At 65.1% G+C, this 56,140-nt stretch carries 53 protein-coding genes and 1 tRNA gene (1 of these 54 running past the window's edge); 30 read left to right on the top strand and 24 right to left on the bottom strand.

Features of this window, described 5'->3' with window-relative positions; translation table 11 throughout:
* From ACO056_RS18500 to ACO056_RS18445, 12 genes are all read left to right on the top strand, one after another.
* Window positions 1–505, top strand: partial view of an aromatic ring-hydroxylating oxygenase subunit alpha gene (locus tag ACO056_RS18500; protein ID WP_421849772.1) — the end only. It extends 785 nt beyond the left edge of the window; only the last 505 of its 1,290 coding nucleotides appear in the window; its start codon lies off the left edge, out of view; its stop codon occupies window positions 503–505.
* Window positions 502–1,275: an SDR family NAD(P)-dependent oxidoreductase gene (locus ACO056_RS18495; RefSeq protein ID WP_421849769.1), complete on the top strand. Its 774-nt coding sequence runs from the start codon at window positions 502–504 to the stop codon at window positions 1,273–1,275. The genes ACO056_RS18500 and ACO056_RS18495 overlap by 4 nt, the downstream gene beginning before the upstream one ends.
* A gap of 1 nt (window position 1,276) precedes the next feature.
* A complete protein-coding gene (locus tag ACO056_RS18490) occupies window positions 1,277–2,893 on the top strand; it encodes an FAD-dependent oxidoreductase (protein ID WP_421849766.1) in 1,617 nt (538 codons plus the stop codon).
* Window positions 2,894–2,905: 12 nt separating this feature from the next.
* On the top strand, window positions 2,906–3,856 hold the full coding sequence (locus ACO056_RS18485; protein ID WP_421849763.1) for an SDR family oxidoreductase: 951 nt from the start codon (window positions 2,906–2,908) through the stop codon (window positions 3,854–3,856).
* A gap of 93 nt (window positions 3,857–3,949) precedes the next feature.
* Complete coding sequence (locus ACO056_RS18480) at window positions 3,950–4,948, top strand: NADP-dependent oxidoreductase (RefSeq protein ID WP_421849760.1); 999 nt, start codon at window positions 3,950–3,952, stop codon at window positions 4,946–4,948.
* A gap of 18 nt (window positions 4,949–4,966) precedes the next feature.
* Window positions 4,967–5,647, top strand: coding sequence for an SDR family NAD(P)-dependent oxidoreductase (locus tag ACO056_RS18475; protein WP_421849757.1), 681 nt, complete (start codon window positions 4,967–4,969; stop codon window positions 5,645–5,647).
* Window positions 5,648–5,918: 271 nt separating this feature from the next.
* Entirely contained in the window at window positions 5,919–8,420 is a 2,502-nt protein-coding gene (locus ACO056_RS18470) for a TonB-dependent receptor (RefSeq protein WP_421849754.1), read from the top strand.
* A 36-nt stretch (window positions 8,421–8,456) separates the two neighbouring features.
* Window positions 8,457–9,836, top strand: coding sequence for an aromatic ring-hydroxylating oxygenase subunit alpha (locus ACO056_RS18465; protein ID WP_421849752.1), 1,380 nt, complete (start codon window positions 8,457–8,459; stop codon window positions 9,834–9,836).
* 3 nt (window positions 9,837–9,839) lie between these two features.
* Window positions 9,840–10,355, top strand: coding sequence for a nuclear transport factor 2 family protein (locus ACO056_RS18460; RefSeq protein WP_421849749.1), 516 nt, complete (start codon window positions 9,840–9,842; stop codon window positions 10,353–10,355).
* Complete coding sequence (locus tag ACO056_RS18455) at window positions 10,352–10,861, top strand: nuclear transport factor 2 family protein (protein ID WP_421849746.1); 510 nt, start codon at window positions 10,352–10,354, stop codon at window positions 10,859–10,861. The genes ACO056_RS18460 and ACO056_RS18455 overlap by 4 nt, the downstream gene beginning before the upstream one ends.
* 4 nt (window positions 10,862–10,865) lie before the next feature.
* The gene (locus ACO056_RS18450; RefSeq protein ID WP_421849743.1) at window positions 10,866–11,390 is read left to right on the top strand and encodes a nuclear transport factor 2 family protein; all 525 of its coding nucleotides are present in this window, start codon (window positions 10,866–10,868) and stop codon (window positions 11,388–11,390) included.
* A 16-nt stretch (window positions 11,391–11,406) separates the two neighbouring features.
* Window positions 11,407–12,750 carry an aromatic ring-hydroxylating oxygenase subunit alpha gene (locus ACO056_RS18445; RefSeq protein ID WP_421849740.1) on the top strand — a complete coding sequence of 448 codons (1,344 nt, stop codon included), beginning with the start codon at window positions 11,407–11,409 and terminating at the stop codon, window positions 12,748–12,750.
* Window positions 12,751–12,789: 39 nt separating this feature from the next.
* On the opposite strand, the gene ACO056_RS18440 is transcribed toward ACO056_RS18445, so the two are convergent.
* From ACO056_RS18440 to ACO056_RS18405, 8 genes are all read right to left on the bottom strand, one after another.
* Window positions 12,790–13,800 (bottom strand): NADP-dependent oxidoreductase, encoded by a 1,011-nt coding sequence (locus ACO056_RS18440; RefSeq protein ID WP_421849737.1) that lies wholly within the window; start codon window positions 13,798–13,800, stop codon window positions 12,790–12,792.
* Between the two features lie 11 nt (window positions 13,801–13,811).
* Window positions 13,812–14,357 carry a VOC family protein gene (locus tag ACO056_RS18435; protein WP_421849734.1) on the bottom strand — a complete coding sequence of 182 codons (546 nt, stop codon included), beginning with the start codon at window positions 14,355–14,357 and terminating at the stop codon, window positions 13,812–13,814.
* Window positions 14,357–15,805, bottom strand: coding sequence for a 2-oxo acid dehydrogenase subunit E2 (locus ACO056_RS18430; RefSeq protein ID WP_421849732.1), 1,449 nt, complete (start codon window positions 15,803–15,805; stop codon window positions 14,357–14,359). Before ACO056_RS18430 ends, ACO056_RS18435 begins: the two co-directional genes overlap by 1 nt.
* A gap of 12 nt (window positions 15,806–15,817) precedes the next feature.
* On the bottom strand, window positions 15,818–16,831 hold the full coding sequence (locus tag ACO056_RS18425) for an alpha-ketoacid dehydrogenase subunit beta (RefSeq protein WP_421849729.1): 1,014 nt from the start codon (window positions 16,829–16,831) through the stop codon (window positions 15,818–15,820).
* Between the two features lie 19 nt (window positions 16,832–16,850).
* Window positions 16,851–17,825, bottom strand: a complete 975-nt coding sequence (locus tag ACO056_RS18420; protein ID WP_421849727.1) for a thiamine pyrophosphate-dependent dehydrogenase E1 component subunit alpha — start codon at window positions 17,823–17,825, stop codon at window positions 16,851–16,853.
* Window positions 17,826–17,964: 139 nt separating this feature from the next.
* On the bottom strand, window positions 17,965–18,756 hold the full coding sequence (locus ACO056_RS18415) for an SDR family oxidoreductase (protein WP_421849724.1): 792 nt from the start codon (window positions 18,754–18,756) through the stop codon (window positions 17,965–17,967).
* Window position 18,757: 1 nt separating this feature from the next.
* The gene (locus tag ACO056_RS18410; RefSeq protein ID WP_421849721.1) at window positions 18,758–19,183 is read right to left on the bottom strand and encodes a nuclear transport factor 2 family protein; all 426 of its coding nucleotides are present in this window, start codon (window positions 19,181–19,183) and stop codon (window positions 18,758–18,760) included.
* A 4-nt stretch (window positions 19,184–19,187) separates the two neighbouring features.
* Window positions 19,188–19,949, bottom strand: coding sequence for an SDR family NAD(P)-dependent oxidoreductase (locus tag ACO056_RS18405; protein WP_421849718.1), 762 nt, complete (start codon window positions 19,947–19,949; stop codon window positions 19,188–19,190).
* Window positions 19,950–20,094: 145 nt separating this feature from the next.
* Here ACO056_RS18405 and ACO056_RS18400 point away from each other — a divergent pair, with 145 nt between their 5' ends.
* From ACO056_RS18400 to ACO056_RS18390, 3 genes are read left to right on the top strand one after another with little or no spacing between them, the layout of a single operon-like run.
* The gene (locus ACO056_RS18400) at window positions 20,095–20,499 is read left to right on the top strand and encodes a nuclear transport factor 2 family protein (protein WP_421849715.1); all 405 of its coding nucleotides are present in this window, start codon (window positions 20,095–20,097) and stop codon (window positions 20,497–20,499) included.
* Window positions 20,499–20,849: a putative quinol monooxygenase gene (locus tag ACO056_RS18395; protein ID WP_421849712.1), complete on the top strand. Its 351-nt coding sequence runs from the start codon at window positions 20,499–20,501 to the stop codon at window positions 20,847–20,849. The genes ACO056_RS18400 and ACO056_RS18395 overlap by 1 nt, the downstream gene beginning before the upstream one ends.
* Before the next feature lie 19 nt (window positions 20,850–20,868).
* Window positions 20,869–21,672, top strand: a complete 804-nt coding sequence (locus tag ACO056_RS18390; RefSeq protein WP_421849709.1) for an SDR family NAD(P)-dependent oxidoreductase — start codon at window positions 20,869–20,871, stop codon at window positions 21,670–21,672.
* Window positions 21,673–21,805: 133 nt separating this feature from the next.
* Here ACO056_RS18390 and ACO056_RS18385 read toward each other — a convergent pair whose 3' ends face one another.
* Complete coding sequence (locus tag ACO056_RS18385) at window positions 21,806–23,419, bottom strand: AMP-binding protein (protein ID WP_421849706.1); 1,614 nt, start codon at window positions 23,417–23,419, stop codon at window positions 21,806–21,808.
* A 24-nt stretch (window positions 23,420–23,443) separates the two neighbouring features.
* Window positions 23,444–24,892, bottom strand: coding sequence for a carotenoid oxygenase family protein (locus ACO056_RS18380; protein ID WP_421849703.1), 1,449 nt, complete (start codon window positions 24,890–24,892; stop codon window positions 23,444–23,446).
* Window positions 24,893–25,125: 233 nt separating this feature from the next.
* On the opposite strand from ACO056_RS18380, the gene ACO056_RS18375 reads away from it, so the two are divergent.
* The 9 genes from ACO056_RS18375 (at window position 25,126) to ACO056_RS18335 (ending at window position 33,326) form a co-directional block, all read left to right on the top strand.
* Entirely contained in the window at window positions 25,126–26,145 is a 1,020-nt protein-coding gene (locus tag ACO056_RS18375) for an NADP-dependent oxidoreductase (RefSeq protein WP_421849700.1), read from the top strand.
* Between the two features lie 2 nt (window positions 26,146–26,147).
* Window positions 26,148–26,933: a ThuA domain-containing protein gene (locus ACO056_RS18370; protein ID WP_421849697.1), complete on the top strand. Its 786-nt coding sequence runs from the start codon at window positions 26,148–26,150 to the stop codon at window positions 26,931–26,933.
* Window positions 26,930–27,295, top strand: coding sequence for a limonene-1,2-epoxide hydrolase family protein (locus ACO056_RS18365; RefSeq protein ID WP_421849695.1), 366 nt, complete (start codon window positions 26,930–26,932; stop codon window positions 27,293–27,295). Before ACO056_RS18370 ends, ACO056_RS18365 begins: the two co-directional genes overlap by 4 nt.
* On the top strand, window positions 27,295–28,035 hold the full coding sequence (locus tag ACO056_RS18360) for an SDR family NAD(P)-dependent oxidoreductase (RefSeq protein ID WP_421849692.1): 741 nt from the start codon (window positions 27,295–27,297) through the stop codon (window positions 28,033–28,035). The genes ACO056_RS18365 and ACO056_RS18360 overlap by 1 nt, the downstream gene beginning before the upstream one ends.
* Before the next feature lie 138 nt (window positions 28,036–28,173).
* Entirely contained in the window at window positions 28,174–29,415 is a 1,242-nt protein-coding gene (locus ACO056_RS18355) for a cytochrome P450 (RefSeq protein ID WP_421849689.1), read from the top strand.
* Complete coding sequence (locus ACO056_RS18350) at window positions 29,412–30,443, top strand: acyl-CoA dehydrogenase family protein (RefSeq protein WP_421849686.1); 1,032 nt, start codon at window positions 29,412–29,414, stop codon at window positions 30,441–30,443. Before ACO056_RS18355 ends, ACO056_RS18350 begins: the two co-directional genes overlap by 4 nt.
* A gap of 27 nt (window positions 30,444–30,470) precedes the next feature.
* Window positions 30,471–31,211 carry a ThuA domain-containing protein gene (locus tag ACO056_RS18345; protein WP_421849683.1) on the top strand — a complete coding sequence of 247 codons (741 nt, stop codon included), beginning with the start codon at window positions 30,471–30,473 and terminating at the stop codon, window positions 31,209–31,211.
* A 12-nt stretch (window positions 31,212–31,223) separates the two neighbouring features.
* On the top strand, window positions 31,224–32,432 hold the full coding sequence (locus tag ACO056_RS18340; RefSeq protein ID WP_421849680.1) for an acyl-CoA dehydrogenase family protein: 1,209 nt from the start codon (window positions 31,224–31,226) through the stop codon (window positions 32,430–32,432).
* Between the two features lie 123 nt (window positions 32,433–32,555).
* Window positions 32,556–33,326, top strand: a complete 771-nt coding sequence (locus ACO056_RS18335) for a helix-turn-helix transcriptional regulator (protein ID WP_421849676.1) — start codon at window positions 32,556–32,558, stop codon at window positions 33,324–33,326.
* A gap of 178 nt (window positions 33,327–33,504) precedes the next feature.
* Here the strand turns inward: ACO056_RS18335 and ACO056_RS18330 are convergent, their stop codons facing one another.
* The 3 genes from ACO056_RS18330 to ACO056_RS18320 form a co-directional block, all read right to left on the bottom strand.
* The gene (locus ACO056_RS18330; RefSeq protein WP_421849673.1) at window positions 33,505–34,287 is read right to left on the bottom strand and encodes an SDR family NAD(P)-dependent oxidoreductase; all 783 of its coding nucleotides are present in this window, start codon (window positions 34,285–34,287) and stop codon (window positions 33,505–33,507) included.
* Window positions 34,288–34,499: 212 nt separating this feature from the next.
* Window positions 34,500–36,008: an acetyl-CoA acetyltransferase gene (locus ACO056_RS18325; RefSeq protein ID WP_421849670.1), complete on the bottom strand. Its 1,509-nt coding sequence runs from the start codon at window positions 36,006–36,008 to the stop codon at window positions 34,500–34,502.
* The gene (locus tag ACO056_RS18320; protein WP_421849667.1) at window positions 36,005–38,296 is read right to left on the bottom strand and encodes a CoA transferase; all 2,292 of its coding nucleotides are present in this window, start codon (window positions 38,294–38,296) and stop codon (window positions 36,005–36,007) included. Before ACO056_RS18320 ends, ACO056_RS18325 begins: the two co-directional genes overlap by 4 nt.
* 61 nt (window positions 38,297–38,357) lie before the next feature.
* Between ACO056_RS18320 and ACO056_RS18315 the strand changes: the two genes are divergently transcribed.
* From ACO056_RS18315 to ACO056_RS18305, 3 genes are all read left to right on the top strand, one after another.
* Entirely contained in the window at window positions 38,358–38,981 is a 624-nt protein-coding gene (locus tag ACO056_RS18315; protein WP_421849664.1) for a TetR/AcrR family transcriptional regulator, read from the top strand.
* A gap of 94 nt (window positions 38,982–39,075) precedes the next feature.
* Window positions 39,076–39,873: an enoyl-CoA hydratase/isomerase family protein gene (locus tag ACO056_RS18310; protein ID WP_421849661.1), complete on the top strand. Its 798-nt coding sequence runs from the start codon at window positions 39,076–39,078 to the stop codon at window positions 39,871–39,873.
* A gap of 27 nt (window positions 39,874–39,900) precedes the next feature.
* The gene (locus ACO056_RS18305) at window positions 39,901–41,931 is read left to right on the top strand and encodes an FAD-dependent oxidoreductase (protein WP_421849658.1); all 2,031 of its coding nucleotides are present in this window, start codon (window positions 39,901–39,903) and stop codon (window positions 41,929–41,931) included.
* A gap of 410 nt (window positions 41,932–42,341) precedes the next feature.
* Here the strand turns inward: ACO056_RS18305 and ACO056_RS18300 are convergent, their stop codons facing one another.
* The 3 genes from ACO056_RS18300 to ACO056_RS18290 form a co-directional block, all read right to left on the bottom strand.
* Window positions 42,342–43,121: an enoyl-CoA hydratase gene (locus tag ACO056_RS18300; protein ID WP_421849656.1), complete on the bottom strand. Its 780-nt coding sequence runs from the start codon at window positions 43,119–43,121 to the stop codon at window positions 42,342–42,344.
* Window positions 43,122–43,184: 63 nt separating this feature from the next.
* Window positions 43,185–43,451 carry a hypothetical protein gene (locus tag ACO056_RS18295; RefSeq protein WP_421849654.1) on the bottom strand — a complete coding sequence of 89 codons (267 nt, stop codon included), beginning with the start codon at window positions 43,449–43,451 and terminating at the stop codon, window positions 43,185–43,187.
* A gap of 111 nt (window positions 43,452–43,562) precedes the next feature.
* Window positions 43,563–43,838, bottom strand: coding sequence for an HU family DNA-binding protein (locus ACO056_RS18290; protein WP_421849652.1), 276 nt, complete (start codon window positions 43,836–43,838; stop codon window positions 43,563–43,565).
* A gap of 611 nt (window positions 43,839–44,449) precedes the next feature.
* Here ACO056_RS18290 and ACO056_RS18285 point away from each other — a divergent pair.
* Together ACO056_RS18285 and ACO056_RS18280 are read left to right on the top strand one after the other, a co-directional pair.
* On the top strand, window positions 44,450–46,027 hold the full coding sequence (locus ACO056_RS18285; protein ID WP_421849649.1) for an SUMF1/EgtB/PvdO family nonheme iron enzyme: 1,578 nt from the start codon (window positions 44,450–44,452) through the stop codon (window positions 46,025–46,027).
* A gap of 50 nt (window positions 46,028–46,077) precedes the next feature.
* The gene (locus tag ACO056_RS18280) at window positions 46,078–47,097 is read left to right on the top strand and encodes a hypothetical protein (protein WP_421849646.1); all 1,020 of its coding nucleotides are present in this window, start codon (window positions 46,078–46,080) and stop codon (window positions 47,095–47,097) included.
* Between the two features lie 8 nt (window positions 47,098–47,105).
* Here ACO056_RS18280 and ACO056_RS18275 read toward each other — a convergent pair whose 3' ends face one another.
* The 7 genes from ACO056_RS18275 to ACO056_RS18245 all read right to left on the bottom strand — a co-directional run bounded on the left by ACO056_RS18275 (window position 47,106) and on the right by ACO056_RS18245 (window position 54,883).
* On the bottom strand, window positions 47,106–48,149 hold the full coding sequence (locus ACO056_RS18275; RefSeq protein ID WP_421849643.1) for a hypothetical protein: 1,044 nt from the start codon (window positions 48,147–48,149) through the stop codon (window positions 47,106–47,108).
* A gap of 11 nt (window positions 48,150–48,160) precedes the next feature.
* Window positions 48,161–49,315, bottom strand: a complete 1,155-nt coding sequence (locus tag ACO056_RS18270; RefSeq protein WP_421849640.1) for a caspase family protein — start codon at window positions 49,313–49,315, stop codon at window positions 48,161–48,163.
* Window positions 49,316–49,481: 166 nt separating this feature from the next.
* Entirely contained in the window at window positions 49,482–50,309 is an 828-nt protein-coding gene (locus ACO056_RS18265) for an OmpA family protein (RefSeq protein ID WP_421849637.1), read from the bottom strand.
* Complete coding sequence (locus ACO056_RS18260) at window positions 50,297–52,012, bottom strand: caspase family protein (RefSeq protein WP_421849634.1); 1,716 nt, start codon at window positions 52,010–52,012, stop codon at window positions 50,297–50,299. The genes ACO056_RS18265 and ACO056_RS18260 overlap by 13 nt, the downstream gene beginning before the upstream one ends.
* 25 nt (window positions 52,013–52,037) lie before the next feature.
* Window positions 52,038–53,495 (bottom strand): caspase family protein, encoded by a 1,458-nt coding sequence (locus ACO056_RS18255; protein WP_421849631.1) that lies wholly within the window; start codon window positions 53,493–53,495, stop codon window positions 52,038–52,040.
* Window positions 53,496–53,558: 63 nt separating this feature from the next.
* Window positions 53,559–54,500: a hypothetical protein gene (locus tag ACO056_RS18250; RefSeq protein ID WP_421849628.1), complete on the bottom strand. Its 942-nt coding sequence runs from the start codon at window positions 54,498–54,500 to the stop codon at window positions 53,559–53,561.
* Window positions 54,497–54,883 (bottom strand): hypothetical protein, encoded by a 387-nt coding sequence (locus ACO056_RS18245; protein WP_421849624.1) that lies wholly within the window; start codon window positions 54,881–54,883, stop codon window positions 54,497–54,499. Before ACO056_RS18245 ends, ACO056_RS18250 begins: the two co-directional genes overlap by 4 nt.
* A 384-nt stretch (window positions 54,884–55,267) precedes the next feature.
* On the opposite strand from ACO056_RS18245, the gene ACO056_RS18240 reads away from it, so the two are divergent.
* Window positions 55,268–55,807, top strand: coding sequence for a hypothetical protein (locus ACO056_RS18240; RefSeq protein ID WP_421849621.1), 540 nt, complete (start codon window positions 55,268–55,270; stop codon window positions 55,805–55,807).
* Between the two features lie 153 nt (window positions 55,808–55,960).
* Here the strand turns inward: ACO056_RS18240 and ACO056_RS18235 are convergent.
* Window positions 55,961–56,053 (bottom strand) — tRNA-Ser (locus tag ACO056_RS18235).
* Window positions 56,054–56,140 lie beyond the last annotated feature (87 nt).

The raw sequence follows: 56,140 nt of genomic DNA, 5'->3' as shown, positions 1-56,140 counted from the left end.
CGCGATCGATAATCCGCCTGAATGGAAGTCGATCGAAACGGTGGGCGAACTGGGGCGCACCACCACGCAGAGCTACACGATGTTCCCCAACTGGGTCTCGCCGCTCTCCAATTTCTTCATTCCGCCGCTGATCTTCTGGCCGACGTCGCTCAATACCACCCGGCTCGAACTCATCACCATGGCGCTTGATTGGGGAGATGGACCGGTGCCGGACTTGTGGACTGTGCCTGACGGCCAGGGCGGGCGCGAGATGAGCCCGATCATCCAGGAAGACACCCAGTTCGGCGAGGCGATCCAGAAATCGATGGAAAGCGACGGCTTCAAGTCCGTGCCGCTGAGCTATCAGGAAGCACGCATCTACAGCTTCCACCAGACCTGCGACAAGATGATCGGGCTGGACCGGGTGCCGCCACATCTCGCCGTTGAGCAGGTCATCGGCCAGGACTGGGTCTGGCCGAACGACCCGCGCGTCGCGCAAATGGAACGGCAGGCGGAAACCGTATGAGCATTCTCGACGGTTTTCGCATCGACGGACAAGTTGCGGTCATCACCGGCGCGGGGAAGGGCATTGGCCGCGCCATCGCCATCGCGCTGGCCGAGGCAGGCGCGGACGTGGCGCTGGGTGCGCGCACGGCAGCGGATATCGAGGCAGTGGCCGAGGAAATCCGCGCGCGGGGGAGGCGCGCCATTGCAGTGCCGACCGATGCGACTTCCATGGCGGCGCTCGAAAACCTTGCCGCGCGGGCGGCGGCGGAACTCGGGGCGGTCAATATCTGGGTCAGCAATGCCGGCGGCATTCCAGACGGTAATCCGCGCTACCTGACCAAGACCACCGAGGCGAGCTGGGACGCGCAGGTCGATCTCAATCTCAAGGCGGTGTGGATGGGCGCGGTCGTCGCCGCGAAGGCGATGGGCGAGGCCGGCGGGGTAATCCTCAGCACATCCTCGCGCGCGGCCCATGGTCCGCAGGCGAAAAACGGACCTTATGCGGCGGCCAAGGCCGGGGTGAACAGCCTGACCCAGACGCTCTCGCGCGAGCTGGCGCCGAAGATCCGCGTGAACGCGGTCGCGCCGGGACCGATCCCCACGCAGAACTTCAATGAATGCATGCGGACCGGCGACGAGACCGCACGCGAGGCGCTGCGCGAGATGATCCGCATCCCGCTGCAGCGCTATGGCCGCGAGGAGGATATCGCAGCGGCGGCGCTTTATCTCGTTTCGCCGGCGGCGGGGTGGGTGACCGGGCAGTGCCTCTATGTCGACGGGGGGCTGTGATTTGAGCGAGACCACCGACGTTCTGATCATCGGCGCAGGCGCAGCCGGCATGGCGGCGACGCTGTCTGCCCATGCGGCAGGCGCCGAAGTCACGCTCGCCGAGAAGGGCGAGCGGCTCGGCGGCACGGCGGCGGTTTCGGGCGGGATCATCTGGGCGGCGAACAATCCCCGCATGCAGGCCGCCGGAATGGCGGACAGCGAGGCAGAAGCGCTCGCGTATTTCGGCAGCCTCGATCACGGCGAGATGGATGCCGAGGTGCTGGGCGCCTTTGTGCGCGAGGCGCCGGATGCGCTGGCATTTCTGGAAGAAGCGGGCGCGCTCGCCGTCAGTATCCTGCCGAGCTATCCCGATTATTATCTCGACCGGCCCGGGGCAAAGCCCGAGGGCGGGCGCGCGCTCGATAACGAACTGTTCGATTTCACCACGCTCGGCCCCTGGGCGGAGAAGGTGTTCAGCGACGGCGTGATCCAGCGCATGATGCTGCGCGAAACGCCGCTCGGCGGCAGCAGCGGATTTGTCGATCCGGCAGAGCTCAAACGCCGCGCGGATGCGGACTTGCGCGGGTTCGGGCAGGCGATGATCGGGCGGCTGCTGGCGGCCTGCCTTGCACGCGGGATCGAGCCGCAGCTGGGGCTCAAGGCCGAACGGCTGATCGTCGAAGCGGGCCGCGTGGTCGGCGTGGAGTTTGCCGGAGGCCGCAGCATTCGCGCAAGCCGCGGCGTAATCCTCGCGACCGGTGGGTTCGAGTGGAATGAGAGCCTCAAGAAAACCTTCCTGCGCGGACCGCTCGATATGCCGGCTTCGCCGCCGGGCAATACGGGCGACGGGCTGAAGCTTGCGATGTCGGTCGGCGCGGGGCTGGGCAACATGACCTCGGCGTGGTGGGTGCCGACACTTTCCATCGGCGGTGCGCACTGGCCGGGCGGCGAGCAGCGCGCCGCACCGGTCCTGATCGAGCGGACGCTGCCGCATAGCCTGCTGGTCAACCGGGAGGGCAAGCGCTTCTGCAACGAGGCGAACAATTATTCCTCGCTCGCGGGCGCCTTCCACCTCTTCGATCCGGCGACTTACGACTATCCCAACAATCCCGCCTGGCTGGTGTTCGATGCGCAATACCGCGCGCGCTACCCGATTGGTCCGGTGATGCCCTTCGATGCGCTGCCGGACTGGGTTTTTGTGGGCGATACGCTGGAAGAACTGGCCGCCAGGATCGAAGTCGATGCTGCACAATTGCTGCAAACGGTGGAGCGTTTCAACACGCATGCAGCGAAGGCAGAAGATCCCGATTTCGGCCGCGGTGTTAGCGCCTACGATCATTTCTACGGCGACCGCTCGCGGCCCGGCGCAGCGGCAACCTTGGGGCCACTTGCGCAGGGTCCGTTTCACGCCGTGCAGCTCAAGCTGGGCGCGCTGGGCACCAACGGCGGCGCGCGGACCAATGCCGCCGCGCAAGTGCTCGATGTGGAGGGCGATCCGATCCCCGGTCTCTACGGTGCAGGCAACGTGATCGCGTGCCCGACTGGCAGTGTCTATGCCGGCGCGGGCGGTACTTTAGGTCCGGCACTCACCTTTGGGTGCATCGCCGGGCGGACGGCCGCGCGGCTGGCCAATCAATAGGAAGGGCATTCAATGAAGCGCATTCTGGTGCTGGGCGCTACGGGCGACCAGGGGCATCCGTTGCTGACGCGGCTGATCGCGGCGGGGATGACGCCGGTGGCGGGCCTGCGCAATCCGGCGGCGCTGGCGGGCACCGAGTTCGCCGAAGTCGAGACCGTTGCGGCGGACATCTATGACGAAGCCTCGATGATCGCGGCGGCCAAGGGCATGGACGCGATTGCTGCGCACCTGCCCTTCGTGTTCGACCGCGCTCTGGCGCAGAAGATGGGCGCGAACATTGCAGCGGCAGGCAAGGCCAATGGGGTGAAGCGCATCGTCTTCCACACCAGCTGTCATATCGCGGACGAGGATATCGGCAGCCCGGCGATGGACGGTCGGCGCGATATCATCGCGGCGATTGCGGGCAGCGGCTGCGAATGGGCGATCATCGAATCGCGCGTGTTCATGGACAACATGATCCGTAGCTGGAACAAGCCCGGAATCGTCAACAAGGGCGTGTTCGCCTACCCGGCCAAGCCCGATCTCAAGATCTCGTGGATTTGCCTCGATGACGTGGCCGCGTTCATGGTCGAGGCTCTGGCCAATCCTGACCTCCCCAGCGGACGCTACCGCGTCGGCGGGCCGGAGGCGCTGGTGGGCGACGAAGTGGCGGCGACGCTGAGCAAGGTTTCGGGCAAGTCCATCGTGTTCAAGAGCCTGACGCCCGACGATTTTGCCTCTGCGATGAGCCTCCTGGTGACGGGATCGCCGGACGTGAAACCAGCCTCGATCTACGACGGGATGGCCCAGTTCTACCGCTGGTACAACGCGCAAGCCCAATCGCCGCTTGTGGTGACGCCCGAGGAGATGGCGGCGCATTTCAAGCACAAGCCCGCAAGCCTTGCCGAATGGGCCGCGCGGCAGGACTGGAATGATCCGCGCGACCCCGCTCTGGCGACGCGCATGGCGGGGATGGGCCGGTAGTGCCCTTTGGGGGCTCATTCAATTCGGTAGGTCCGTGCTTGCGGCACTGCCGCTAGTCTCGCCTTCAACACAACGCTTCCTGGAGATTCCGACGTGACTGAAACCCGCCAATGGCTGCTCAATGGACACCCGCGCGGCCGCCCCATCAACGATGACGACCTCAAGCTCGTGACGACCACGCTGCCCGAACCGGGGCCGGGCCAGATGCTTTTGAAGACGCATTATCTCGGCTTCGATCCGGCGCAGAAGGGCTGGATGGAAAACATCGCGGACTACGTCGCACCGATGGCGATCGGAGACGTCATGCGCGGCTCGGGCATCGTCGAAGTCGTGGCGAGCAATGGCGGCAAGTTCCCGGTGGGGACCACGCTGGCCGGCTCGATCAACTGGAGCGAATACCTCGTCCACGATGGCGAGGGTCTGATCCCCTGCATGCCCGATTTGCCGCCGACGGCAATGCTCTCGATCCTCGGCACCACGGGCGTGACGGCCTATTGCGGCCTGTTCAAGGTGGGCGAGCCGGTGGCGGGTGATGTCGTCGTCGTCTCGGGCGCGGCAGGTGCCACTGGCTCGATCGTCGGCCAGCTGGCAAAGATCGCCGGCTGCACCGTGATCGGTATCGCGGGCGGGCCTGAAAAGTGCGAGTGGCTGGTCAAGGAAGCAGGCTACGACCACGCCATCGATTACAAGGCCGGTCCGATCCGTGCGCAGCTCAAGGAACTGGCGCCGCACGGCATCAACGTGATCTTCGACAATGTCGGCGGCAAGATCCTCAACGACATGCTCGCCTGCATTGCCACCAATGCCCGCGTGGTGATCTGTGGCGGTATCAGCCGGTACGAGACCGGCAATCTGCCCGCGGGTCCTGAAAACTACTTCAATCTCGTGTTCCGCCGCGCGCGGATGCAGGGCTTCATTGTGCTCGACTGGGCCAGCGAGTTCCCGGATATCCGCCGCCGTCTGGTAAAGTGGGTCAACGAGGGGCGCCTCGCCTACCGCGAGGACGTGCAGCAAGGCTTTGAAAACGCACCTGCCACGTTGCAGCGGTTGTTCTCGGGCTCGAACAAGGGCAAGCAGCTGCTCAAGCTTTGACGGTTAGGAGATAAGGCCATGGCTACTGTTGCGATTACCGGTGCTGCCCGGGGGATTGGTCTTGAACTTGCTGCGCAGCACGTTGCAGCAGGGGATACCGTTATTGCCCTCCCACGGAAGGCCAGCGCTGGGCTGGAGGAGCTTGCGGCGTCTTCAGGCGGGAAGCTCACGATACACCTCTGCGACGTGGCTAGCGATGCCTCGGTGCGCGCAGCGGCGGCAGCGAGCGGCGATGGCCAGATCGACGTGCTCTACAACGTGGCGGGCGTGACCGGCCCGATGGGGGGCGAGCTTGAAAGCGCCGATTGGGATGCGTGGAATGAGGCTTTCGCGATCATGGTGCAAGGCCCGCTGCGCGTGTTGCAGGCGTTCCTGCCGCGTCTTGGCGAAGGCTCGAAGGTCATGAACATCACCAGCCAGCTCGGCGCGATGGCCTGGCCGATGGGCGGCATGTATGCTTATGCCTCGGCCAAGGCGGCGCTCAACCGCCTGATGCGGTCCGTCGCGATCGATCTCAAGGGCAAGGGCATTGTCATCGGCCTGATCCATCCCGGCTGGGTCCAGACCGACATGGGCGGGCCGCATGCGCAGATTACCTCGGAGGAAAGCGCGTCCGGCATCCGCAAGCTGGGTGCGGAATGGTCGCTCGAGGACACTGGTGAATTCCGCAAGTGGAACGGCGAAACGCACGCCTGGTAAGGCGTGGCTCAAACCTGATCACAAGGTGATGCACAAGGAAAGCCGGCCCTGCCAAAGGGCCGGCTTTCGCGTTTGGAAAGCCTGCGCGGCGCCGGAGCAATGCGGTGTAAAGAGGCGGTCGTAGCGATCCGGCACATCTGCCGGTTTCCCTATCAAAAGTGCTCAAACGCCTTATAAACAGTTGAGCGTGGGTGCGGGATTGGTACCCTTCCTCCTGTTCGCCGACCCCCAGAGAATCCGGGCGGCGAAGTCATGAAGCGGGAGAGGGAAAATGCGCCAGATTGATACGGTGCGACTGGAAATTCGTTCTGGCACGGCGCGCCTCGCCCTGCTGGCCATGCTCGTTCCGGGCACGCTGCTGGCCGCAAGCCCCGCGCTCGCCGCTGCTGATGCTGCGGCACCGCCGCAGTCCGGAGCCTCGGCAGAAACACCCGCCGCGAGCGGTGTCGAAGACATCATCGTGACCGCCCGTCGCCGCTCGGAAAGCGTGCAGAGCATCCCGGTATCGGTGCAGGCGATCAGCGCCGCGACCGTTCAGGCGCGCGACCTGACCAGCCTTGAAAAGATCGCTGCGGCCACCCCGCAGTTCACTGTCGCGCGCGCCTCGAACGGTGCCGGCGCCCAGCTTACCATGCGCGGCATCGGCTCCAATGCGACTTCGATCGGCATCGAGCAATCGGTCGCGATCGTGGTCGACAGTGTCTATTATGGCCAGGGCCGCGTCATCAACGAGGGCTTTTTCGACCTCGCCCGCGTCGAGATCCTCAAGGGTCCGCAGGCGCTGTTCTACGGCAAGAACGCGACTGCCGGTGTGATCAGCTTGACCACTGCCGATCCGGGCAAGGACCGCGAGATCATCGCCCGCGTCGGCTACGAGCTCAATGCGCGCCAGCTTTATGGCGAGCTGATCTATTCAACCCCGCTCAGCGAAACGCTTGGCCTGCGCCTTGCGGTGCGCGGCTCCAAGATGTTCGGCGGGTACTATCGCAATGCTGCAGGCTCACAGGCCTACAACACGTTCGATGTTGCAACCGGCACGCTCAATCCGCACACCGCCGCAGCGGCTGCGGCGGACCAGCCGCAGGAACGTGAACTGATCGGCCGCGCCACGCTGAAGTACGATGGCGGCAGCGGCCTGACCGCGACGCTCAAGGCCTCGGGCTCGTGGAACGACACGATCGGCAACGGCTGGAACTATTCTGCGGTCCGCTGCCCGACCGGCGCAACTGCGCTGAATCCTGCCTACAAGTGCGACGGCGGCTTCAAGCTCTACCAGAACAATTTCCCCACCGATATCGCCCAGGCGACGCCCTATGGCCGCAGCAACGGTGATCTCTACAACACCTACAAGTCGTGGCAGGCGACCGGCACGATCAACTATGACATGACCAATGTCACGCTGAACTCGGTCACCAATTACAACTGGAACAACAACAAGTTCGGCTGTGACTGCGACTTCCTTGGCGGCGGCGTATGGGCGACGGAGAACGCCAGCTATCACGCCTTCAGCCAGGAACTCCGCGCGCTGACGAAGTTCGATGCGCCGGTCAACATCATGGTCGGCGGGCTTTATCAGAAGACCAAGCGCACCTTCTTCCAGGCCGTGCTTTTCGCCAATATCGAGAACTCGGCGGCGCCCACCGGCATGCGCTATGTCGCTTATGCCAAGGATTCGGCGACCGATGGCGAGACCCTGTCGGCCTATGGCCAGGCGATCTGGAAGATCGTCCCCACGCTCGAGGCGACCGCCGGCGTGCGCTACACGCACGAGACCAAGAAGAGCTTCTTCACGCAGCCTTACGTGAACCCGGCGCTGACCGGCATTTTCCGCCCGCAGAGCGCGGCGACCAACGGCGTGCTCACAGGTGACCAGACGTTCGCGGACTGGTCGCCTGACGTGACGCTGAGCTGGAAGCCCAATTCGGACGTGATGGTCTACGGCGCGTACAAGACCGCCTATAAATCGGGCGGCTTCTCCAACAGCGCGATCAACTCCGCGCTGGTGACGAACAATCCTTCGGCTGACCTCGCGTTCAATCCCGAACGCGGCCGCGGCTTCGAGGCGGGCATCAAGACCACGCTGTTCGATCGCCAGCTGCGCGCGAACCTGACGCTCTACAACTACAAGTACACCAACCTGCAGATCGACTATTTCAACTCGCAGGTCTTCGCCTATGTGACCTACAACGCCGGCGCGGCGCGGTCGAAGGGTGTCGAGCTCGAGCTGGAATATGCGCCGCGCGCAGTGCCCGGCCTCTCGCTCCACGGCACGCTGAACTACAACCGGGCGCGCTACATCAACTTCATTTCGCCGTGCTGGTCGGGCCAGAGCATCGCGGCGGGCTGTTCGCTCACTTCGGCCGATGGCCAGCCGCGGCAGGATCTATCCGGCGCACCGACTTCCGCCGCGCCGGAATGGACGGCCACCGCGGGCGTTTCCTATGAAACCGAAATCGGCAAGGGCCTGAAGTTTGGCGGCAATGTCGATACGCGCACCTCAAGCTCATACCTCGGATCGAGCTTCGGCGATCCCTACACCCGCCAGGCCGGCTATGCCGTGGTCGATGCAGGGCTCCGGATCGGCGCCGAGAATGATCGTTGGCAGCTTGCCGTGATCGGCAAGAACCTGACCAACAAGTTCTACTTCATCGGAGGCGGTACCGCGCCGCTGACGGGCGCGGGCACCGGCACCAACAACGCGACACTGGGCGATATCATCGGCTATGGTTCGATGCCGCGTACCGTGCGCCTGCAAGCCACGTTCAGGTATTGATGCAGGGCGGGGAGCGGAGAGAAGGAGCTTGAGGGCATGAACCTTGAAACCAGTCTGCCTCTCCCCCCCGAACCCGGTGCCGCGCGCTGCCCGGGGCCGAGTACGCGCGACATCATCCTGGCCGACGGGCAGGAGGTGCCGCCCGCGTTGATCGCCGAGGCCTATGCCTTCGCGGGTGATGCAGACATCGCTTACGACCGGTATATCTCGCCCGATTTCATGGCGCGCGAGTTTACCTACATGTGGGCGCGAACCTGGCAATGGGCGGCGCGAGAGGAGCATATCCCCGAGGCGGGCGATTACATCACGTATGATATCGGGCCGTGGTCGATCCTGATCGTGCGCGGCGATGATGGGGAAATCCGCGCCTATCGCAACGCCTGCCTGCACCGGGGTACGCAACTCAAGCGGTCTGACACCAGCGGCAGTGCAGTGGAAATCCGCTGCCCGTTCCATGGCTGGCGCTGGTCGCTCGAAGGCGAGCTTTCGCACCTCCCCTGCCGGTGGGATTTCCCGCATGTGAAGGACGAGGAATTCAGCCTGCCGCAAGTGCGGATGGAAACCTGGGGCGGGTTCGTATTCATCAACCTCGATCCCGATGCGCGGCCGCTGAAGGAGCAATTGGGTCCGCTTGCCGAGCATTTCTCGGGGCGCTGGGACCTCTCTGACCGGCGGATTGCGCTGCACCTCCAGAAGGAACTGCCGACCAACTGGAAGGCCGCGCAGGAAGCGTTTCTCGAAGCCTACCACGTCTACGAAACGCATGCGCAGGCGCTGCCCACGGCGGCCGATGCCAATGCGCAATATGACCTGTTCAGCGACCACGTGACGCGGTTCGTGCACACCATCGGCGTGGCGAGCCCGCATTACACCAAGCCGCAGACCGAGGCCGAGCTGTTCGACCGGATGCGCGTAGGCGGCGGACCGCTTCCCGAAGGCCGCACAGCGCGCTCCTATGCTGCTCAATTGCTGCGCGAGCAGATGTCGGCTGATCTGGGTGTGCTGCTCGATGTCTATTCGGATAGCGAGATGCTCGATTCCATCGAGTATCACCTGTTTCCCAACATGTGCCTGTTCCCGGGCGTCTCGCTGCCGATGATCTACCGCTTCCGGCCAATCGGCAACGATCCCTCGCGCTCGCTGTTCGATCTGATGTTCCTCAAGCTGGTGCCGCCGGGAACGCCGGTCGAGCATCCGCCCGAGCCGGTGCGGCTGAGCGTGGAGCAATCCTATGCCGAGGCGCCGGGGATGAATCCCGGACTTGGCGGGGTCTACGATCAGGATACCGACAATCTGGCGCTGCAGTATCAGGGCTTTCTTGGCTCGGCGAAGCGCGGGCAGACACTGGGGAATTATCAGGAGGCGCGCATCCGCCAGTTCCACCAGACGCTCGACCAGTATCTGGCGAAGGCCTGAACGATGGATCCGCTCGACCGCCTCGTTTCGTGGCAAGCCATCTACGACCTCAGCTGCGACTATATGCGCGCGCAGGACCGGCTCGATCGGGCGCTGCATATCTCGGTGTTCCATGATGATGCGACAACCGATTACGGTGCGGGCTGGCAGGGCGATGCGCCGGGGTTTGTCGAGTTCGCGCAGCGGGTGCTGACGCCGCACAAGGCGAACCACCATATGATCGGGCAGGTCCGCATCGATTTCGAGAGCCCGGACCTGGCCTTCGGCGAGGTCTATTTCCAGGCGCACCACCGGATTGCTGCGGAAGGCGGCGAGCGCGACATGTTCGTCGCGGGGCGATATGTTGATCGCTATGAGCGGCGCGGCGGCGTGTGGAAAATCGCGCATCGCAGCGAGCTGGTCGACTGGGCGCGCGATGAGCCGGCAGCCGACTTGCCCGGAGGCGAGACAATGTTTCCGTGGGGTGCCCGCAGTCCCCATGATCTCAGCTGCCGCCGTGAGGAGATGAGGCTGCGATGAGCAGGATTTGCCCGGAAGAGCTGGCCGACCGGCTGGCGATCATGGACGTGCTCAACCGCTATGCGCGCGGGATCGACCGCTGCGATCTGGCGGTGCTGCGCGAGGTGTGGTGGCCTGAAGCGGTCGCCGATTACGGCACCGGCGAGGTCAATGCGCTGGCGTGGTCTGAAGGGGTTGTGCCCGCGCTTGCTGCAATGCGCCGAACGCAGCATTTTCTAGGCAACATGCTCATCGATATCGACGGCGCGCATGCTACGGCGGAGACCTATTGCCGCGCGTGGCATGAAGTGGATGGGCCCGATGGTCCGCTGGAGATGGAAGTGGGCGGGCGCTATCTCGACCGGCTGGAGCGGCGCGGCGATGACTGGCGATTGCTACACCGGCGCTACGTGCTCGATTGGAGCCGCAATGGTCCATCGACCGCGCAGTGGGACGGTCCGCTCTATGGCACGCTGACGCGGCATGGGAAGCGCCTGCCCGGCGATCCCCTTTATACCGGAGACTGAAAAGATGGCCGCTGACCTTGATCCCCGCGTGGCGCTGCTGCTCGACAAGATGGCCTGCACCGAGCTCGTTCACCGCCTCGCGCGCGGGATCGACCGCTGCGATGCCGATCTGGTGCGCGCAGTGTTCCACCCCGATGCAACCGACGATCATGGCATGTACCAGGGCACTGCTGCTGACTTCGTGCCGTGGGTCATGGACGTGCTTTCGGGCATGCGCCGCACGCAGCATGTGATCGGCAATGTGCTGATCGAGGTCGACGGCGACAAGGCGCAGGGCGAGGCCTATTTCATTGCGCATCACCACATTCCGGGTGAGAGCGGCGATAACTTCATGGTCGCCGCCGGGCGCTATCTTGACCGCTTCGAGCGGCGGGGCGGCGAATGGAAGATTTCGCATCGCCACGCCGTCTATGACTGGAGCACAGTCGCGCCCTCGACCGACATGTGGGACCGCGCTGCCATGCCGGGCTATGCCTTCGGCGCGCGCGGCCACGCCGACCCATCCTACAATCACTTTTCCGGTGCCTGAAACAGGAGACCATGACATGACTACCGAGGCTCAACTCGCCCGTGCCCGTGCCACTTCGCTGGCCGATATCTCCCCGCTGGCCGATCCGCCGCTCGGCAATGCGCCGATCACGCCCGATCGCTATTTCTCGAAGGAATGGGCCGACCGCGAATGGGAGAAGGTCTGGACCAAGACCTGGCAGATCGCGGGAACGCAGGCGCAAGTTCCCAACGCGGGCGATTGGCTCACAGCCGATTTCGGTCCCGAAACGATTGTCTGTGTGCGGGGCGATGATGGTGCGGTGCGCGCGTTCTACAACGTGTGCCAGCACCGCGCGATGCCGGTGGTGACGGGTGAGCAGGGCCATTCCAAGCGGCTTGTGTGCCCCTATCATGGCTGGACCTACGACCTCGCCGGCAAGCTCAAGGTCGTGCCCGACGAGGCTGATTTTGTGCAGGGCTCGCCTTGCGGCAAACTCAACCTTGTCGAGGTGAAGTGCGAGACCTGGGCCGGGTTCGTATGGATCAACATGGACAAGGACGCAGCCCCGCTGCGCCAGTTCATGGGGCCGATTGCCGACCAGATCGATACCTACCCGATGGATGCGATGGTGCGCACGCACTGGGTGACGATTGAAGGCAACTTCAACTGGAAGCTGGTGCAGGACAACTTCAACGAGAGCTACCACGTGCCCTTCGTCCACCCGCAGACGAAGTTCGTGATGGAATACGGCTACAACCACTGCCAGTTCGATCTCTACCCCGAAGGCCATGCGCGCATGTTCATGCCGGGTGCGGGGCCGACCAAGCAGCTGCGCGGCGGCGAGGCCGAGACGCTCGAAATGCTGCGCGAGGAGCTGGAGTTCTGGGACCTTGATCCCGAACAGTTCCGGGGCGGCAAGACCGGCGAGATCCGGGCGGCGCTGCAGAAGGCGAAGCGCGAGAAGGGGGCGGAGAAGGGTTTCGACTTCTCGACCTATCACGACGACCAGCTGACCGACCACTGGCACTACACGATCTTCCCGAACCTCTCGTTCAGCCTCAAGCCCGACGGCAATATCTGGCTGCGCGCGCGGCCCCACGAGACCGATCCCGAGAAGTGCTACTTCGACATGTGGTACATGACACTCTTTCCCGCAGGCACGACGCGGTATTATTCGCAGTCGATGTCCGAATGGGTCGATGTTTCGGTGCCAGCACCGCACGTGCAGGGCAAGTGGGGCGAGGTTTCGGCGGGGCCCGGTATCGATCAGGACGTCTCGGTGTGGGAAGCGCAGCAACGCGGCCTGCATTCGCGCGGCTACCAGCGCGATTACCTGGCGTGGCAGGAACGCCGCGTGCGCTATTTCCATCAGAATCTGGAAAAGTGGATGGCGGGGTGAAGTGATAGCCCTCTCCCCTTCAGGGGAGAGGGCATTACCTCAGGCCACCCTCACCAACACCTTCCCGATCGCACCGCCGCCCAGCATCCGTGCATAGGCGGCGAGCGTGTTTTCGAGGCCGGGGGTTTCGTCGAAGCGTGAGACGAGACTGCCTTCGTCGTGCCACTGGCGCAGCGGCGGGATGAATTGCTCGGCGCGGTGGAAGTGATCGGGGACGAAAAAGCCCTCGATGCGCAGGCGCTTCATCAGCACCTGATCATACCGCGCGGGGCCGGGCAGCGGCTTGTCCGCATCGTAGGCGGCAACGAGGCCACAGACCGCAACGCAGCCGTAAAGCGCCATGTTGGGGAGGATGGCATCGAGGATCGGCCCGCCGACATTGTCGAAATAGGCATTGAGCCCGCCGGGCACTTCCGCAGCGAGGCGGGCGGCGATGTCGTCCGCCTTGTAGTCGATGGCGATATCCGCGCCCAGTTCCTCGGTCAGGTAGGCGCACTTGGCCGGGCCGCCGGCGATGCCGACAATACGCGCGCCGAGGTTGCGCGCAACTTGCACCGCAAGGCTGCCCGTCGCCCCAGCAGCGGCGGATACGGCGATCCACTCGCCCGGCTGGATGCGCGCAGTGTCGCGCACGCCGAGCAGCGCGGTCCAGCCGTTCATGCCGAGCGCGCCGAAATGCTCTCGCAGATCAGGCAAGCTTTCGTCGAGCGCCATGAGCCCGGCTTCTGCGGGCGTGACCACCGAATAGTCCGCCCACTGGCCAAAGCCGCGCACGAGCGTGCCTTCGGGGAAAGCGGGATCGCGGCTCTCCGAAATTCGTCCGATCACGAGGCCGGACATCTTGGTGCCGAGCGGCAGCGGCGGCTGGTAGCCATCGGTGCGCGGGCTCATCCACATGCGGGTGCCGGCATCCATCGAAAGCCACTGCGCGGCAATGCGGACCTGACCTTCAGCAAGCGGCTGCAAAGCTTCCTCGCGGAAGGAAAGCGCACTGGCGAAATCGTCGCCCGAGGGGTGGGCATCGAGCTGCCAGAAGCGGTTGGTGGTCATGTGAGGAGCTTTCAGCGCAGGCGGATGGTGGTGATGAGATCGCGCGCAGGGGCGCCTTCGCGGCCATATTCCCTGGCGGCATCGGCAACCATCGCGTAGAAACCGATGAGACTGGGGCGCGGGACATAGAGCTCGGTCATGTGGCCAAGGCTCGCGCTGGTATCGGCGAAAGCATAGACGAACCCGTCGGCCATTTCCGCACGCATTGCGCAAGGCGCACCTTGCGCAGCAAATTCGGCCAGCGCAGCATCGAAATCCTCGACGAAGACCGCGACATGGTGGAGCCCATAGCGGCCCGAACCTTCCGGATACATGTCGTGGAACGGGGAGGGGCCGGGATTGTTCTGCTGCACGAACTCCACCATCACTTCGCCCCATTGCCCATAGGCAGAGCTGTGATCGTGCAGCCGCTCAACCCCGCGATGCACCGTGCGCGCGAGGGGGATATTGTCCGCCACGAAGAACGGGCCCGAGCCATAAACCGCGTGATGCGCAACCGCCGCCACGCGCACGTCTGCGCAGAAATAGGCGACCTGCCGGATGGGCAGGCCAGCCATCAGCTGAACAGACTCTCCGGAGCTTCGATCAGCGCTTTCAGCGTCTGCAGGAAGCCCGCACCCGCCGCACCGTCAATCGCGCGGTGATCGACCGAGAGCGAGAGCCTGATCTGGCCCTCGAACGCAATGTCGCCGTCCGCCGTTTCGGTCGCCACACGGTTGATCCCGCCGACTGCGAGGATCGCGCCCTGCGGCGGATTGATGATCGCGTCGAACTCCTCGATTCCGAACATGCCGAGGTTGGAGATGCTGAAAGTGCCGCCGTCCATGTCATCAAAGCTCAGGCGGCCAGCCTGCGCCTTGTCGATCAGCGCGCGGGTAGTCGCCGCGATCTGCGCGATGTGCATCCGGTCGGCCTGGCGCACGATCGGGGTGACGAGGCCCTTGGGGCTCGCGACCGCGATGGCAACGTCGGCGTGCGGGAAGCTGTGCACCGCGTCAGCGGCAACCTGCACGTTGACATCCGGATGGCGGACCAGTGCCATGGCAACAGCCTTGACGAGGTAGTCGTTGATCGACGCCTTGGTGCCCATGACCATGTTCGCCGTCTTGCGCAGCGCGACGAGTTCATCGACCCGCGCCGAGACGCGCAAGTAGAAGTGCGGGATGGTCTGCTTGGCCTCGGTGAGGCGGCGGGCGACGACCTTGCGCACTTTGTCGAAGGGCTGGACGACGGGCGTATTGGCAACCGCCACGAAGGGCGCACCAAAAGCCGGAGCAGGGCCTGCTTCGGGCGCGGCGGGCTTCACCGCGCCGAGCACGTCAGCCTTGGAGATGCGGCCGCGCGGGCCGGTGCCCGTGAGTGTGCTCAGGTCGATGCCGTACTGCGCGGCGAGGCGGGCGGCGAGCGGCGAGGCAAACACCGCGCGCGTCTCGGCCGGGAGTTCGGCGGGGCCCTTCGGTGTATAGACTGGCTCCGGGCGCATCGCCTGGACAACGTCCTGATAGGTTATGCGACCGCCTCGGCCCGAACCCTGAATGGGCTCGATGTCGACGCCGTTGGCTTCGGCAAGCTTGAGTGCTTCGGGGCTGATCGGCCGGTTGGTGACGATCTTCCTGGGCTCCGGCGCGGTAGCTGGAGCGGGTTCCGGTGCAGCCGCGGCGGCCGGGGCCGCATCGGTGCTGGTTGCCTTGGCGGCGACGCCGGTTTCCGCGGGCTTGAACGCGGCAACGAAGGCATCGACTTCGGCATCGGTGGTGGCGGGATCGGTGAACACGCCGAGCAGCGCGCCCACCGGCTGCGGCTGATCACTGGCGGGGACGAGCACGCGCTTGAGCACCGCGTCGTATTCCGCTTCGACCTCGTTGGTGATCTTGTCGGTTTCGATGAGACAGATGACCTGGCCGCGCGAGAAAGCCTCGCCTTCCTTGACCATCCATTCAGCAACCGTGCCCTCGGTCATTTCGATGCCCCACTTGGGCATGCAGAAGGGGCGGATATCAGCCATGTGGCTACTTCCTTAGCGGTAGGAGAGGACCTTGCGCACCGCCGCTTCGATCTTGGGGATCGAGGGCAGGTACGCGGATTCCAGCTCGCGCGCGAACGGGACGGGCGTGTGCGGCGGAGTAACGCTGAGCGGCGGGGCCGTGAGGCTGGCGAAGGCCTTTTCGGCGACCATCGCGCAGATATCGCCGGCCAGGCTGCAGCGCGGGTTGGTCTCGTCGACCACCACGAGGCGGCCCGTCACTTCGACCGAATCGAGGATCGCTTCCTCATCGAGCGGGCTGGTGGTGCGCAGATCGATCACATCGCAGCCGATGCCTTCGGCGGCCAGCTTGTCCGCCACCGCTTCGCAGAAGCCGAGCAGCAGGCCGGTCGAGACAATCGTCACATCCTTGCCCGCACGCGTGAGGCGCGCGTGGCCGAAGGGGATCATGAAATCCTTGTCGTCGGGCACTTCGCCCTTCACGCCGTAGAGCGCCTTGTGTTCGAGGAAGATCACCGGATCATCGTCGCGGATCGCGGTGCGCAGCAGGCCCTTCACGTCGGCCGGAGTGCTCGGCATGACGACCTTGAGGCCGGGCATGCCGGTGAGGATCTGGTGCACTGCCTGGCTGTGCTGCGCGGCGGCGTTGTAGCCCGCGCCCCAGGCCATGCGGATGACGGCAGGGCACTTGGTCTTGCCGCCGAACATGTAGCGGAACTTGGCGAGCTGGTTCCAGATCTGGTCAAGCGAAACGCCGATGAAGTCTGCGAACATCAGCTCGGCCACCGGGCGCTTGCCCGCGAGCGCAAGGCCCGCCGCCGCGCCCATGATCGCGCTTTCCGAGATCGGGGTGTCGATCACGCGGTCGCCGCCGAACTTGCCGTAGAGCCCGGCCGAAGTCGACCAGATGCCCCCGATCGCTTCGGGCCCGCCAGCGGTGCCATTGCCGCCCACCACGTCCTCGCCCAGCACGACGACGTTCTCGTCGCGCTCCATTTCCTCGGCGATCGTGGAGAGGACCGCCTCGCGATACATCATTCTTGCCATTGGTCGCGCTCCCCGGGAATCAGTACGAAATGTAGACGTCTTCAAGGACGTCTTCGGGCTTGGGCCGCGGGGCGGCCTTGGCCTTGGTTACGGCGGTTTCGATCGCGTCCATCACATCGGCATCGACGGCATCGAGATCGGCATCCGAAAGGAGGCCCGCGCCGGTGACGCTGGCGCGGAACTTCTTGAGGCAATCGCGCGTCTCGCGGATGCGGTCGAGCTCGCCCGGGCCGCGATAGCGCTGCGGATCGCCTTCGAAGTGGCCGAAGAAGCGCTCGGTATCGAACTCGACCGCCGCCGGGCCATTGCCGGGCACGCGCACGTATTCGAGCACTTCGCGCATCGTTTCGAAGACCGAGAAGAAATCGGTGCCGTCACCGCGCCACACCTTCATGCCGAACGCCTGCGCGCGGCTGGCAATGTCCTTGTCGGTGCCGACTGCGTATTCGAAGCCGGTGTGTTCGGAATAGTGGTTGTTCTCGAACACGAAGATGCAGGCCGCCTTGGTGACGACGGCCATGTTCATCGCCTCGAACGTGGTGCCCTGGTTGCACGCACCGTCGCCGGAGAAGGCGATCGAGACGTGGCCCTTGCCGTCGATCTTGGCGGCGATGCCTGCGCCCACCGCGATAGGCGCGCCCGCGCCGACGATGCCGTTGGCGCCAAGCATGCCCTTGTCGATATCGGCAATATGCATCGAGCCGCCCTTGCCCTTGCACAGGCCATCACGGCTGCCCCAGATCTCGGCCATCATGCCGTCCACGTCGCAGCCCTTGGCGAGGCAGTGGCCATGGCCGCGGTGGGTGGAAACGATCTTGTCGTCTGACGAAAGATGCTCGCACACGCCGACTGCAACCGCTTCCTGGCCGCAGTAGAGATGCGTGAAGCCGGCGATCTCGCCGGTCTGGATATCGACGTGGAGACGTTCCTCGAACTCGCGGATGACCTTCATCTGGCGATAGGCCCGCAGCAATTCGTCGCGGCTGAGTTGCACCTTCAATCTCCCGGTTTGCTGGCCAGCGCGGCGGCGGTGGCCGCGCTCGGATCATGGTTTCACTTGGCCACCCGGCGCACCGCTTGAGAAGCCATAAAAGTGATAGGTAAGCGCGGAACTCTGCGCAATCAGCGATCCGTCAGCGATCCGTGCGAGGCACTGTGCTCCCGGCGATGATCGAGGCGCCATCGTCGATAACGTGGCTCTGGCCGTTGATGAAGCGGCTCTCGTCCGAAGCGAGGAAGAGCACGAGATGGGCCACATCCGCAGGATCGCCAAGGCGGTTCATCGCGGTGGCGGCATCGTGGACGGGGGCCGCCGCGCCGAGATCGGCGAGCTTGGCCGGCAGGCTCCGCACCATCGGCGTATCGATCCCGCCGGGCAGCACCGAATTGCAGCGCACGCCGCGCCCCTTCTTGATCGAATAGGCGGCGGTGGCGCGGGTATAGGCATCGATCGCGCCCTTGGCGGCGCAGTAGGCGGGGAAGGTCGGCTCGCCCTGGATCGCGGCGATCGAGGCCATGTTGACGATCGATCCGCCGCCGTTCGCTGCCATCGCGGGGATCGCGTGCTTGGTGCCGAAGACGACACCGTCGAGGCTGACCCCCATGATCTTCCGATAAGCCGCTTCGGTCAGCGTTTCGGGATCGCCGAATTCAACGATGCCGGCGTTGTTGACGAGCACGTCGAGCCGGCCGTGGCGGGCCGCCACAGCGGCAATCAGCGCTGCCCATGCGGCTTCACTGGTGACGTCGAGGTGGTGGTACTCGGCTGATGCGCCCAGTTCGGCCGCAAGCGCGCTGCCCGCCGCGTCATCGACATCGGTGAGGATCACCCGCGCGCCTTCGGCCACAAACAGCCGCGCATCGGCAGCGCCGAGGCCCTTTGCCGCACCTGTGATGATCGCGACTTTGCCCTTCAGACGGTCCATTTCAGCCCTCCTGCTTCACCGCCCCGGGGCGCGGCGGGCCGGCTTCGCGGGCGACGAGCGCACAATCATGGTAGTGGATCGTGTATTCCACCATCAGCCCGTCGACGCAGCGGGTCGTCTCCGCCAGCGAAGTGCTGATGCGGTTGCCGGTAAGCTTCGAGGTCATCGTCATGCGCAGTTGCAGGCAGAAGTAGTTCTCGTCCGTCAGGATGCCGAGCCGGTCGACGACCACGTCGTCCCAGTAGCTCCAGACATGCGGGAACAGCCGGATCAGCGCATCCTGCCCCTTCCAGTCACCGCCGAAAGGAAGCTCGGGCGGTTCGTGGACGACGTAATCGGGCGAGGTGATCGCCATCACCCCCGCCCAGTCGCCCTTGTCGATGCAGGCGAGCATGGTGTGGGCGAGCTCGAGCGGGGTCTTGCTCATCAGCTCAGAACTGCACGCGCTTGGTGAAGCCGCCGTCGATCACCAGATTGACGCCGGTCGAGTAGGACGAGGCGGGGCTGGCGAGAAACACGACCGAGCGCGCCACTTCGTCCGGCGCGCCGAGGCGGCCCATCGGCATCTGCGCCTTGATGCTCTTGTAGAAGTCCGGCATCGCGCCCTGGATCATCTCCCAGCTGCCGCCGGGAAACTCGATCGGGCCGGGCGAGACGGTGTTGACGCGGATGCCCTTGGGCGCAAGCGCCTGCGAAAGCTGCGAGGCATAGGTGATCAGCGCGGCTTTGATCGCGTTGTAGGCCTGCGGCATGATGAACGTCTCGATCGCGGCGGTGGACGACATCACGATGATCGAGCCCGCGCCCGAGGCTTCCAGCGCAGGGGTGAGGGTTTCGATGCCCTTGACCGCGGCCATGATGTCCACGTCGAGGCACTTCTGCCAATCCTGCGTGGCGCCTGCGCCCGAAACGCTGGCCATGTTGATGAAGATGTCGCAGCCGCCGAGCTTCTCCACCGCGCCATTGAGCCACGCGACGTAGCCGTCGATGTTGCCGGTCATGTCGAACGCATCGCCGTGGGCCTTGCCTTCGTTGCCCGCGAGTGCGGCGAGCGCGGTATCGATCTTGCCCTGATCGCGCGAGAAGAACGCGACGTCGGCGCCTTCGGTGGTGAGGATCTTGAGGACTTCGAGGCCGATGCCGCGGGCCCCGCCGTTCATGATGACTTTCTTGCCCTTGAGACCCAGATCCATCGCGCTCTCCATCCATAGCCGTCGCCCGGTGAACCCGGGCCTTTGTTGCGGCAGAATAGCCAAAACCGGCGTCCTGACAGCGCGCGGATTTGATAGTTTCTGGCCGGTCTGAATCGCCTTAGGCTCCCCCCAATTGGGAGAGAATATGGCTATCACCGGACCGATCGAGGACCAGCTCGCCATCCGCGCGCTGCACGACAACTATGCCGACGCCGTGTTCCGGCGTGACGCGGCTGACTGGGGCGCGCTCTGGGCGGACGACGCCGTCTGGGATCTGGCAGGGCACATCGTGAACGGCAAGGAAGCCATCGTCGGCCTGTGGACCGGCGCGATGAGCACATTCGCCTTCGTCGGCTTCTTCTACCAGACCGGTGCCATCGCCATTGACGGCGATACCGCCACGGGCCGCGTCTACACCAACGAGACGCTGGAGGACCTCGAGGGCAACCTGCGCCGCAGCATCGGCCGCTACGAGGACACTTACGTCAAGCGCGCCGGAACATGGGCTTACCAGAGCCGCAGCTTTGCAATTCTGAAGGGGTATTCGTGATGATCGTCGTAGTCGCAGGTGAGATCGATTTCGCGCCCGAGGTCCGCGACGAGGTGCTCAAGGACGCCCAGCCGCTGATCGACATGGCGCTCGCCGAAAAGGGCTGCCGCCACTACGCGTGGAGCCTCGATCCGCATCACCCGGGCCGCATTCACGTGTTCGAGGAGTGGGAGACCGCCGAGGATCTTGCCGTGCACCTGCTGGCCGAATCCTACTTCAAGATGGGCGCGCATCTCGCCGGGTTCACCATCCTCGGCGCCAACACGCGCAAGTATCGCTGCGACATCTCGGAGCCGGTCTATGGGCCCGACGGCGTGGCGACGGCAAACTTCCTCACCGCACAGGCCTAATGGCAAAGGAAACTAAGGCATGACCAATCTCTCGGGCAAGGTTGCCGTGGTGATCGGCGCGGCGGGTGCGGGCAACATGGGCCAGCACATCGCCCAGACTCTCGCCGATGCGGGGGCCAAGGTGGTCGTGGCGGGGCGCAAGGCGGATGAGCTGAGGCGGTTTGCCGGTGTGATCGCCGGTGACTGGGCGCTGTGCGACCTTTCGAAGAAGGCTGATGTGGAAGCTCTGGCGACCACCGTGCTGGAGCGCCACGGCAAAGTCGATATCGCGATCAACGCGACGGGTTGGGGCCTGCTAAAAGGGCTGCACGAGATCACCGAGGAAGAGCTCGACCAGATCATCGCGCTGCAGCTGAAGGGCGTGCACTACTTCCTCAGCGCCTTCGTCCGCGCGATGCCGCACGGTGGTTCGCTGATCCAGATCTCCTCGGCCACCACGCAGTGCGTGATCGACGATCATGCCGCCTATATCGCCACCAAGGCAGGCTCCGAAGCACTGATCCGCTGCGTCGCCAACCAGTACGGCCCGCAGGGCATCCGCGCCAATGTGCTCTCGCCCGGCTTCACGCTGAGCCCGATGACCGAGCAATCGTTCGCTGTGCCCGGCCTCGCCGATGCCTTCGTCAAGGAATATCCGCTGGGCCGTGTCGGCACCTCGGAAGATATCGCCAAGGCCGCGCTGTTCGTGGTGAGCGATGATTGCTTCATGTCCGGCCAGAACCTGCAGATCAACGGCGGCCTGACCTTGCGCCGCAACCCGCGGCCAGGTGAGATCCAGGCGGCCGTGGGCGCGGCAGTGGCTGCACTGCAGGCACAGAGCTGAGGTACTGCTCTCTCCCCTTCAGGGGAGAGATACGCAGGCTTGGCGCGCAGCGCCTAGCCGGAGTTGAGAGGGGCAAGCGCAGCGCGAGTTCCCCTCTCCCAGCCCTCTCCCCTGAAGGGGAGAGGGCTTATCATTACCCCGCCTTCTCCGCTTCCATCTGTGCCTTGATCATGGCGCGCAGCTGGTCCTTGCGGATCTTGCCAGAGGCCGTGCGCGGGAAGGTTTCGACCCATTCGATCCGTTCGGGACTCTTCTGCCTCGCAAGGCCCGCCTCGCTGACAAAGGCTGAAAGCGCGGCCATGTCCGGCTTCTCCTCGCCTGCCGGGATCAGGTAGGCGCAGATGCCTTCGCCAAGGCGCGGGTGCGGCATCGAGACGACGGCGGCTTCCTTGATGCCTGCGTGCAAGTGCAGCACGTCCTCGATTTCCTTGGCGCTGATGTTCTCGCCGCCGCGGATGATGAGGTCCTTCTTGCGCCCGGTGATGACCAGCGCGCCTGAGGGGGTGATCTTGCCGATATCGCCCGTGCGGAAGAAGCCGTCGTCGGTCAGCGATTCGCGGGTCTGCTCCGGATCGGCATAACCGAGGAACATCGCCGGGCCGCGCACGAGGATTTCGCCGTCGGTGCCGTGCGGCACTTCGTTGCCGTCATCGTCCACCAGCCGCAGTTCGTAATCGAGCGCGGCGCCATCGGTTTCGGCAGCTTCCACAAGGCTGTTTTCAGGCAGGATGCCCGGCGTCGCCAGCGGGACTTCGGAGCTGCCGTAGACCCGGTAGGCGCAAGGGTGCGCGAGGCGCTTGTTGGCGGCGTAGACCAGCTCTGAGGGGATGGCCGCGCCGCCACAGGCAAAGCGGCGGAAAGTGGGGAGCTTGGACCCGGCAGCCTCGGCAGCATCGCACAGTTCCTGCAGGAACGGCGTGGCGGCAACGGTGGAGGTGATGCCATAGCGGTCGATCAGCTCGACCGCGTCCTTGGCCTTCCACACTTCCATCAGCACGACCTGGCTGCCCGATGCGAATGGCTTTTCGAGGCCGCCTGAAAAGCCGCTGATATGCGTGACGGGCGAGGGCATCAGCGTCACGTCGTTCGGCACGCCGCTATACTTGCGCCCGAACTGCGCCACGCGGTCCAGCGTGTTATGCGAATGGAGCACGCCCTTGGGTCGGCCAGTGGTGCCCGAGGTGTAGAGAATGAGCTTGAGCGCGTTGGGATCAACCTTGTCGAGCGGCGTATTGAGGCCCCGGCCATGCTCGACCAGCGCGGCGAAATCGGGGGTACGCTCGCTGGGGCGCACGTAGATCACGTGCTTCAGGTCCGGCAGGTGCGGGCGCACCCGGTCCATCATCCCGGCAAAGTCGTAGTTCCGGAAGCTCTCGGCCACAAAGAACGCGCGGGCTTTGCTGTCGCCCAGCATCTGGATCACTTCGGCATCGCGGTAGATCGGCACGATCGGAGCAATCACGAAGCCACCGAGATTGGCAGCAAGGTTGATCACCGAGGCTTCGACCCAGTTGGGGACCTGGAAGCCGATCACATCGCCGGTGCGCAGACCCAGATCATGCAGCCCGCGCGCCAGCGCCTCGCCGTCTGCCAAAAGGCTGGCGTACGTCGGCGCGGTAGGATCGCCGAGATAGACCACCTTGTCCGGATCGGTTTCGGCCCAGCGGCGCGCGTAATCGCCGATGGTCATATTGGTCCAGCTGCCGTCGGCGGCATACTGGGCAAGGTGCGCGGGTATCGTGGCCATGGGGAACTTTCGTCAGTTTGCGCCTTAGTTGGACAGGGTCTGCCGGTAGAGCGGGTTGTCCTCGGCGTAGTAGTTGCAGTGGAAGCCGCTCGGCACGCGGAAGGGGATGAGCACGCGGGCGATGGGGCCCGCGGCGATGTCCTTCGCGGCGAAGATCGCCAGTTCGCTGGTGCCGCTGTTGGCGGGGTGGACGAGCGTCATGGCATAGCCGTCCGCCTCGTCCGTGCTGCCGAGGCGCGGAGCGAAGACCAGTTCGCCCGCTGCCGCGCCCGCGCCGAAGTGCCAGATGTCTTCCTCGCCGGTCTCGGTGTTGTAGCGCAGCACGGCGTCCATGCCCTCCACCCGGCCATCGCGCGATTTGAGGTTGATATTGGCGAAGCTGTGGCGGCTCTTGCGCGTCATCCGCCGGTCGTCAGGCCTCGGGAACTGGATGTCGCGCCCGTTGAGGACTTCTTCCTTGATCCAGCCGGTGTTGCCGGTGGGGTCGATGGTCCAGCGGCGCAGGTTCTGCTGCGTATCGAGATGCGTGCGCCGCGCGCCGGTCTCATCCGGGAACAGCGCCGTGCCATTGGCGGCGGCGACATCGGCGATGATCTTGCCGTCCTCTTCCCACACGTTGAGCTCGTGGAACATGTGGCGCGGCTCGAACTCGAACCACTGGATCTGGTCCGCCGTGCCCTCGCGCGGCATGACCGCGAACTTGGTCGGGCGGTCGTTGACCCACGCGGTCATCGGACCGCCCGCGGCAAAGCGCTTGAGGTCGGTATCGATCGGGATGAACGGGAAGATCGCCCAGTTTTCCGTCAGCAGGAAGGTGTGCATCAGGCTGAAGTGCGGCATCGGGATGATCTCGGTCTTGCGGATCGTCCCATCCGCCGCAACCACGTCGTAGCGCATTTCCGCCGGGCCCATCATGCCGTGGATGGCAGCGCCGGTGTTGAACATCTCGCCCGTCGCATAGTCCACCTTGGGATGCGCCGAGAAGCTGGAGGTGACGAGGCCGCCGTAGGTTTCCTCGTGCAGAGTATCCAGTTTGCGCGGATCGAGCGCCACCGGCGGCGCGCCTTCCATCAGGGCGAGAAGCTGGCCGCCGTGGAGGATCACATTGGTGTTACCGGTGTTGTAGCGCTTGCCCTGGACGCTCGGGTCAGACGTCATCGGATTGCCGAAGATGCCGAACAGGCGGCGCCCGGCGGCCTTCTCAAGCTCGAACTTCTCGGTCTTCACCCAGCGGTTGCGCATCGAGACGCGGCCATCCGCAAACTCGAAAGCGAAGACCATGCCGTCGCCATCGAACCAGTGGTAGTCGCCTTCGCGCGGCGGATAGAGCGGATCGGGGCCGTTGCGGTAGAACATGCCGGCAAGGTCGTCGGGCAGGTTGCCCACCACGATCAGATCGGGCGCATCGGCCTCGAAGCGGATCGGCGCGTGGTGGCCAGACAGGTAGGGGTGCTCGAAGAAGGGTTCAGCCATGGCCCGGATATCCTCCCGAAGGATCTTGTCGCCGCGCTGGGTGGCGGCCTCGTTGCAGTGTGGGTGCGATGGGGGGCGCGTTCACCTGCCAAAATGGGGAGTGCGCCTGCCTCCCACCGCACCACCTGGACCGGCAAAAATGACAGTCGTCTTGATGGCGGCGGGGTCTAGGCTCTAGCGTTCGGGGCGATGCCGCCGACCGGCGTGCGCCCACCCGATCCAGGAGCCTTTCAGTGACCGATAACCGCCGTTTCCTGCTGGTCCGCCGCCCCAACGGCGCGCCCGTGGCCGAAGATTTCAGCCTTGTTTCGGAAGCCTTGCCCGATCTGACGGACGGCCAGTTCCTGATCCGCAACCACTATGCCTCGCTCGATCCTGCCATGCGCGGGTGGATGGATGATGCGCCAAGCTATATGCCGCCGATCCCGCTCGGCACGCCGGTGCGCGCCTCGACCGTGGGCGAAGTGGTGGCGAGCAAGGCGGATGGCTTCCCGGTGGGGCAGTGGGTTTCGGGGCTGAACGCCATCGAGGAATACTCGGTCTCGCAAGCCGGGGGCTTCAGCGCGCCGATCGATCCCACCATCGTGCCCTCGCCCACGAACTTCCTCTCGGTGCTCGGCGCGGTGGGGATGACCGCCTATTTCGGCTATCTCGAAGTGTGCAAGCCGCAGCCCGGCGATGTCGTCATGGTGACGGGCGCGGCGGGCGCAGTCGGCTCGCTCGTTGGCCAGATCGCCAAGCTCAAGGGTGCCAGCAAAGTCATCGGCATCGCGGGCGGTCCCGAAAAGTGCAAGCGCCTCATCGAACGCTATGGTTTCGACGTTGCCATCGACTACCGCGGCAAGACCGTCGACCAGCTTTCGGCAGAGATTGCCGCCGCCGCGCCGCAGGGCGTCAACGTGATCTTCGAGAACGTCGGCGGTGATATTCTGGACGCCGGGCTCAACAATCTGGCGATGCATGCGCGGATCGGCCTCTGCGGCCTGATCAGCGAATACAACAATGCGGGCGAAAAGACCGGCGCGCGCAATGTGTGGCAGCTGATCGTCAAGCGCGCCTCGCTGACTGGCCTGCTCGTTGCCGATTACGTGCCGCGCTTCGGCGAGGGCATTGCCGCGATGGCGGGCTGGATGACCGAGGGCAAGCTGGTGTTCGACGAGCATGTCGATGAAGGTATCGACAACGCCTTGCCGGCGTTCCTGCGGCTGTTCAGCGGCTCGAACGACGGCAAGATGATCCTGAAGCTGAGCTGATCATGGCCCGCTCGCTCCTCGTCCTGTCCGGCGGACATCCTTACGAGGAAGCGCCCTTCGCAGACTTCCTGGCGGGGCTCGGCGATTGGGACGTCACGCATTACGTCCATCCCGAGGCAGAGGCGCGCGTGGCTGCCGGGGCCGCCGATGCGGCGGATGCCGTGCTGTTCTACGACATGCCCGGCTACACCTTTGCCGATGGCACGGTGAAGACTGCACCGCCGTCAGAGGAATTCAAGGCGGCGCTGGAGCGGCGCTTTGCCAGCGGGCGCGGGGCGGTGATGATGCACCATGCCATCGCCGGCTGGGCCGAGTGGCCGCAGTGGAGCGAGTGGCTGGGCGGGCGGTTTCTCTACCAGCCGGGCGAAGTGCGCGGGGAGATGAAGCTCGATTCCGGCTACCGCCACGATGTGGACTACACTGCCGAACTGGTGGCGCACCATCCGGTGCTGGAAGGTGTTCCGGCGACATTTCTAGTGAACGACGAAGTCTATCTCGGCGAAGTGTTCGAAGCGGATGTGACGCCATTGATCCGCGCGCAGCACGAATACGTGGCGGCAAACTTCTATTCCGCCGCGCATGCCGTGGCGGGCCGGATGTTCGACAATGCGGACTGGCCGCATCCGCCGGGTTCCAATCTGGTCGCGTGGACCAGGCAGATCGGCCCGGCGCCTATCGTCTACTGCCAGTTTGGCGATGGGCCGCACACATATGCCAACCCTGTCGTCCGCCGGATAATCGCCAATGCGCTCGAATGGACGGCGCAGGGCTTGGGGAGAAGCGCATGAGCCCGCAGGAAATCGTCGAGGCCTTCATCGCCGCGTGGAACCGGGGCGATGCGCCCGCCGCCTTCGCGATGATGGCCGAAGATATCGTCTGGCATAACATCCCGATGGAACCGGCCGTGGGCCTCGCCGGGGTTCAGGCGTTGATGGCGCAGTTTCCGCCGATCGAAGGCACCGAGTGGATCACCCACCACATTGCCGCCAGTGGCAACGTTGTGTTGACCGAGCGGACCGACAAGTTCCTCGTCGCTGGGCGCTGGCGCGCGATCCGCGTTTCCGGAACGTTCGAGATCAACGCCGAGGGCAAGGTCGCCAGGTGGCGGGACTACTTCGACATGGGCGAATTCCAGCGGGAGTTTGCCTGATGGAAATCATGCGCGGGCGTGATCTCACCGGGCGGCGCGCGGTTGTCACCGGCGCGGCTTCGGGCATGGGCGCAGCGGCGGCCGCGCGGCTGATCGCCGAAGGCGTGGCCGTGCTCGGCGTCGACCGGGCGAGCGAGGGGATCGTCGGCACGCATACGCTGGTGGCGGACCTCGCCGATCCAGAGGCCATCGCCGTGATTGCCGGAGCGGCGGAAAGCCTGCTCGGCGGCTGCGACATTCTGATCAACAACGCGGGCGTGTGCCCCAACGGCCCCTTCGCCGAGATGACCGAGGAAGCGTGGAACTCGGCGCTTTCCATCAACGTGACCGCGGTGATGAAGCTGACCCGCGCGCTGATGCCGCTGCTGGGGGCCTCCGGACGCGGGCGGGTGGTCAATGTCGGCTCGATCATGTCGCGCTACGGCGATGCAGGGCTGGTCGCCTACACGACCTCGAAGCACGCGGTACTCGGGCTGACCCGCGCACTGGCGATGGAACTGGGGCCGCGCGGGATCACGGTGAACTGCGTACAGCCGGGCGCCATCGCGACGGGGATGACGCGCGATCTGTTCGAAGGCACACCCGGCGCGAAGGACTATTACGCTGGTCGCTCGGCGCTTGGCCGGATCGGGCAGCCGGAGGACGTGGCCGACGTTATGGTCTTTCTCGCGACAGATGACGCGCGCTTCCTCACAGGGCAGGGAATCATGGTCGACGGCGGGGTGATGGTGCACAGCTGAACGCGTGCCCTGGAGGGCAGGGCGACCTAGCATTTTCGCGCGTGGCACGGGGTATTTGACGGTGCCAAACCGATGCGGAACGAACTGAGGCCAAGAGTGTCGGGCCATGAGCGTAAGGCCAGGAGTTTAGGGATCGCCATGAATGAAATGACCAGCGCCAAATCACTGCTTGATCCCGAGGTGATGCAGAACCCGTTCCCGCTCTACCAGTGGGCCCATGCCAACGCGCCCGTGATCGAACTGCCGGAAACCGGCATGAAGATCGTGATGAGCTACGACATGTGTTCGGAAGCGGCGGGGCGGCCGGATGACTTCTCGAACGATTTCAGCGGCGTCCTTTCAGGTGCGCTGGCCGAGGACCCGGAAGTGAGCGGCATTCTGGCCGAAGGCTGGCCGCAGATGAACACGCTGCTGACCGCCGATCCGCCGGTCCACACGCGTTTCCGCAAGCTCGTCAACCTCGCCTTCTCGATGCCGCGCGTGAACGCGCTCGAAGCCGGCATCCGCGACAAGGTCAACAAGCTGATCGATGGTTTCATCGACAAGGGCGAGTGCGACTTCGTGACGGAGTTCAGCGTCGGTCTGCCGGTGCAGGTGATCTGCGAGCAGCTGGGCTTCTCCGAGGCCGAACGCGCCGATGTGAAGCGCTGGTCGGATGCCTTTGCCGACCGGCTTGGCCACATGATCCCGCGCGAGCGCGAGATCGAGTGCGCGCACGAGATCGTGGATTTCCAGCGCAAGCTCAAGGTCAAGATCGATGCGCGGCGCGAGCAGCCGACCGACGATCTGCTGTCGGACGTCGTCAACGCACGGCTCGATGGTGAGACCCCGCTCAACGATGCCGAGATCCTCTCGATTGCGCAGCAGCTGATGGTGGCGGGCAACGAAACCACCACCCATTCGCTGGCGGGCGGGATCGTCCATCTCGCGCAGAACCCCGATCAGCAAGACAAGGTCCGCGCCAATCCCGCGCTGATCGGCAACATGATCGAGGAAGTGCTGCGGCTAGATACGCCGACCGCGGGCATGTGGCGGCTGGTGACGAAGGATACCGAGCTTTGTGGGCGTCCCTACAAGGCAGGCGAGATGATCATGCTGCGCTATGCTGCAGCAAACCGCGATCCGGCGAAGTATCCCGATCCGGACAAGTTCGACGTCGAGCGCACAAATGCCCGCACGCACCTCGCATTCGGCAAGGGCATCCACATGTGCGTGGGCAATATGCTGAGCCGCAAGGAAATGACCGTCGCCTTCACCGAGCTGCTGCGCCGGCTTGACGATATCCGTATCAAGGACGGCGCGGAGCTCAAGGTTTCGCCGAACCTGCTGCTGCGCGGGTTCGTCTCCGTTCCCATCACGTACAAGAAGGCTGACGCGTGAACTTCGATCTCGACGAGAACCAGGAGCTGTTCAAGGCGGCGGTCGAGCGCTTCTGCCTCGGGCAGGACGTGGCGGCGCGGCGTGCGGCAAGGGCGCAGCCGGGCGGTATCGACCGCGCGCGGTGGAAGGAGCTGGCCGAGCTCGGGCTGATCGGGCTGGCGGCTGGCGAGGACGATGGCGGCATGGGCGGCTCGCACGGCGATCTCGCCGTCGTGGCGCAGGCGCTTGGCCATGCGCAGGCGGTGGAGCCGTGGCTCGAATGCGGGTTCCTGCCCGCGCGGCTGCTGGCAGGCTCGGCGCATCTGGAAGGCGTGATGGCAGGCGAGACCATCGCGGCGTTCGCCTTCGCCGAGCCGGGACGGCGCTTCGTGATCGACGCCCAGGGCGTCAAGGCGCGTGGCGGCACGCTCTCCGGCACCAAGCAGTTCGTGCTGGGCGGCGGCGCGGCGGACATCTTCGTGGTAAGCGCGGAGGAGGACGGCAAGACCGCTCTCTATGTCGTCGATGCCAAGGCCCCCGAAGTCGAAGTGCGGCCCTATCCGGTGGCGGACGGCGGCGTTGCGGCGATCGTGACGTTCCATGATGCGGCAGCGGAAGGTCCGCTTTCCGCCGATCTTCCCGCAGTGATCGACGAAGTGCGGCTGATGGCGGCGGCGGAGATGACCGGGATTGCCCAGCGGCTGTTTGCCGATACGCTGGAATACATCAAGACGCGTGAGCAATTTGGCCAGCCGATTGGCCGCTTCCAGGTGTTGCAGCACCGCATGGTCGATGCCTATGCGCGGGTCGAGAGCGTGCAGTCCGCGATTTACCGCGCGCTGCTGCAGCCTTCGGCGCCGATGGCAGCGATCAAGGCCCACGTCGCGGAGAACGCGATCTGGGTTGCCCATCAGGCAGTGCAGCTGCACGGCGGCATGGGCATGAGCGACGAACTGGGGATCGGCCACGGGCTCAAGCGGATCGTGCTTCTGTCGAAGTTGTTCGGCGATCCGGCGAGCGATATTCTGGATTACGCCCGCGCTGCCTGAGGCGCGCGGAGCTTTGGAGTGAATTGAATGACCAAGCGGATTGACGCCCACTTCGTGGCCGCAGGCAAATACCACGATATCGATTTTGCCCGGCTCGAGGTGCTCAAGCTGCTTGCCGAGCATCCCGAGATCCGCACGACGGTGGCGATGGACTTCTCCAACACCGAGCGGCTGGAGCAGTGCCAATTCCTCGTGACCTACACCTGCACCGTTCTACCCACCCCCGAAGAGACGGTGAAGATCAAGGAATTCCTTGATCGCGGCGGGCGCTGGCTGGCGCTTCATGGCACCAATTCGATCCTGAAATTTGTCGAAGGGGGGGTCGATTGCCCCGAAGAGCGCGACGACGTGATGGAAGTGCTCGGCACCCAGTTCAAGGCGCACCCGCCGATCGGAGCGTTCCGCGTCGAGGTGGTCGACAAGACCCATGCGCTCACGCAGGGCCTCGAAGATTTCGACGTGATCGACGAGCTTTACATCATGAAGCAAAAGGCGCCGATCAAGGTCCTGATGCAGACGCGCTTCGATGGAGAGGCGACCGGCTTCATTGAGGCCAACTATTCGAATGTCGTCGTGCCGATCCTGTACTTGCGCGATCACGGCAAGGGCGGGGTGCTCTACAACACGCTCGGCCACTGCCGCAGCCACTTCGATGTTATTGAATTGCTGCCCTTTTGGACACATCCAGAACGCTGTGGTTGGAACTATCCCGTCTATTACGAGACCCTGCGTCGCGGCATTCGCTGGGCCATGAGTGAGATCGCCTGAGGGATATTGGCTATGGATATGGATTTTGCCCCCGAGGACCTCGCCTTCCAGCAGGAAGTGCGCGCGTTCCTCGACGATAAGCTCAACGCCCGCTTGCGCGAAGGCGCGGCCAATACGCCGAGCGTGTTCACCGAACCGGACATCACGCGCGAATGGCAGGCGATTCTGGCCGAAAAGGGCTGGCTTGCCACCTCGTGGCCTGTCGAGGACGGCGGTCCCGGCTGGACGCCGACGCAGAAATACATCTTCGAGAAGGAATGCGCGATCGCCGGCGCGCCTTCGCTGCCGATCCTGGGCCTGCGCCTCGTCGGTCCGGTCATCTGCCACTTCGGCACGCCCGAACAGAAAGCACGCTTCCTCCCCCGCATCATTTCGGGCGAGGATTACTGGTGCCAGGGCTATTCCGAGCCGGGCGCGGGGTCTGACCTTGCTGCGGTGAAGACGCGCGCTGAACGGGTCGGCGACAAATACGTCGTCAACGGCTCCAAGATCTGGACCACCCACGCCCATCACGCCAACTGGATCTTCGCGCTCGTCCGCACCGATCCCACCGTGCAGAAGCAGCGCGGCATCAGCTTCCTGCTCATCCCGATGGAGCAGCCGGGCGTCAGCGTCTCGCCCATCGTGACGATGGCGAATGACCACGAGGTCAACGCGACCTTCTTCGACAATGCCGAAACCCCGGTCGATAATCTGATTGGCGAAGAAGGCCAGGGCTGGACGATTGCCAAGTTCCTGCTCGAAAACGAACGCGGCGGCTCGTGCGCGGCGCCGGCGCTGCTGGCCAAGCTCGACCGGATCGAACGCTGGGCGCGCGAGGAAGCCTCGGGCACCAACGGCAGCATGATCCACGATCCCAACATTTCGCAGCGGCTGGCCCGGCTCCGGCTCGAGGCGCAGGCTTTCGAAGTGACGGAGCTGCGCATCCTTGCCGAACTGGCCAAGGGCCGCCCGGCCGGCCCGCAGACCTCGCTGGTCAAGCTGACGAGCTCCAACCTGCGGCAGGCGATCGACGAACTGGCAGTGGATCTGTTCGGCTATGACGGGTTGCAGCTGCCCGTCACCCGCCCGCTCTATGGCAACGAGGCACCCGAATACGTCGGAAGCCGCGCGGCGCAGCTTTCGATGCCCGCTTACCTCAATGGCCGCGCCTACACGATCTTCGGCGGCTCGGACGAAGTGCAGAAGACCATCATCGCAAAGCAAGTCCTGGGTCTCTGACCTGTTACCCGGAAGCCCCACATCCGAACCGTTTCGGATGGGGCTTCCGCTACGGCACGCACTAGGTTAGCATGCGAATCGACCCGGATGCCGGAATAACCGGCACCGACGAGAGGATGCAGCATGGACTGGGCGAACACCACCTTCGAGCAGGTGACGATTCGGGCCGTTGAAGACGTGCGGCCCGCCGCAATCGCCATCCGCGATATTGCCTTGAAGCTTGACCTGCGCATTGCGGTCTGCCCCGACATTTCGTCGAAGGAGCAGATGCTCGATGCCGATGGCAAGATCATCAACGCCGACATCTTCGGCTGGACCGCCGATGGCGAGCGGTGGTGGGAGAACGGCACGCTGGCGCTTTCCTCGCCATTCCCCCGCGCGAGCCGCTATGAAAGCGAGCCCTTCTGGTGCAACGCGCACGGCGCCTTCACCGTCAGCCGCAACAACTACCTTGAGGATCTGAACTTTTCGGAGTTCCACAAGTTCAGCAAGGCGCGGGCGATGATCGTGATCCCCTCGCACCTCTCGTTCGGCCAGATTGCCGCAGCAAGCTTTGTGCCGGTGGACAAGACGCTCGATGACCTTTCGGACGTGTTTGCCGAGCACGGCGATTTCCTCGGCGCGCTGACCCGGCGCTTCGTGGCGAGCTACGTCAGCACGATGCGCACGCAGCAGTGGATTCCGAGCGACTGCCGGCTTTCCAAGCGCGAAGTCGAATGCCTGCGCTGGGCCGCAATCGGCAAGACCGATAAGGAAATCAGCCTGATCCTGGCGCTCAGCCACGCAACGGTGCGCTATCACATCCAGCGCGCGGGTGAGAAGCTTAACGCCGTGAACCGCAGCCAGGCTGTCTTCAAGGCAGGGCAGTTGGGCTATCTGGGCGCGGCGGCCTGAGGGCGACCTGACCGGAGCCAGGCGCCCAGGCGGCCCAACCACAAGTTCGTCATCCCCGCGAAGGCGGGGAACCAGGGATGCCTAGCACTTTGGTCGCTCTGGATCCCCGCCTGCTCGGGGATGACGACGTTTCAGGGGCGAGGTTGGCGTCGGGCGCAGGACCAGGGTGAGAGGCGGTTCAGACCCCCATCATCCCCGCCGTGCTCGCACCGTCGATCCCGTATTCCGAGCCCGAGATAAACCCGGCCTCGTCCGAAGCGAGGAACGCCACCAGCGCGGCCACTTCCTCCACTTGCGCCATCCGCCCGATCGGAGCCATCGCTTCAAACTGCGCGCGCGCGGCGGCGCTGTCGGGCGAGCGGTCGATCACACCGCGGATCAATTCGGTCTCGACCACGCCCGGGTGGACCGTGTTGACGCGGATCTTCGTCTTCAGGGTGGCGCAGTGGAGCGCCGAGGATTTCATCAGCGCGATCAGCGCGCCCTTGCTGGCCGAATAGGCGACATAGTTCGCCAGCGGCCGGTAGGCGCTCATCGAAGAGTTCACCACGATGGAGCCGGTGGGCCCATCCGGATTGGCGCGCATCGCGCGGATCGCGTGCTGGATGGTGAGCATCACACCGGTGAGGTTCACCCCCATAACGCGCTCCCACGCTTCCATGGTGATGTCCTCGACGCTGCTATCGCCGGTTTCGATACCGGCGTTGGCGAAGGCCACGTCAAGCCGGCCATGCTCGGCCTTGATGCGGGCCATCAGCGTGTCCCACGCAGCTGCATCCTCGACCCGGTGCGCAACGAACTGCGCGCCGGTTTCGGCGCAGAGCGCGGCGGCGGCTTCGGCCTTGGAGCCGGTGAACACGACCTTCGCGCCCTCGCTCGCCAGCCGCCGCACGGTGCCTGCCCCGATGCCCGAGGTACCCCCGGTGATCAGCGCCACTTTTCCTGCGAACCGTCCGCTCATTGCTCTCTCCCTGATATCGTGGCGCGATCCTAGAGCGCGCGGCGGCGGCGCCCTACTGGCAAATTTGATCTGGCGGACGGCCCCCATACGCCTCGTCATTGCGAGGAGCGAAGCGACGAAGCAATCCAGAGCGGCTCAGTCTGACGCTCTGGATTGCTTCGCTACGCTCGCAATGACGAACTGTAGGGGCAAGGGACAAGCTGAGCGGTGGCTTACCGCACCCAAACCCGCCGCTCGCCAACCACGGCAACGCCCCCGCTGGTGCCAACGGGTTCCACCGCGCCATCCATGAAGAAGGCCAGCATCGCCGGGTGCGCCACATCGATATGGCAGAGCGTGCGCTTGCCCTCCGGCGTGCGGGCGATCACCACGCCGCTCGAAGGCACCCCCTCGCGGTTGTGGAACACGGTGTAGCTCTCGACCGTCGCAGGGCCGACATAGTCCTTGTCCAGCTCCGGGATCGCCCCACGCGCGGCGTCCGCTGCGGCCTGATAGTCGAAATCCTGCGGGAACTGCGCCGCGGCGATGGGCTCGCGCGAGACGACGATGCAGTGGTTGTCGGTCGCGTAGCCACCGTTGGCGAAGAGGAAGCCGGTCTTGCCGTCGCCGCCGCGCAGCCGCTCCACCATCGAGACCACCGCATGGCTCATGTAATTGGCAATCGGTCCGCCGCCGAAGGTGAGGCCGCCGAACACGGTGGCGGGCTTGTCTACCGGCCAGCCGAGCACCCGGCGCGCCATCTTGGGGACGCAAGGGAAGCAGCTGTAAAGCTCGACATGGTCGAAATCCGCGCCGGTCATCTGATTGAGATCGAGCGTGCGGCGGATCGCGGTGTCCATGCTGGAGGAGCGGTCGTAGCGGTCGCGGCGGAGGATGCTGGGGTCTTCCTTGGCGGCGGCACCCATGCCGACATAGATCAGCCGCTCTTCGGGAATGCCGCGCCGCCGCGCTTCGGCGAGGCTGGCGACGAGAAAGCCCGCGCCCTGATTGACCGAGGAATTGGCAACCGTGAGCTTGGTATAGGGGAAGGCCAGCGGCCGGTTGGCGGGGCCGGGGGTAAGGATTTCCTCGGCGCTCACCGCCTTCCTGATCCACGCGCCTTCGTTGGCTGCGGCAACCTCGCTCATCCCGGCCCAGATCGCGCCGCTTTCCGCCTGCGCTTCGGCGAGTGTCTGGCCATAGGCGGCGCGGCCCGCGTTCTCGTAGATCGGGTAGACGTCGACCGGCGCGGTCAGCCCATGGGCCTGCGCATAAGTGGGATCGCGCCGAGTGGAGACATTGCGCACCGCGTTGTAGCTCTTGTCTTCGCCCTTTGCGGCCACCGCAGCGAGGCCGGCGGCAGTGCGCAGCGCTTCGGCGCCGACCACGGCAGCGAGCTTCACTTCGCCCGCGCCGATGCGGTTGGCCGCTTCGTTGAGCAGGCGGATCGGGGTGTCGCCGTGCGGGGCTTCGGACTGGTAATTGACCGCCGGATTCGCGCCGATGGCACCGGCCACCCGGTCGCACAAGTTGCCAAGATGGCGGAAGCTGATCTGATCGACGATGGCGAGGCTGTCGAGGTCAGCCAGCAGGCTCCCGCCCGCATCCGCTTCGGCAAGGCGCAGCGCAGCGGCCATCAGCCCCGGCGGATCGAGGCCGAGTTCGGGGCTTGCGGGCCGGTCGTTGAGCTGGCCGACGCCGATGATGACGGGGATGCGTTCGGGATCGGTCATCAGGGTCATCGGGCAGTCTCCAGATAGGATTTGGTGGCGACCATCTCGCGGATCTTCTCCGGGATGGTTTCGAGCACGCCTTCTGCTTCGAGCCTGGCGCATTCGGCTTCGTCCATGCCCAGCCAGTCCTGCATCACGGCGTAAGTATCCTGGCACATGAGCGGGGCGGGGCGGGCCTCGGCATCAGGGATCGCATGCCACATGGCCGGGCGGCGCTCGGCGATCATCGGTTCGGGCAGAAGGTCATGCTGATCCTGCCGGAACAGGCCGCGCGCGGCGTAATAGGGATGATCGGCGAGATCGGCGGCGCGGAGCATCGGGGCGGCCGGGACACCGGCGGCTTGCAGGGTCTCCGCAGCTACGTGGCCGGACTTGTCCGCCAGCCATGCGCTGAGGTCCTGGCTGCCGATCACCGTGGAGAGGCGGTGATGGTCGGCCTCATCGCGCGGAGTGACAACGCACCATTCGTCCTCCCCGGCGCAGGCAAAGACGCCCGATGACGCACCTTCGCGGGAGGGAAGATCGAGCGCACTTCCAGCGATCTCGGCCGCGAGATGGGCGAGCATGACTTCGGCCTGGCTCACATCCACATGGCCGCCGCGCCCGGTGCGCCGGCGGCGCGCGAGGAGCGCCATGACCGCGCTTGCCCCGATGCGGCCGCAGACGTGATCGGGGTAGATCGTGACCGAATCAGAGAAGCTCTCGGGATCATCGGGATAGCGCCACTTGTGCGTCAGCCCAGCCGCGGCGCGGACGAGCGGGCCATAGCCCATGCGCTTGGACCACGGCCCGGTGGCACCGAACGCGCTCGATTCAACCGCAATGAGGCGCGGGTTGATCTGGCTGAGCTCCGCATAGCCGAGGCCGAGCGATTCCAGCGTGCCGGGCTTGAAATTCGAGAGCATCACATCGGCATCGGCGACCATGCGGCGCAGCAGCGCCTTGCCGTCCTCTGATTTCAGATTGAGCCCGAGGCTGCGCTTGTTGCGGTGCCCGGCGCCGAAGCTGCTCGACAGGCCGATCTTCAGCCACGTCTGGCGCGAGCCATCGGGGAAGGCTGCGGATTCGATCTTCACCACGTCCGCGCCGAGATCGGCCAGCAGGCGGCCAGTCTCAGCGCCGACCACGATCACTCCGAGATCGAGCACCTTGAGGCCTTCCAGCGGGCGGCTGGCCTTGGCCATCACCGGCGCGGGGGCCGGGCGCAGGGCCGCGGTGCCGGGGTGGATCGGCCCCATGCGCTGCCCGTCGATCACCATCAGGCCATCGGGAAAGGGCACGCGGCGGCCGCCGGGCAGCTCGGCCTCGGTAAATGTGCCGCGCGCGCGGACATGATCGGCGGCGAGGCAATCAGCCAGCGTGTTGAGCCCTGCCAGCGGGACGCCGTGCTGCTGCCCCAGCGCTTCGATCTCGGCGCGGGTCTTGTCCGCCAGAAACGCCTGCATTGCCGCAAGCAGTTCCTTGCTCTTGAAGCGGACCATGATGTCGCGAAATTCGGGACCGGCAAATTCGGCGGGCGAGCCCATCATCGCGTGCATGCCCTGCCACTGGCGCGGGGCGAGGATGCAGAGGCGCACGTAGCCATCGGCGACGGAGATGATCGGATATTGCACGCCCCGGGGCGGCCGACCCGGCGGCAGCGCGGCGGCGGGGCGGCCATTGGTGGCACTGCCCGAGATACCGAAAGCGGGATCGAGCGCCTGCATCGCGCCATCGAGCGCGGCGTAGTCGACATGATCGCCCCGCCCGGTGGCGAGCGCCTGCGTCAGTGCCGCCATGGCGACGAAGACGCCTTGCGCCACCGCGCATTGCAGCGCGATTTCGCCGGGCGGAAGCAGCGGCGCGCGGCCCTTGATGCCGGATCGCGATAACTCTGTGGTGAGCGCGTGGAGCACGCCGTCGGTCCACTGCCAGTGCGACCAGGCGGTGCCGAGGCCGAAGCCGGTGGCCGTCATGCGGACGAGCGCCGGATTGGCGGCGTGGATTGCCGCCCAAGCGAGGCTGACCGGCGCGGCAGGATCGGCTGAGAGGTCTTCCAGCACAAGATCAGCCCCGGCAAGCCATTCGGGGAGGCTCGCCGCGTCAGCGCTTTCGATGCGCTTGCCCAGGTTGGCGGTCCAGTACGCGAGTTCGGCGCGGGGATCATCGACGGGGCAGGCGCCGCGCCCGGCCACTTCGAGGCGAATCACTTCGGCACCGAGTTCGCGCAAGGTCCGGGCGATTCCCGCGAGCGGGCTGGCGACAAGATCGACCACGCGGAGGCCGGACAGCGGACGGTCGATGGCTTCCTGCGGCACGTTCAAACCCCTCCCGCAATATTATTGGACGAGTGGTGTCCATAAAAGATAGGAAGGAGCCATGCAACGCACATCCGCCGATTCAACGCTTTTGACAGGGCCGCGCCCGCGCGGGCGTCCGCGCAATCCGGAGTTCGAGGCGCGCATCCTCGCGGCGGCGGCGCAGGTCTACGGCGCGGGGGGCTGGGCCGGCTTCAGTCTCGATGCGGTGGCGCGCGCCGCGGGGATCGGCAAGTCAACGCTCTATGCCCGCTGGACGAGCGGGGAGGACCTGCTCTGCGCGATGATCGAGGGCCGCTGGCAGGCGCTGGCGGCAATCGATACCGGCAGCCTGCACGGCGATCTGACCGCCTTCGGTGCGCTGGTGCTCGCGCGCTATCTGGAGACGGGCGGCGGCGTGGCGCGGCATCTGCGGCGCGATCTGGCGGGGCATCCCGAGCTTGCCGCAAGGATCGGGCCGGTGCTCGGCGCGGTGACGGCGCAGGCCATCGCGATCCTGCGCCGGGGCCGGGCGCGCGGGCAATTGCGCGACGGGGTCAGCGCGGCACTCGCCTCCGACATGCTGCTCTCCGCGATGGAATCGCAAGCGGGTCGGCTCGGCCCGGGGGAGACCATGAACGAGGTGGCGATCAGCGCTTATGCGGCGCGCGTGGCGGATTTGCTGATCGGCGGGATCGCGGCATGAAGGCGCGCGCTGTCAATATGGGCAGGTTTGCCTCGCCGCGCGCCATGACAGAAACAGGCAGCGCGTCCGCAGAGGCGCGAGCAGGGAGCGGGGCATGACCTATCGCACGATCATGGTCGAAAAGCGCGGCGCGGCAGACTGGCTGACGCTGAACCGGCCACATGCGCTCAATTCCATCTCGCTGGAGATGGTGGACGAGCTATCCCACTATTTCGGCGAGCTGTTCAACAACCGCGAGACGCGGGTCGTGGTGATGCGCGGGGCGGGCCGGGCTTTTTGCGCAGGCCTCGATATCAAGGACCGTCAGGAAACCGATCGGCCCGATCCCTTCGGTGGGGGCTTCGGCTTTCAGGGCCATCTCGCAGACGTCTACGTGAAGATGCGGCGCTGCCCGCAGCCGATCCTGGCGCTGGTCCACGGCGCGGCCTGCGGCGGAGGCTTTGCCTTTGCGTTGGCGGCGGACATCCGCGTGGCGGGCGAGAGCGCGAAGATGAATGCGGCTTTCATCAAGCTCGGCCTGTCCTCCTGCGATATGGGGGTGAGCTATTTCCTGCCCCGGCTGGTGGGCGCCTCGGTCGCCTCGGAACTGATGCTGACAGGGCGCTTCATCCATGCGCCGCGCGCGCTGGCAACAGGGCTCGTCAGTGAAGTGGTGCCCGATGACCAGCTTGAGGCGGTGGCCGAAGGCTATGTCGAGGAAATGCTCGCTGCCTCGCCGCGCGGCCTGCGCATGACCAAGGAGGGCCTCAGCCTCGCGGTCGATGCGCCGAGCCTCGAGGCGGCGATGGCGATCGAGAACCGCAACCAGCTGATGACCGCCGCCAGCCCCAATTTCGCCGAAGGGATGCGCGCTTTCCTCGAGAAGCGCCGCCCCGACTACATTCCAGACTGAGCGGCCAAAATGAACGGAAACGCACCGATGACGCATCCCAGATACCCGCTGATGTTCTCTCCGCTGACGATCCGTGGGAACCGGCTCAAGAACCGCATCATCATGGGCTCGATGCATTCCGGCCTCGAAGACCAGCCTGATGCGGCGGAACGGCTTTCGGCCTACTTCGTCGAGCGCGTGAAGGGCGGCGTCGGCATGATCATCACCGGCGGCATCACCCCGCATGAAAGCGGCGGGCGCGGTGCAAAGCTGAGCGAGCCTTCCGAAGTGCCGATGCACCGCGCGGTGACCGATGCGGTCCATGCAGCGGACCCCGAGGTCAAGATCTGCATGCAGATCCTCCATTCGGGTTCGATCGCCAATGTGCGCGAACCGGTGGGGCCTTCGCCGGTGCGCTCGCGGCTGGCGCGCGTGGCGCCGGTGGAGCTCGATGAGGCGGGGATCGAGGAGCAGATCGCGGCCTTTGCCAATTGCGCGGCGCTGGCGGCCGAGGCGGGCTACGACGGGGTCGAGATCATCGGCTCGGCGGGATACCTGATTTCGACGTTCCTGGTCGAGAAGACCAACCAGCGCACCGATCGCTGGGGCGGAACCTGGGAAAACCGCATGCGCTTTGCGGTAGAGGTGGTGAAGCGCACACGCCTCGCACTTGGTGACGACAAGATGCTGATCTTCCGCATTTCCGCGATGGATATGCTGGAAGGCGGCCTTGCATGGGAGGAAGTGACCAGCCTCGCCAGTGCGCTCGAAGCGAACGGGGCGGACGTGATCAGCACGCACTTCTGCTGGCACGAAAGCCAGGTACCGACGATTGCGACGATGGTGCCGCGCGCGGCCTTTGCGCAGGTGACGGGCAAGCTGCGCGAGGCTGTCTCGATCCCGCTCATCACCAGCAACCGCATCAACATGCCGCATGTGGCGGAAGAAGTGCTGGCGCGCGGCGATGCCGATCTCATTTCGATGGCACGGCCGATGCTGGCCGATGCGGAGATCGTCAAAAAGGCGTGGGAAGGCCGTGAGGACGAGATCAACACCTGCATCGCCTGCAATCAGGCCTGCCTCGATCACACCTTCACCGGCCAGCTGACCAGCTGCCTCGTCAACGCGCGCGCTTGCCGCGAGACGGAGATTACGGTTGCTCCGGCCACTACCGCGCGGCGGATCGCGGTGGTCGGCGCCGGGCCGGCGGGCCTTGCCTATGCCACGATCGCTTCGGGGCGTGGGCACAAGGTCACGCTGTTCGATGCGGCGGTGGAAATCGGCGGGCAGTTCAACCTCGCCCGGCGAATCCCCGGCAAGGAAGAGTTCGACGAGACGATCCGCTACTTCGGGCGGATGATCGAAGTGAACGGGATCGAACTCAAGCTCGCCACCCGCGTCAATGCCGATATGCTCGCGGCGGGCGGGTTCGACGAAATCGTGATCGCGACCGGGATCACGCCGCGCAAACCCGCTATCGAGGGCATCGATCACCCCAAGGCGGTACGCTATGTCGATGTGATCACCGGCAAGGCTGAAGTGGGCCAGAAAGTCGCGATCATGGGCGCAGGCGGGATCGGCTTCGATGTGGCCGAACTGATCACCCATGCCGGCATACCGGGTTCGCTCGATGTCGAAGTTTTCGCCAAGGAATGGGGCATCGACTTCAAGAACCACCCGCGCGGCGGCGTGACCGGCGTCGTGCCCGAAGTCGCCTCCAGCGGGCGCGAGGTGTGGCTGCTCCAGCGCAAGGCCAGCGCGGTTGGCAAGGGGCTCGGCCGCACCACCGGCTGGACGCACCGCATCACCCTGCAGCGGCGCGGCGTGCAGATGCTCGGCGGGGTGGAGTATGACCGGATCGATGATGCCGGCCTCCACATCCGCGTCGAGGGCGAACCCCGCCTGCTCGCGGTCGATACCGTGATCGTGTGCGCGGGGCAGGAACCGGCGCGCGGGCTCTACGACGAGCTGGTGGCGCGGGGCCTGGCGCCGCAGCTCATCGGCGGGGCGTTCGAGGCAGCTGAACTCGATGCCAAGCGGGCGATCAAGCAGGCAACCGAACTGGCGGTGGCAGTCTAGGCGCTAATGACTTCACAGTGATCTCTTTACGTCACCCCCGTGCTTGGCACGGGAGTGGCCTGGTCTTCTGGCCCGGTGTCAAATGGGGAAAGCCAAGGCCCGGAGCCCAGTCCGGGCCGACGATTTCAAGTGATGTCATTGTGCTCTGGCGTCGGTTTTGCCGGGAGCCATCGCTGTCCTACAAGCCCGCAATATGAGAGGCTGCGGGAATGCGTTTCCCCGCCCTCTCCGCGCGCCGTGATGGAAACTTTGCTAGCGGGTCGCAGCGCGCGATCCGCAGCGGCGATTCCCCGATCCGGCCATTGATCGACCGTGCCGATCAAAAGCGCCGCACTGATCGAATGCAGTTATTCCTCAGGACTGTGTCAACTGTGTCAACTTGTCCCAACGCGGGACTCAGCGCGGCGCCGCTATTGGCTGCGGCCGCGGGCCTGGACGGCAAGGCGGCGGGCTTCGACTTCTTCGGGCTTGACCGCCGAGTTGGCGGCGGAGGAGCGGCTGGCTTCGAGCGACATGCCTTCGCCGAACGGCAGGGCGTAGCCTTCATCGATCAGCGCCTTGTAATTGCGCAGGAATGTCGGGTCGATCGAGGCCATGTCGCGCGCCAGTTGCTGTGCGGCGGGGAGCAGGTCCTCTGGCGCCACCACCCGGTTGATCAGGCCCCAGCGCTCGGCTGTGGCGGCATCGAGGAAGTTGCCGGTGAAGGAGAGTTCCTTGGCGCGGCTGATCCCGATGAGCCGCGGGAGCTTCTGCGAGAGGCCCCAGCCGGGATAGACGCCGACGCGCGCGTGGGTATCGGCAAAGCGCGCATTGGTGGAGGCAATCAGCACGTCGCAGGCAAGCGCGACTTCAAAGCCGCCGGTGATCGCAACGCCGTTGATCGCGCCGACCACCGGCTTGCGGCAAATCTCGATGGCCTTGACCGGATTTTCGGACGCACCTTCCGCATTGGCCGCGCCGAGCGCACCGGCCGTCGAGCCCAGTTCCTTGAGATCGAGACCGGCGGTGAAGGCGCGGGTGCCGGCGCCGGTAAGCACGACGGCGCGGACGGCATCGTCGGCATCAAGCGCGGTCATCACCTCAGCAAGGCGGGCCCGCAGCGCTTTGGACAGCGCGTTCATCGCCTCGGGCCGGTTGAGCGTGACGGTGGCCACGCCATCGGCGATATCAACGAGAATGAGGTCGGTCATGAGCTGGGTCCTTCGGTGCACCGGGGGCTATTGACCATGGCGCGCCGGGCCATGCACCTCTGCTTATTGCGGGGGCTCTGCGATCCCGCCGTAAAGGTCCATGAAATTGCGCGCGGCGTCACGCTCTGCCGGGTCCTTGAAGGCGATATCGAGATCGGGCGCGCAGCCAAGGATATGCATCAGCGCCCAGAGTGCGAACCGCCGCGCAGGATCGGTCTCCAGCCCGAAATCGACGGCAAGCCGTTCCGACCCGGCGCCGAGCTCGGCAGCGCTGAGGCCGGCAAGATCTGCCGTGCCGAAATAGCGGCGCATGAGATCATCGAATCCCATCGTTCTGCATTCCCTCAAACGCGAACGGCACGCGGGAGGGATACTCCCGCGTGCCGTTCTGGCTCAGTCTTCGCGCCCTGCGGGTGCGCGACGTATCCGCCGTTCAGCCAATCAGCCGTTCAGCTTGTCCTTGACCGACTTGGCAGCGGCGAAGGTCAGCTTGCGCGAAGCGGCGATCTGGATGGTGGCGCCGGTCGAGGGGTTGCGGCCTTCACGGGCCGGGCTTTCCTTGACCTTGAACTTCCCGAAGGCGCTCAGCGAGATTTCCTCGCCCTTGGCAGCCGCATCGGCAATCGCCGCGAACACGGTGTCGACCAGCTTCTTCGCATCGGCCTTGGTGAGGCCAGCGCTGGCAGCAACGGCTTCGGCGAGTTCAGCAGTATTCATGATCGAAATTCTCCAACGGTTGGACGGGCCGGTTAGCTTGGCGCGCGGCCTGCGTCCAGCCTTGTAGAGGCCAAATCCGCTGGAATCTGGGGGAATCTGCTGAGCTGGGGCGCCGAGGCGACACGAGGAGCCATTCAATACACGGGCGCGCGAGAACAAAGGAGGGGGAAGGGGGCACTCAAACGGACATAACTTCGGTTCTGCGTAACCCGGTGGATGCCGATTCATTCCTTACCTTTCGTAACTATCTTAGGGAAATGATCGGCCCTGGCACTATCGGGCGCAGGCTGATCGAGAGGATGTGCAACGCGCGACGCTGGTGCGCATTTGCCGATCATTCCGCGCGCAGTGCTGCGAAGCTATGCCCGGCGCTTTGAGGTTATTTTTCATTTACCAAACACCCGGCGATGCCGTAGGAAAAGCGCGTAGGTCGCCAAATGCCGATCACCGCTCCGGATATTCCTGACCAACGAAAGTCAGGAAAGCGGACGCTTGGGGGAAGTGGGGCAATGGCTGGTGATTTGAGGGACAATAGCCGATACGATACGGGCTCGTGCTGCCACAGGGCGGATCGCGCCAACCGCAGACCTGCGTTTCTGGCAAAGGCTGCGGTGCTGCTGATCTGGCTGCTCGCCGCAATGGCACTGGCCCCGTCCGCGTTTGCGCGCGAACCGCGGCTAGCCCTGGTGATCGGCAACAGCGCCTATCAGGGCTTCGACCGGCTCGCCGCCACGACGACCGACGGGGACCGCATCGCCGCCGCGCTCAATGGCGCCGGGTTCCTCGATGCGGCCGGCACGGGGCCGGTGATCGCTCACCGCGACCTGACGCGCGAGCAGATGCTGGCGCTCATCGACCAGTTTGCAGCCAGGCTGAAGGCGGCCGGGCCCAATGCTTTCGGCATGCTCTACTTTTCAGGACACGGAGCCGCGCTCGGCACCTTCGGCGATGTGATGCTGCTGCCGGTGGACGCGGACCACACGCTCAACGTTGAGGCAACCAGCCTGACGCGGGCCGCTATCGCGCGCAAGCTGCTCGGTTCGGGCGCGCAGAACGTGCTGATCGTGCTCGACATGTGCCGCAATGTGCTGAAGGAGCCCCCGCTCCCGAACGCGCCGCCCGATGCGGCCACAGCGCCGCCCGCCGGTGAGACCGGACCGGACGGGACTAAAGGACTCAAGCGGATCGTGCGGCCATCCGATCTGCTGGCGCGGCCGGACCAGGGCTATCTCATCGCCTATTCGACCAGCCCCGATCAGGTCGCCTTCGACAATGGCACGTTCTCGCGCATCCTCGCCGAAGAGATCCGCCGGCCGCAGCAGGACATCGCCGAGGCGCTCAAACGCACCTCCGATCGCGTGGCGATGAGCGCGATCCAGTCTCAGTCCAGATTCCAGAAGCCGACATTCGACTACGGGCTGCAAGGGGCTCCGCCGTGCTTCATCAGCTGCGGTGCGGCCAGCGAGGGGCGGTTCCTCGATTGCGCGAACTGCCCCTACATGCGGATCGTTCCGGCAGGGCTGGCGCAGATCGGATCTCCGGCGAACGAACCCAAGCGCGGCGGCGATGAGCCGGTGCAGACCGAACAGCGGATCGAGCATCCCTTCGCCATCAGCATTTATGAGGTGACCATCGCCGAGTGGGACGCCTGCGTCCGCGACAAGGCGTGTCAGCCGATCAACGGCTGGAGCAAGGACAATCCAAACCCGCTGATCCCCGCGACCGGCCTCGGCTATCCCGATGCGCAGGCGTTCACCAGATGGCTTGCCGCGCAAACGGGGCGGCATTACCGGCTGCCGACCAGCACGGAATGGGAATATGCCGACCGCGCCGGGGCGGCCACAACGTTCCCGTGGGGCGATGCGATCTCACCGAGCGACGCCAACTATGACCAGACGGCGAGCTATCGCGGATCCGAGACAGCGCCCTATCGCGGCTATCCGGAGGCAGTGAACGCCTATCCGCCCAATGCCTTCGGGCTCTACCAGATGAACGGCAATGCCTGGGAACTGACCGGTGACTGCGCAGACAAGCGCTGCACGGCGCACACCGCGCGTGGCGGTTCGTTCCAGAGCACGCCGGATGAACTGCGTTCGGCCAATCGCTTTGCCGTTGCGGACGGCAAGCGGCGCTCGGACATGGGGCTCAGAGTCGTACGGGACATCAGCGATGACGAGGTGGTGCAATAGCGGACACGGCCTCCCACGGGGCCGGACGCAAACAGGAGGGGTAACAAGCGATGTTCAAGAGAGCCTGGACGATCACGATTGCGGCGCCGGCGGCGGCGGGCAGTGTCTTTCTTCCGGTCCCCGCGTTTGCGCAGACCTACATCTGTACCGGAACTTGTCCGCAGGTTCAGGGATCCAGTTCTGCCGAGCCGCGTTATGGCGGCGCGAACTCTCTCCAGTTCCAGGCGGCCTCGGTCGGGCTCGACATGTTCGATATCCAGCCCGAAGGCCCGGACCGGTTTCTGCCGGAGGGCGATTCCGATACGATCGGCGGCGCCTTCACGTATGGCAAGGCGGGCTTCCAGAAGGTCGAGCGCCTCGATCTGCACTACCAGCACGCGCGGAGATTTCGCGAGGGTTCACGTGCGCGGCTGGTGTTTGATCTGCCGGTCAATATCCTCCACGCCGACAAGGGCACGGTGATCGTCCGCAATCCGCCGACGCCTGATATCAGCTTCGGCTTCGGCGGCGCCACCAATGTCGCAGCCACGGCGAGCATTGGCGTAGAGCTTCCGGCAAGCTCGAACTTCGTGATTACGCCGCGCGTGTCCTATGGCAACAGCCAGGCAGGCGGCTATTTCCTGTTCGATGCCGAGGTGCTGGGCGCTTCGGTGAGCGCGCGCTACCGCCTGCCCAAGGTCGGACGCGGGGAGCTCGTTCTGGGCGGCCTGGTTGGCTACTCGCACGAGATCAAGACGTTCCTGTCGAAGCAGATTCTGCCCGCGAACGAGGATTTCTGGACGATGCGCGGGGGCATTGCCTATCAGCTGCCGCTCAAGGCTCGCATGTTCGGACGGCAGGCCTCCATCCGCGCGAGCTACGTCTATACCCGCGAGACAGGCGTGCCCTTTGCGATGTTCGAGCAGGTCCACGAAGTTGGCTTCAACATCGGCGTCCGCACGCGCGAGGTCGCGATGAAATCGCGCTTCGAGCAGCTCCGGTTCGGCGTGATCTACACCCATGCGGTCAATGCGTTCACCAGCAAGGCCAGCTATGACTCGGCCACGCTGACGTTCGGGTACCGCTTCTAGGCGCGGCTTTACTTCACGTCGCTGAGCCGCTTCAGGGCATCGTTGAGCATTTGATCGACCGCGGGATGATCCCGGTCGTAAGCTTGGTAGATCTGCTTGGCGACGTTGAAGTTGCCATTCACTTCCTCGCAAGCGGCCAGATTGTAGCGCAGGCTAAGTTGCTTTGTTGCAGCGCCTTCGCCGCCCATCTGCTCGAACATGCCGCAGGCCTTGTCGGGTCGGCCCGATTTGAGCTGATCGATGGCAAGCGCGAGCCGGGTCTGGCCGTCCTTGTCGAACTCGGGGAACTTCGTCTTGAAGCCGACCTTGGCTTTGCGCGTCTTGGGCGTCAGATCGGCAATGACCGACCTGACCGCATCGAGGCGGATCGCCGTCATGATACTGTCCGGGGTAAGTGCCTGCTGCTCCTTCTTCTTGCCGAACAATCCCCCGAATATGTCGCCGAGCGAAGATGACCGCACCATGCCGCCACATACATCGGTCACCGAATCCCGCTTGATCTGCCGCTGGTAGAGGATCTTGCCGGTGTCGGCGGCATAGATGACCGGCGTGACGGTGTAGCTGCCCTGATACTTGAAACAATCGATCGGCACCTCGGTGCAGACCTTGTTCTGGCAACTTGTGGCCGCGCCGATGTACTTGTCGGTCGTCACCGCGGCTGAGGTTATCGTCCCCCACAGCAAGCCTTTGACACCGAGGCGATCAGCGGCAGTGCGGGCATAGACCGTATCGGGCGGGCTCTTGCGGGTCTTGCCGGGCGCGGCGCCGCTGTCCTCCGTTCGGATTGAGAAGGCTGGCCGGTTGCCAATCCGGATTGCCTGAAGCTCGCCCGCCATCGCTGCGGAAAAGTTCTGCCCGTCCACGCCTCGCAGCGGAATGACCCCGATCGACGGGAGGTTGAACACGTCGTCGTAGTTGCTCGGCAGGCGCTGGTCATAACTGTAGACGAACTGCTGCGCCATCGCACTAGCCGGGGCAAGCGAGAGCAGGAGCACAGCCGCCCGGAGCAATGGCAGAATGCAGCAGGGCACCAGGCGTATGGCAAGGTTCATCGGATGCGGTATCATTCGTCAGTATCCTTGGGCAGAACCAGCTGGATGCTGATCGGTACCCCCAACCCGTCGTGCTGGAGATTGACCGAGGCGCGGCGGTCCCGATCGAGGGCGCTAATCACACCTTGCGGGCCGACCGGCGTCACGCTGTTGAACTTCAGAATCACGTCACCTGTATGCAGCGTGCCATCGAATGGCGAACCGGCAGCAACATCGGCAACATAAAGACCCGGCTGGCCGTAGCCGCGGCCCTGCAGCACAAGACCGTAGCCCCTTGCGACCGGCACGGGTTCGGCTGGCGGGGGAGCAGGGGCAGCGCTCGCCGAAGTCAGCTGGGCGGGCGCAGCGGCAGCCGCATCGCTTTGCGACCTGGGCTGTGCAGCCAGGCTGGATGTCGAACCCGGCTGGAACATCCAGTCTGGCGCATCAAAAATCCCCTGTTGATCGGGGCGCTGATCGATGCCCGAAAGCTGGCGCATCTGCCTCGAGACCAGCGTAGGCAGCGAGGAGAGGCGCAGCCCTTCGGTCGTCAGCGCGCTTGCCAGCGCCCGTGCAAACGGGCTGTTGGCGCCGCCATTGCCATCGTTAGCCTTGAGCCCGGGCTGCGTCGCCAGAAGCACAACGACGTTTGGCGGCAGATTGTTCTCGCGGGCGAGTCCGCGCGTCGTCGCAATCGACCGGGTTCCCTGCGACCAGCCGCTTTCACTGGCAAAGGGATTGTCGCGGCAGGCATCGAGAATGACCAGCCGCACATCGATCGCCCCCGAAACGGCGGTGATCAGGGTCGAGGAAGCAATGGCGGAGCCGTCGATCTCGTCGGGTGTATCGGCCTTGGCATCGGCGGGCAAAAGCCAGTTGCGTCCACCGGTTTCGACCCCATGGCCGGCATAATAGATGATGGCTGCTTCGGCGCCGGTCGCACTGCGGCGAAAGGCGCTGATCGCGGCCCAGAGCGCAGTGCGGCCCAAGTCCTCGGACCGGGTCAGCTGGGTTACCTCAAACCCGTCCTTGCTGAGGGCCTTGGCCACGGCTTCTGCATCGGTGCGGGGATTGGCAAGCGAAGGGACCGACTGATACTGCGAAATGCCGATAACAAGCGCGACCCGGCGACCGGCGGCAAGTGCCGTGCCGTGGGCGCAAAGCCCAATCAGTACTGCGAGGCCCATCAAGGCCCACCGCCTGCTCTGCACGAGATATGCCCCAGAATTCGGATTGTAATAAATCTGAAGTCGGCGAGGCTCGAAAGAATCCCCCTTAACTCGCCCCGCGAACTACGTATTAACTTCAACACTAGCGCGAAGGAGCGTCAAGGGGTTGTGTTGCGCTGCAAGGTCAGGGGCTTTTGGGTGGCAGCGGAAAAGTGAACTCCACCCGGCGGTTGAGCCGGTAGCTGTCCTCGTCATCGCCGCTGTAGAGTGGTTCGCGCGAGCCCACGCCTTCGGCCGTCAGTTTGCCGGCAAGGTTCGGCGCAATCGTGAAGAGCGCCGCGATGACGGCGCGCGCCCGGCGCAGAGATAGCGCTACGTTGGCTACCACGTTGCCGCGCGCATCGGTGTGGCCGCGCACGAGGATCTTCGTCGCACCGCCCGAATCAAGATTCCGCGCGATCTGCACCAGATCGGCCCGCGCAGCTTCGTCGATCACTGCGCTGCCAAAGGCGAAGCGGATCCGCGCGGATGAACGCACCGCCACGCCGAAGGAGCGGCATTTGCTCGTTTCATCGGAACCGGCGACCCGGTTCTGCTCTGCGACCGTGGCGAGATCGGCCATCTTGATCACCTTGTCGATCCAGTCGGGATGGTCCGGCTTTCCCGCCAGCCGCTCGCGCAGCACTTTCATGCGGTACATCGCGGTGGTGAGATCGCTGCGCTGCAAGGCCACTTCGATCAGCCGTCCGAGCATCATCGGCTCCAGCGTGGCGGAAGCGTCCTTCGGCGCATCGCTGAGCTGCGCGAACCCGCTGCGCAGAAGGTGATCGGCATCGTCCATCCGGTCATTGCGCATCGCGGCCATTCCGGCCTCGTAGAGATCGAATGCATTGCCGGGATCAAGCTGGGCAGGCGGAGAGAGTGCATTGGCGCATTGCGCCCTTGCCGGAGCGGAGGCGGTGAGCAGTATCAAGGCAAGGGCCATCGCCGGTAGGGCAATCAAGGTACGCATGGAGATGCTTCCTTCGTCTGGCAGGGGCTGACCGTGCGCACGTCGATGGTCGCGGCCGCATAGGCATGGCCTCGCGCGGCCAGCCATTGCGCCAGTCCGCTGGCTTCTGCGCTGCCGAACGGTGCGCTGAGATTGGACCACGCCTCGATGCCCGCGGGCTGCGCAGGGAACGCCAGCACTACGACCTGATCGAGACCGGCAGGATCGGTCGCAGCCGTCCGGCCGAAGGTCTGGACCGCTCCGGCAGGCACGCGCTGGTTCTCTTCGCCGCTGGTCGGCCAGAGCAGGTTCAGCCGGCCCTGGGGATCGATATCGAGCACCAGATACCAGACCGGCTCACCCGCCTTGACGGCGAACTGCAGGCTGTCGCGCCCGATCACGAATGTGCCGCCGCGGGCGGTCGGTTCGGTGTCGGCGACGAGCGCGATCTTTGCCCCGCCTGCTGCCACCAGCCGCCGTGCCCATGCGGCGGCGCGCAGCCGTGCGACAATGGCTTCACCCGAAACGTCGAGGGCCACCAGATCGCCAGCACCATTGGCCAGCGTGAGCCGGTCCGGCGCGGTTCCCGGGGTGACCATCATGTCTGCAGCACCGGTGACCAGCGCGATCTCGCCCGAGCCGCGCAGGGCCGAGCCCAGTGTCGCTGCGCTTTCCGGAATCGCGACGCGCAGCCGATCAACTTGTTCACCCACCGCAAGCGCCGGGGCGCCCGGGACCGGGCTGAAGATGATCCCCTTGGGGTCCTGATCGAGCGAGGGCAGCAGCTGCGGCGACTGGGCGAGATGCTTGGCGGCCAGATCCTCCAGCACCGCACGGCGCAGCTCGACAAAGCTGACCTTGCCATCATGGTCATAGTCCGCCGGGGCCAGCCCCTCGAACACCCGCAGCAAGGCGTTGGTGAGCGCGCCCTTGGGCTTGCCGTCGACCGTGAGGCTGGCGCGGCTCTGCGCCAGGTCGGCCGCCTTTTCCGTGTCCGAACTGGCGGAAAGCATGAGCACGTTGCGGTAGGGGTAGACCGGCGGCGTGAAATCGCCGGCCTTGAGCCCGGCGGGCGGCTCCGCGCTGTCACCGAGCGGCACGTACCGATTGATCACCGCGCCCTGAGGCGTCCCGATGCCGCGCGCGATATTGCCCGAAAAACAGCTGTCCGAAATGATGATGACCTTGCGCCCGCCGCGATCGAGCGGTTCGAGCGCGAGGGGGCGGATATCGAGGCGGCCGCTGATGAGGCGCTCCCCGATATTGTCCATATTGCCCCAATCGAAATCGGCGGGGATCCACGCGCTGGTGCCCTGCGGCAAGCCCGTCCGGCTGTCAGGATCGCGCTGGCTCGTGCCGTGGCCGGAAAAGTAGATCAGCACGGTATCGCCCGGCTGCGAGCGGGTGACGAGTGCGGCCAGCTCTGCGCGGATGTTCGCGCGGCTCGCATCGTGATCGAGCAGCACGCTGATGTCTTCGGGCCGGACGCCGATCTGGCTCTCGACGACACGGCGCATCGCGGCAATATCGAGCGGCGGCCCCTCCAGCGAGAGCCGCGCCCGCTCCCCCGGGGTCGCCAGCCCGACTCCGTCGAACTGCCCGATGCCGATCAGCAGCGCGATGGTCCGCGCCTCTACGGCGGCAGGCAGCACCAATCCCGCCGCTGCTAGCGCCAGCGCCAGGCCAAGGCGCAGAGCGGCGGGCAGCGGGCGGTGCGGTTTCATCTCCGATCCTCCATCGCGTCCGCGCTCAGCAGCCTTGCGCGCTGCAGGTCTGCGCCTCGAGAGAGGTCGCCCAGGCGGTGACTTCAACCGACGACTTGCGGACGCCCAGCGTTATCGCGCGGGTCGCATTGCCCTTTTCGAGCAGCTGTTCGAGCGCGGCAAACGAGGGAGTGTAGAGCGCCTTGCCCGAATGCGCATCGGTAGCGCTCTGCACCAGATCGAGCGGTTCCTTGGTGAGGACTGCAGCGATCAGCGTCTTGCCGAACGGCGCGGTGACCGGAAAATAGATCTCCTGACCATCGATCTTGGGAATATCGGCGGGAAGCGTGATCGCTCCTGCCGTGACATGATTGTCTGGCGCGTTCTGATTGGGGAAGAGAAGCGTGATGCTATCATCGGGGCCGACGGCGAGAACGCTCAGATAGCCTTGCCCGGGCAAGGTAATCTTCATGTGGACCTCTTCACCGGCCTTGTACCGGGCTTGCAGGCCCGAAATTCCGAGCCTCGGCAATCCTGCGGCAATCTTCAGCACCTCGCGCCAGTTCGGGCCGCCGCCGGCTGACGTGTCGCTCAGCTTCATCGGGCTATCGATCAGGACATCGGACCCGTGGACTTCGGGGTGGAACACTTCGCCCGACGCGTCCGAGGCTTCCCGCGCGATATAGGCCGAAGCCAGCTTGACAGTTTCGCGCGGCGATATTGCGCCGTCGGCTGATTTCCGGGCGATTGCCTGCGTGACCCCGACCGTGAACATGCTGCCCGCATCGGTGGCCAGCGCGGATTCCTCATCGCCCGCCGCCGCCATCGAGACATAATGCGCCGAAGCCGCGACGTCCTTGGGCAGGCCGATGCTCACCGCGCGGTCGATCGAGGGGGCAGGAGTGCTCGGCATCCCGGGCCAGACGAGGAACTTGCGGACCGCCCTGACTGTTCCGAGCACCGGATGCCCGAGCGCGATGTTCCGGTCGATCGAGCCGGAATGACAGGCATCGACGACGAGGGTGATCGACTGCACCCGCGCCCGGCGGAACAGTTCGGAGAACTCCTCGCCGACAACCACGCCGCGCAGTGTCTCGCCGCCATCGGCCGTGGTGACCAGAGCGGCGTCGGCAGCAACAATGGCGCTGTGGGTTTCGAAGTGTCCCTCGGCGTTCGGAATGTCGACCCGGGTGCCGTGGCCGCTGAAGTAGATCAGGACGTGGTCTGTCGGCTCGGCATCCTTGACCAGCAGCTGCTCAAGCTCATCGAGAATGGCACGGCGGGTCGCGGCGCGGTCTCTCAACTCGATCACGGATTTGTAGCCGAGCCGGTCGGCGACGCCCTTCATCATGTCGACGTCAAGCCCGATGCCGGGCAGATCGTTGCCTTCAAGGCTTACGAACTTGCCCACGCCGATGAGCACCGCAGTATCCTTGGCCCAGGCCGAACCCGGCGCTGCCGCCAGCGCGAAACCTGCCATTCCGACCAGAGTTGACCTTACCATGCTATTGAAAGGGTTCATGAAAAACCTCCATGGCGCGCTGCGGGCGGATCGTGACGAGATCCGTCAATTGGGATCGAACAAGGGATGCTGCGGCTTCGTTCGTACGTCTGCGGCATCCGGCGCAGGCGCGGTGCCTGCTGGCGGTGGGGCCGTGGGCGTCGGGGGCGCCGTGCTGGCACCGCTAGCTCCGCCTTGCGCCAGGCCGGGCATCCGAGACGGACCTGACACTGCCGGAAGCGGGTCCGATGCCGGGACGAGCGCGGGCGTGTCCGGCTTGGCGGTGCCGAACAGCTTGCGGATTGCCACAGTATCCTCGCTGGAGAGAGTCAGTGGCTTCTGCGGATCAAATCCGCGCGCGCTGCAATAGTTCATCAGCGAGTCGGGATCATACCCGGTCAGCAGATCGAGATCGGACAGGCTCTGGTGCTGGCGTTGACCCGGTGCGAGCCCGTTGATGCAGTCTGCCGGTGTTTCAGGACGATCCTGCTCGTGGATCAGCCCCAGCACGTGGCCGAATTCGTGCACGGCAGAAAAGCGCAGGCAGCGTTCCTGCTTTCCGGCGCACCCGCTGAAGCCGGGGCGGCGCCAAAGGTGGAAGTTCATATAGACGGTCTGCGCATGCTTGGAGAGGGCATTCGTCCCCACCATCGCGCGCGGCCATTCCGCATCGCTGACGAGGATGCGCACCATCTTCGCAGGACCACCTCGCTCGTCGCAATCACGCCAGCCGGAAAGACGCACGTCCGCCGCGGCTTCCCAGGTCTCGTGCACGGCCTGGCGAACGATCGCGCGCGCGGGGGCGTCCTCGGCTGCAGGCTTGAGCCAGCACACCGGGATATCATGCTGCCGCCACTCGACCGAATGCAGCGAGGCGCCCTTGCTGACGACCATATGCCCGCCGCTCGGCATGATCTGGTCGCCATCCGCCCTCAGCACCGGATTTGCGGCGACCGGCGAGGTGCCCAGCGCAAGGATCAGGGCCAGCCAGCGCGAAGTGACGCTCATGGCTGGACCTCCGCGTCCTGGATTGGATCGGCAGACTGGCGATAGGTGATCCCGGCCAGCGTCAGCGTTTTCCCGTCGGCACTGACACGCAATGTCCGCCGTTCTTCCGGGGGCAGGGGCAGACCCTCACCGCCGCAGCGGCTGCCCCACCGGATGAGCCGCCCTTCGACGATCTCGATCTTGTCGACCCAACTGGCCATCAACTGGCTTGCATGCATGGGGCCGCCACATTTGTAGCCTGCGCGGAAGAGATAGAAGGCCTTGCCATCCAGCCCGGCGATGGCTCGGCCGGGCGGATCAGCCGACCTGGGAGGGTGATCGCCATAGTGGCCGCAACCGCCGATGGTCGCAGTCAGGAAAGCCAAACCGGCGATCCGCTTCATCAGCATCGTTCACTCCCTCAGCGGATTCTTGTTGTCAGCCTGCTTACGTCGTCAGAACGCGGCACGCACAATTACCGGTGGGGTGAGCGCCGCAGTCAGGTTCGGCCGTTGCCGTTATTTATCTGCGATCCCGCTTGAGGCTCATGCGCCGTTTGCCCTTGCTCGGTTCATTCGCGGCAGGAGCAAGGCGCACATCTTGGCCCTCTTGCTGCAACTATGGTTAAGCCCAATTTCCTAACCGAACAAGCCTAATGACACAGTGCGATCCGGCCGCGTTTTCGCATGGCTCCTTGGTCCCGCGAGGTGTACAATGCCCCCGCTGGCTGGCGCTGGCCTCTCTCGCCATTGGCCGGCAGCAAATGGGAGGACAGACACATGGTTAACATGGGTAGAAAACGGCCAATCGATACCGGATATCGCAAATGGCTTGTCGTGGGTGTCTTTGGCGTGGCCGCAGGGACGCTTCTTGCGCTCACCGGTCCTGCGTTTGCGGAGCAGATGGGCGGCGCGGCCGGAAGCCTCGTGAGCGATGCGGAAGCCACAGCTTCGGCCAAAGCCTTCGCGGCACATCCCGGCGGACCGGCGGCAGAAAAGGGCCTGAACCTCGGCAAGAGCAACCCTATGGCGCCAACCATCGAAGTGCTCGAGCCGCATGTCGATGCCGCGACCAATCCGCCGTTTGATGTGCGTGTAGTGGCCCATCCGCATGATGGCCTGGCGATCGACCACAATTCGATCCGCGTCCGCTACGGCTTCTTCCGCATCGATGTCACCCAGCGCATGCTCGCGCTAGGCCATTGGCAAGGCAATGAATTCATCGTCAACCACGCGAACGCCCCGGCCGGTACGCACTGGTTCTACGTCTCACTCGCCGACACTGCGCGCCAGGAAGCGAATGTGGCGGTCAAGGTGGTCGTAAAGTAGCGCGGCTGATCCCCGGCATGGCCATGACACGCCGCTGGTGCGGGTCATGCCGGCGGCGGAACTGGTCCAGAGCGCGCAGAGCGTGCGACCCAAAACAGTCGCCCGGATCCCTGCGGCCTTTTGGATATTTTCGGGGCTATGTGGAAGCAAGCCTGGCGGAGACGGAGGGATTCGAACCCTCGGTACCGGTAATCCCAGTACGACGGTTTAGCAAACCGTTGGTTTCAGCCACTCACCCACGTCTCCGGATCGCAGCGGCGAGGGCGCGCTATAGCGAGGGAGTGGGGGGGCGGCAAGGGGCTTCCTGCTGATGATTGTCACCGGTTTCGCGAG

Source organism: Novosphingobium sp. (genome assembly GCF_965228995.1).
In the GTDB taxonomy this organism is placed as follows: Bacteria; Pseudomonadota; Alphaproteobacteria; order Sphingomonadales; family Sphingomonadaceae; genus Novosphingobium.
Note: the sequence above shows the minus strand (reverse complement) of the source record. Positions and strands in the feature narration are given on the sequence as shown.

What these genes read in the sequence shown, in the direction of transcription:
- ACO056_RS18370 (WP_421849697.1), top strand. Translation starts at nt 26,148, where the DNA reads ATGGCCCGCTCGCTCCTCGTCCTGTCCGGCGGACATCCTTACGAGGAA.
- ACO056_RS18405 (WP_421849718.1), bottom strand. Translation starts at nt 19,949, where the DNA reads ATGGATCTGGGTCTCAAGGGCAAGAAAGTCATCATGAACGGCGGGGCC.
- ACO056_RS18260 (WP_421849634.1), bottom strand. Translation starts at nt 52,012, where the DNA reads ATGAAACCGCACCGCCCGCTGCCCGCCGCTCTGCGCCTTGGCCTGGCG.
- ACO056_RS18495 (WP_421849769.1), top strand. Translation starts at nt 502, where the DNA reads ATGAGCATTCTCGACGGTTTTCGCATCGACGGACAAGTTGCGGTCATC.
- ACO056_RS18410 (WP_421849721.1), bottom strand. Translation starts at nt 19,183, where the DNA reads ATGAGCAAGACCCCGCTCGAGCTCGCCCACACCATGCTCGCCTGCATC.
- ACO056_RS18300 (WP_421849656.1), bottom strand. Translation starts at nt 43,121, where the DNA reads ATGACCGACCTCATTCTCGTTGATATCGCCGATGGCGTGGCCACCGTC.
- ACO056_RS18385 (WP_421849706.1), bottom strand. Translation starts at nt 23,419, where the DNA reads ATGGCCACGATACCCGCGCACCTTGCCCAGTATGCCGCCGACGGCAGC.
- ACO056_RS18345 (WP_421849683.1), top strand. Translation starts at nt 30,471, where the DNA reads ATGACCAAGCGGATTGACGCCCACTTCGTGGCCGCAGGCAAATACCAC.
- ACO056_RS18485 (WP_421849763.1), top strand. Translation starts at nt 2,906, where the DNA reads ATGAAGCGCATTCTGGTGCTGGGCGCTACGGGCGACCAGGGGCATCCG.
- ACO056_RS18440 (WP_421849737.1), bottom strand. Translation starts at nt 13,800, where the DNA reads ATGACCACCAACCGCTTCTGGCAGCTCGATGCCCACCCCTCGGGCGAC.
- ACO056_RS18255 (WP_421849631.1), bottom strand. Translation starts at nt 53,495, where the DNA reads ATGGTAAGGTCAACTCTGGTCGGAATGGCAGGTTTCGCGCTGGCGGCA.
- ACO056_RS18290 (WP_421849652.1), bottom strand. Translation starts at nt 43,838, where the DNA reads ATGAATACTGCTGAACTCGCCGAAGCCGTTGCTGCCAGCGCTGGCCTC.
- ACO056_RS18400 (WP_421849715.1), top strand. Translation starts at nt 20,095, where the DNA reads ATGGCTATCACCGGACCGATCGAGGACCAGCTCGCCATCCGCGCGCTG.
- ACO056_RS18435 (WP_421849734.1), bottom strand. Translation starts at nt 14,357, where the DNA reads ATGGCTGGCCTGCCCATCCGGCAGGTCGCCTATTTCTGCGCAGACGTG.
- ACO056_RS18355 (WP_421849689.1), top strand. Translation starts at nt 28,174, where the DNA reads ATGAATGAAATGACCAGCGCCAAATCACTGCTTGATCCCGAGGTGATG.
- ACO056_RS18335 (WP_421849676.1), top strand. Translation starts at nt 32,556, where the DNA reads ATGGACTGGGCGAACACCACCTTCGAGCAGGTGACGATTCGGGCCGTT.
- ACO056_RS18280 (WP_421849646.1), top strand. Translation starts at nt 46,078, where the DNA reads ATGTTCAAGAGAGCCTGGACGATCACGATTGCGGCGCCGGCGGCGGCG.
- ACO056_RS18340 (WP_421849680.1), top strand. Translation starts at nt 31,224, where the DNA reads ATGGATATGGATTTTGCCCCCGAGGACCTCGCCTTCCAGCAGGAAGTG.
- ACO056_RS18310 (WP_421849661.1), top strand. Translation starts at nt 39,076, where the DNA reads ATGACCTATCGCACGATCATGGTCGAAAAGCGCGGCGCGGCAGACTGG.
- ACO056_RS18455 (WP_421849746.1), top strand. Translation starts at nt 10,352, where the DNA reads ATGAGCAGGATTTGCCCGGAAGAGCTGGCCGACCGGCTGGCGATCATG.
- ACO056_RS18305 (WP_421849658.1), top strand. Translation starts at nt 39,901, where the DNA reads ATGACGCATCCCAGATACCCGCTGATGTTCTCTCCGCTGACGATCCGT.
- ACO056_RS18330 (WP_421849673.1), bottom strand. Translation starts at nt 34,287, where the DNA reads ATGAGCGGACGGTTCGCAGGAAAAGTGGCGCTGATCACCGGGGGTACC.
- ACO056_RS18475 (WP_421849757.1), top strand. Translation starts at nt 4,967, where the DNA reads ATGGCTACTGTTGCGATTACCGGTGCTGCCCGGGGGATTGGTCTTGAA.
- ACO056_RS18425 (WP_421849729.1), bottom strand. Translation starts at nt 16,831, where the DNA reads ATGGCAAGAATGATGTATCGCGAGGCGGTCCTCTCCACGATCGCCGAG.
- ACO056_RS18270 (WP_421849640.1), bottom strand. Translation starts at nt 49,315, where the DNA reads ATGGGCCTCGCAGTACTGATTGGGCTTTGCGCCCACGGCACGGCACTT.
- ACO056_RS18415 (WP_421849724.1), bottom strand. Translation starts at nt 18,756, where the DNA reads ATGGACCGTCTGAAGGGCAAAGTCGCGATCATCACAGGTGCGGCAAAG.
- ACO056_RS18275 (WP_421849643.1), bottom strand. Translation starts at nt 48,149, where the DNA reads ATGAACCTTGCCATACGCCTGGTGCCCTGCTGCATTCTGCCATTGCTC.
- ACO056_RS18360 (WP_421849692.1), top strand. Translation starts at nt 27,295, where the DNA reads ATGGAAATCATGCGCGGGCGTGATCTCACCGGGCGGCGCGCGGTTGTC.
- ACO056_RS18460 (WP_421849749.1), top strand. Translation starts at nt 9,840, where the DNA reads ATGGATCCGCTCGACCGCCTCGTTTCGTGGCAAGCCATCTACGACCTC.
- ACO056_RS18465 (WP_421849752.1), top strand. Translation starts at nt 8,457, where the DNA reads ATGAACCTTGAAACCAGTCTGCCTCTCCCCCCCGAACCCGGTGCCGCG.
- ACO056_RS18390 (WP_421849709.1), top strand. Translation starts at nt 20,869, where the DNA reads ATGACCAATCTCTCGGGCAAGGTTGCCGTGGTGATCGGCGCGGCGGGT.
- ACO056_RS18450 (WP_421849743.1), top strand. Translation starts at nt 10,866, where the DNA reads ATGGCCGCTGACCTTGATCCCCGCGTGGCGCTGCTGCTCGACAAGATG.
- ACO056_RS18365 (WP_421849695.1), top strand. Translation starts at nt 26,930, where the DNA reads ATGAGCCCGCAGGAAATCGTCGAGGCCTTCATCGCCGCGTGGAACCGG.
- ACO056_RS18245 (WP_421849624.1), bottom strand. Translation starts at nt 54,883, where the DNA reads ATGAAGCGGATCGCCGGTTTGGCTTTCCTGACTGCGACCATCGGCGGT.
- ACO056_RS18430 (WP_421849732.1), bottom strand. Translation starts at nt 15,805, where the DNA reads ATGGCTGATATCCGCCCCTTCTGCATGCCCAAGTGGGGCATCGAAATG.
- ACO056_RS18470 (WP_421849754.1), top strand. Translation starts at nt 5,919, where the DNA reads ATGCGCCAGATTGATACGGTGCGACTGGAAATTCGTTCTGGCACGGCG.
- ACO056_RS18380 (WP_421849703.1), bottom strand. Translation starts at nt 24,892, where the DNA reads ATGGCTGAACCCTTCTTCGAGCACCCCTACCTGTCTGGCCACCACGCG.
- ACO056_RS18315 (WP_421849664.1), top strand. Translation starts at nt 38,358, where the DNA reads ATGCAACGCACATCCGCCGATTCAACGCTTTTGACAGGGCCGCGCCCG.
- ACO056_RS18265 (WP_421849637.1), bottom strand. Translation starts at nt 50,309, where the DNA reads ATGCGTACCTTGATTGCCCTACCGGCGATGGCCCTTGCCTTGATACTG.
- ACO056_RS18395 (WP_421849712.1), top strand. Translation starts at nt 20,499, where the DNA reads ATGATCGTCGTAGTCGCAGGTGAGATCGATTTCGCGCCCGAGGTCCGC.
- ACO056_RS18250 (WP_421849628.1), bottom strand. Translation starts at nt 54,500, where the DNA reads ATGAGCGTCACTTCGCGCTGGCTGGCCCTGATCCTTGCGCTGGGCACC.
- ACO056_RS18295 (WP_421849654.1), bottom strand. Translation starts at nt 43,451, where the DNA reads ATGGGATTCGATGATCTCATGCGCCGCTATTTCGGCACGGCAGATCTT.
- ACO056_RS18445 (WP_421849740.1), top strand. Translation starts at nt 11,407, where the DNA reads ATGACTACCGAGGCTCAACTCGCCCGTGCCCGTGCCACTTCGCTGGCC.
- ACO056_RS18325 (WP_421849670.1), bottom strand. Translation starts at nt 36,008, where the DNA reads ATGACCCTGATGACCGATCCCGAACGCATCCCCGTCATCATCGGCGTC.
- ACO056_RS18240 (WP_421849621.1), top strand. Translation starts at nt 55,268, where the DNA reads ATGGGTAGAAAACGGCCAATCGATACCGGATATCGCAAATGGCTTGTC.